The organism is Hymenobacter coalescens (assembly GCF_054783195.1).
On sequence record NZ_BAAGRA010000007.1, the window covers coordinates 1 to 56,874 of the forward strand.

The 56,874-nt window shown below is 61.7% G+C and carries 50 protein-coding genes and 1 pseudogene (1 of these 51 only partly in view); 34 read left to right on the forward strand and 17 right to left on the reverse strand.

The genetic code is table 11. From position 1 onward, the window contains the following. From ACYVKQ_RS05575 to ACYVKQ_RS05600, 6 genes and pseudogenes are all read left to right on the forward strand, one after another. Nucleotides 1-550 (forward strand): annotated as a pseudogene (locus tag ACYVKQ_RS05575) (hypothetical protein); the annotation flags it as partial. A gap of 214 nt (nt 551-764) precedes the next feature. Continuing rightward, the gene (locus tag ACYVKQ_RS05580; protein WP_460576493.1) at nt 765-2,228 is read left to right on the forward strand and encodes a hypothetical protein; all 1,464 of its coding nucleotides are present in this window, start codon (nt 765-767) and stop codon (nt 2,226-2,228) included. A gap of 127 nt (nt 2,229-2,355) precedes the next feature. Then, nucleotides 2,356-3,039, forward strand: a complete 684-nt coding sequence (locus tag ACYVKQ_RS05585; protein WP_460576495.1) for a hypothetical protein — start codon at nt 2,356-2,358, stop codon at nt 3,037-3,039. A gap of 75 nt (nt 3,040-3,114) precedes the next feature. Then, nucleotides 3,115-5,325 (forward strand): prolyl oligopeptidase family serine peptidase, encoded by a 2,211-nt coding sequence (locus ACYVKQ_RS05590; protein ID WP_460576497.1) that lies wholly within the window; start codon nt 3,115-3,117, stop codon nt 5,323-5,325. Between the two features lie 164 nt (nt 5,326-5,489). Beyond that, complete coding sequence (locus ACYVKQ_RS05595; protein WP_460576499.1) at nt 5,490-5,720, forward strand: hypothetical protein; 231 nt, start codon at nt 5,490-5,492, stop codon at nt 5,718-5,720. Nucleotides 5,721-5,849: 129 nt separating this feature from the next. Next, nucleotides 5,850-6,377, forward strand: coding sequence for a GNAT family N-acetyltransferase (locus tag ACYVKQ_RS05600; RefSeq protein ID WP_460576500.1), 528 nt, complete (start codon nt 5,850-5,852; stop codon nt 6,375-6,377). Between the two features lie 112 nt (nt 6,378-6,489). Here the strand turns inward: ACYVKQ_RS05600 and ACYVKQ_RS05605 are convergent, their stop codons facing one another. From ACYVKQ_RS05605 to ACYVKQ_RS05650, 10 genes are all read right to left on the reverse strand, one after another. Beyond that, complete coding sequence (locus tag ACYVKQ_RS05605; RefSeq protein ID WP_460576502.1) at nt 6,490-6,792, reverse strand: DUF4286 family protein; 303 nt, start codon at nt 6,790-6,792, stop codon at nt 6,490-6,492. Nucleotides 6,793-6,887: 95 nt separating this feature from the next. Then, nucleotides 6,888-7,331 (reverse strand): DUF6526 family protein, encoded by a 444-nt coding sequence (locus ACYVKQ_RS05610; protein ID WP_460576503.1) that lies wholly within the window; start codon nt 7,329-7,331, stop codon nt 6,888-6,890. A gap of 39 nt (nt 7,332-7,370) precedes the next feature. Further along, on the reverse strand, nt 7,371-7,652 hold the full coding sequence (locus ACYVKQ_RS05615) for a hypothetical protein (RefSeq protein ID WP_460576505.1): 282 nt from the start codon (nt 7,650-7,652) through the stop codon (nt 7,371-7,373). A 77-nt stretch (nt 7,653-7,729) separates the two neighbouring features. Next, nucleotides 7,730-9,004 (reverse strand): MFS transporter, encoded by a 1,275-nt coding sequence (locus ACYVKQ_RS05620; RefSeq protein WP_460576507.1) that lies wholly within the window; start codon nt 9,002-9,004, stop codon nt 7,730-7,732. Nucleotides 9,005-9,064: 60 nt separating this feature from the next. Beyond that, nucleotides 9,065-10,000 carry a cation diffusion facilitator family transporter gene (locus ACYVKQ_RS05625; protein ID WP_460576509.1) on the reverse strand — a complete coding sequence of 312 codons (936 nt, stop codon included), beginning with the start codon at nt 9,998-10,000 and terminating at the stop codon, nt 9,065-9,067. A gap of 225 nt (nt 10,001-10,225) precedes the next feature. Then, nucleotides 10,226-12,691, reverse strand: coding sequence for a TonB-dependent receptor (locus ACYVKQ_RS05630; RefSeq protein ID WP_460576512.1), 2,466 nt, complete (start codon nt 12,689-12,691; stop codon nt 10,226-10,228). A gap of 218 nt (nt 12,692-12,909) precedes the next feature. Beyond that, the gene (locus tag ACYVKQ_RS05635; RefSeq protein ID WP_460576513.1) at nt 12,910-14,109 is read right to left on the reverse strand and encodes a hypothetical protein; all 1,200 of its coding nucleotides are present in this window, start codon (nt 14,107-14,109) and stop codon (nt 12,910-12,912) included. A gap of 121 nt (nt 14,110-14,230) precedes the next feature. Beyond that, a complete protein-coding gene (locus ACYVKQ_RS05640; RefSeq protein WP_460576514.1) occupies nt 14,231-14,791 on the reverse strand; it encodes a hypothetical protein in 561 nt (186 codons plus the stop codon). 34 nt (nt 14,792-14,825) lie between these two features. Further along, nucleotides 14,826-17,219, reverse strand: coding sequence for a TonB-dependent receptor (locus ACYVKQ_RS05645; RefSeq protein WP_460576516.1), 2,394 nt, complete (start codon nt 17,217-17,219; stop codon nt 14,826-14,828). A gap of 123 nt (nt 17,220-17,342) precedes the next feature. Further along, nucleotides 17,343-17,684: a hypothetical protein gene (locus ACYVKQ_RS05650; protein WP_460576518.1), complete on the reverse strand. Its 342-nt coding sequence runs from the start codon at nt 17,682-17,684 to the stop codon at nt 17,343-17,345. Nucleotides 17,685-18,069: 385 nt separating this feature from the next. On the opposite strand from ACYVKQ_RS05650, the gene ACYVKQ_RS05655 reads away from it, so the two are divergent. From ACYVKQ_RS05655 to ACYVKQ_RS05665, 3 genes are all read left to right on the forward strand, one after another. Continuing rightward, the gene (locus ACYVKQ_RS05655; RefSeq protein ID WP_460576519.1) at nt 18,070-18,510 is read left to right on the forward strand and encodes a hypothetical protein; all 441 of its coding nucleotides are present in this window, start codon (nt 18,070-18,072) and stop codon (nt 18,508-18,510) included. A 192-nt stretch (nt 18,511-18,702) separates the two neighbouring features. Then, complete coding sequence (htpG, locus tag ACYVKQ_RS05660; protein ID WP_460576520.1) at nt 18,703-20,535, forward strand: heat shock protein Hsp90 family protein; 1,833 nt, start codon at nt 18,703-18,705, stop codon at nt 20,533-20,535. A 223-nt stretch (nt 20,536-20,758) separates the two neighbouring features. Then, the gene (locus tag ACYVKQ_RS05665; protein ID WP_460576522.1) at nt 20,759-21,721 is read left to right on the forward strand and encodes a toxin-antitoxin system YwqK family antitoxin; all 963 of its coding nucleotides are present in this window, start codon (nt 20,759-20,761) and stop codon (nt 21,719-21,721) included. Nucleotides 21,722-21,809: 88 nt separating this feature from the next. Here the strand turns inward: ACYVKQ_RS05665 and ACYVKQ_RS05670 are convergent, their stop codons facing one another. Further along, nucleotides 21,810-22,163, reverse strand: a complete 354-nt coding sequence (locus tag ACYVKQ_RS05670; RefSeq protein WP_460576524.1) for a YraN family protein — start codon at nt 22,161-22,163, stop codon at nt 21,810-21,812. Between the two features lie 141 nt (nt 22,164-22,304). On the opposite strand from ACYVKQ_RS05670, the gene lipB reads away from it, so the two are divergent. The 10 genes from lipB (at nt 22,305) to porN (ending at nt 32,702) form a co-directional block, all read left to right on the forward strand. Further along, nucleotides 22,305-23,099: a lipoyl(octanoyl) transferase LipB gene (gene lipB / locus ACYVKQ_RS05675; RefSeq protein ID WP_460576526.1), complete on the forward strand. Its 795-nt coding sequence runs from the start codon at nt 22,305-22,307 to the stop codon at nt 23,097-23,099. Nucleotides 23,100-23,159: 60 nt separating this feature from the next. Further along, a complete protein-coding gene (locus ACYVKQ_RS05680) occupies nt 23,160-23,576 on the forward strand; it encodes a hypothetical protein (RefSeq protein ID WP_460576528.1) in 417 nt (138 codons plus the stop codon). A gap of 54 nt (nt 23,577-23,630) precedes the next feature. Further along, entirely contained in the window at nt 23,631-24,698 is a 1,068-nt protein-coding gene (locus ACYVKQ_RS05685; protein WP_460576530.1) for an MraY family glycosyltransferase, read from the forward strand. A 76-nt stretch (nt 24,699-24,774) separates the two neighbouring features. Then, on the forward strand, nt 24,775-25,848 hold the full coding sequence (locus ACYVKQ_RS05690; RefSeq protein WP_460576532.1) for a DUF4271 domain-containing protein: 1,074 nt from the start codon (nt 24,775-24,777) through the stop codon (nt 25,846-25,848). Between the two features lie 70 nt (nt 25,849-25,918). Further along, complete coding sequence (locus ACYVKQ_RS05695) at nt 25,919-26,749, forward strand: uroporphyrinogen-III synthase (RefSeq protein ID WP_460576534.1); 831 nt, start codon at nt 25,919-25,921, stop codon at nt 26,747-26,749. 159 nt (nt 26,750-26,908) lie between these two features. Further along, complete coding sequence (locus ACYVKQ_RS05700) at nt 26,909-27,898, forward strand: PorP/SprF family type IX secretion system membrane protein (RefSeq protein ID WP_460576536.1); 990 nt, start codon at nt 26,909-26,911, stop codon at nt 27,896-27,898. A 233-nt stretch (nt 27,899-28,131) separates the two neighbouring features. Next, nucleotides 28,132-29,148, forward strand: coding sequence for a T9SS ring complex lipoprotein PorK/GldK (porK, locus tag ACYVKQ_RS05705; protein WP_460576538.1), 1,017 nt, complete (start codon nt 28,132-28,134; stop codon nt 29,146-29,148). 74 nt (nt 29,149-29,222) lie between these two features. Beyond that, complete coding sequence (porL, locus tag ACYVKQ_RS05710; RefSeq protein ID WP_460576540.1) at nt 29,223-30,026, forward strand: type IX secretion system motor protein PorL/GldL; 804 nt, start codon at nt 29,223-29,225, stop codon at nt 30,024-30,026. Nucleotides 30,027-30,092: 66 nt separating this feature from the next. Then, nucleotides 30,093-31,676: a type IX secretion system motor protein PorM/GldM gene (gene porM / locus ACYVKQ_RS05715; RefSeq protein WP_460576541.1), complete on the forward strand. Its 1,584-nt coding sequence runs from the start codon at nt 30,093-30,095 to the stop codon at nt 31,674-31,676. A 48-nt stretch (nt 31,677-31,724) separates the two neighbouring features. Then, nucleotides 31,725-32,702 carry a type IX secretion system ring subunit PorN/GldN gene (gene porN, locus ACYVKQ_RS05720; protein ID WP_460576543.1) on the forward strand — a complete coding sequence of 326 codons (978 nt, stop codon included), beginning with the start codon at nt 31,725-31,727 and terminating at the stop codon, nt 32,700-32,702. 81 nt (nt 32,703-32,783) lie between these two features. Here porN and uvrC read toward each other — a convergent pair whose 3' ends face one another. From uvrC to porW, 3 genes are all read right to left on the reverse strand, one after another. Then, complete coding sequence (gene uvrC, locus ACYVKQ_RS05725) at nt 32,784-34,604, reverse strand: excinuclease ABC subunit UvrC (RefSeq protein ID WP_460576545.1); 1,821 nt, start codon at nt 34,602-34,604, stop codon at nt 32,784-32,786. A 164-nt stretch (nt 34,605-34,768) separates the two neighbouring features. Beyond that, nucleotides 34,769-37,108 carry a penicillin-binding protein 1A gene (locus ACYVKQ_RS05730; RefSeq protein ID WP_460576547.1) on the reverse strand — a complete coding sequence of 780 codons (2,340 nt, stop codon included), beginning with the start codon at nt 37,106-37,108 and terminating at the stop codon, nt 34,769-34,771. A gap of 100 nt (nt 37,109-37,208) precedes the next feature. Continuing rightward, nucleotides 37,209-40,193 (reverse strand): type IX secretion system periplasmic lipoprotein PorW/SprE, encoded by a 2,985-nt coding sequence (gene porW / locus ACYVKQ_RS05735; protein ID WP_460576550.1) that lies wholly within the window; start codon nt 40,191-40,193, stop codon nt 37,209-37,211. Nucleotides 40,194-40,413: 220 nt separating this feature from the next. On the opposite strand from porW, the gene ACYVKQ_RS05740 reads away from it, so the two are divergent. The 9 genes from ACYVKQ_RS05740 (at nt 40,414) to ACYVKQ_RS05780 (ending at nt 48,345) form a co-directional block, all read left to right on the forward strand. Continuing rightward, nucleotides 40,414-40,635 (forward strand): AtpZ/AtpI family protein, encoded by a 222-nt coding sequence (locus ACYVKQ_RS05740; RefSeq protein ID WP_460576552.1) that lies wholly within the window; start codon nt 40,414-40,416, stop codon nt 40,633-40,635. An 85-nt stretch (nt 40,636-40,720) separates the two neighbouring features. Further along, entirely contained in the window at nt 40,721-41,128 is a 408-nt protein-coding gene (locus ACYVKQ_RS05745; protein WP_460576553.1) for a hypothetical protein, read from the forward strand. Between the two features lie 32 nt (nt 41,129-41,160). Then, entirely contained in the window at nt 41,161-42,240 is a 1,080-nt protein-coding gene (gene atpB, locus ACYVKQ_RS05750) for a F0F1 ATP synthase subunit A (RefSeq protein ID WP_460576555.1), read from the forward strand. Between the two features lie 68 nt (nt 42,241-42,308). Beyond that, nucleotides 42,309-42,569 (forward strand): ATP synthase F0 subunit C, encoded by a 261-nt coding sequence (atpE, locus tag ACYVKQ_RS05755; protein ID WP_460576557.1) that lies wholly within the window; start codon nt 42,309-42,311, stop codon nt 42,567-42,569. Between the two features lie 151 nt (nt 42,570-42,720). Beyond that, nucleotides 42,721-43,212: an ATP synthase subunit B family protein gene (locus ACYVKQ_RS05760; protein ID WP_460576558.1), complete on the forward strand. Its 492-nt coding sequence runs from the start codon at nt 42,721-42,723 to the stop codon at nt 43,210-43,212. 106 nt (nt 43,213-43,318) lie between these two features. Further along, nucleotides 43,319-43,876, forward strand: a complete 558-nt coding sequence (atpH, locus tag ACYVKQ_RS05765; RefSeq protein WP_460576560.1) for a F0F1 ATP synthase subunit delta — start codon at nt 43,319-43,321, stop codon at nt 43,874-43,876. A gap of 9 nt (nt 43,877-43,885) precedes the next feature. Next, nucleotides 43,886-45,469 (forward strand): F0F1 ATP synthase subunit alpha, encoded by a 1,584-nt coding sequence (atpA, locus tag ACYVKQ_RS05770; RefSeq protein WP_460576562.1) that lies wholly within the window; start codon nt 43,886-43,888, stop codon nt 45,467-45,469. A gap of 112 nt (nt 45,470-45,581) precedes the next feature. Then, a complete protein-coding gene (gene atpG, locus ACYVKQ_RS05775; RefSeq protein WP_460576564.1) occupies nt 45,582-46,472 on the forward strand; it encodes a F0F1 ATP synthase subunit gamma in 891 nt (296 codons plus the stop codon). 184 nt (nt 46,473-46,656) lie between these two features. Then, nucleotides 46,657-48,345, forward strand: a complete 1,689-nt coding sequence (locus ACYVKQ_RS05780; RefSeq protein ID WP_460576565.1) for an FG-GAP-like repeat-containing protein — start codon at nt 46,657-46,659, stop codon at nt 48,343-48,345. Nucleotides 48,346-48,417: 72 nt separating this feature from the next. Here the strand turns inward: ACYVKQ_RS05780 and ACYVKQ_RS05785 are convergent, their stop codons facing one another. Then, nucleotides 48,418-49,143, reverse strand: a complete 726-nt coding sequence (locus tag ACYVKQ_RS05785) for an HAD family hydrolase (protein ID WP_460576567.1) — start codon at nt 49,141-49,143, stop codon at nt 48,418-48,420. A gap of 212 nt (nt 49,144-49,355) precedes the next feature. Here ACYVKQ_RS05785 and pafA point away from each other — a divergent pair, with 212 nt between their 5' ends. The 4 genes from pafA to ACYVKQ_RS05805 all read left to right on the forward strand — a co-directional run bounded on the left by pafA (nt 49,356) and on the right by ACYVKQ_RS05805 (nt 53,683). Further along, nucleotides 49,356-51,083, forward strand: coding sequence for an alkaline phosphatase family protein (gene pafA, locus ACYVKQ_RS05790; RefSeq protein WP_460576569.1), 1,728 nt, complete (start codon nt 49,356-49,358; stop codon nt 51,081-51,083). A 113-nt stretch (nt 51,084-51,196) separates the two neighbouring features. Further along, nucleotides 51,197-51,769 (forward strand): inorganic diphosphatase, encoded by a 573-nt coding sequence (locus ACYVKQ_RS05795; RefSeq protein WP_460576571.1) that lies wholly within the window; start codon nt 51,197-51,199, stop codon nt 51,767-51,769. A 153-nt stretch (nt 51,770-51,922) separates the two neighbouring features. Then, nucleotides 51,923-52,606: a DUF6766 family protein gene (locus ACYVKQ_RS05800; protein ID WP_460576573.1), complete on the forward strand. Its 684-nt coding sequence runs from the start codon at nt 51,923-51,925 to the stop codon at nt 52,604-52,606. Between the two features lie 168 nt (nt 52,607-52,774). After that, nucleotides 52,775-53,683: a UbiA prenyltransferase family protein gene (locus ACYVKQ_RS05805; protein ID WP_460576575.1), complete on the forward strand. Its 909-nt coding sequence runs from the start codon at nt 52,775-52,777 to the stop codon at nt 53,681-53,683. Nucleotides 53,684-53,769: 86 nt separating this feature from the next. Here the strand turns inward: ACYVKQ_RS05805 and ACYVKQ_RS05810 are convergent, their stop codons facing one another. After that, nucleotides 53,770-55,287, reverse strand: a complete 1,518-nt coding sequence (locus tag ACYVKQ_RS05810; RefSeq protein ID WP_460576577.1) for an NAD(P)H-hydrate epimerase — start codon at nt 55,285-55,287, stop codon at nt 53,770-53,772. 204 nt (nt 55,288-55,491) lie between these two features. On the opposite strand from ACYVKQ_RS05810, the gene msrB reads away from it, so the two are divergent. Continuing rightward, nucleotides 55,492-55,956 (forward strand): peptide-methionine (R)-S-oxide reductase MsrB, encoded by a 465-nt coding sequence (gene msrB / locus ACYVKQ_RS05815; RefSeq protein WP_460576579.1) that lies wholly within the window; start codon nt 55,492-55,494, stop codon nt 55,954-55,956. 163 nt (nt 55,957-56,119) lie between these two features. Here the strand turns inward: msrB and ACYVKQ_RS05820 are convergent, their stop codons facing one another. Continuing rightward, nucleotides 56,120-56,566, reverse strand: coding sequence for a GNAT family N-acetyltransferase (locus ACYVKQ_RS05820; RefSeq protein WP_460576581.1), 447 nt, complete (start codon nt 56,564-56,566; stop codon nt 56,120-56,122). Between the two features lie 212 nt (nt 56,567-56,778). Here ACYVKQ_RS05820 and sdaAA point away from each other — a divergent pair, with 212 nt between their 5' ends. Then, on the forward strand, nt 56,779-56,874 hold the 5' portion of the coding sequence (sdaAA, locus tag ACYVKQ_RS05825; protein ID WP_460576583.1) for an L-serine ammonia-lyase, iron-sulfur-dependent, subunit alpha. It continues 810 nt past the right edge of the window; 96 of the gene's 906 nt are visible here — the first part of the coding sequence; it begins with the start codon at nt 56,779-56,781; its stop codon lies beyond the right edge, outside the window.

Below are 56,874 nucleotides of genomic sequence, written 5' to 3' on the forward strand. Positions count from 1 at the left end.
GCCGCGCCCGGCGGCCCGCCCCGCTACGCCGCCCACGGCGCGCCCCGCCGCGGCGCCAGCCCCGGCCCCGCAGCCGCCCAAACCGGTGGCCGCACCCATGCCCCCACCGCCCGCGCCGGCCGCCCCGCACGACGACTTCAACACCTTGGTGCCGCCCGTGCAGCTGCCCGCGCCCATGGCCGCGCCGCCGGTGACGCCGCCTGCCCCGGCGCACGTACCCGAGCCGGTGCCGGTGGGCCATTTCTACGTGAAGGTGCCCGTCAACGGGGGCTTCTCCGATTACGACCTGCACACCGTGGCCCAGCACGACAGCATCTACGAAATCACGCCCGACCCGCAGCGGCCCGACGTGGCTTCGTTCCGCATCAACCCCAACCAGGCCGTGCACGCCTACGCCATCCAGAGCGCGCAGTATTCCCTGCGGGAGGCCTGCCGCTACCAGCCGCCGGCCGGCCCGGCGGCGCGCATCATCACCGATGAGCCCGGGCAGCTGCGCAAGGTGGGCGGCGCCTGGCAAATCGAGCAGAAGGCCGCCATTCACTTCGAGTAGCGTAATTTGTCTGCTGTCCTGAGCAGGGGTAGCCGTGCTCAGCCGTCATGCCTATCTGGCGTCCGCTTGTCGAAGCATCTCTACCGCTTCGTTCGATAGTAGGCATTACTATCCGTGGAGATGTCTCGACAAGTGGACGCCAGATAGGCATGACGTTCTTGTTTAGCCAGGCTCCTTGGTCAGGATGACAGCTGTTTCCCGTTGATTCGCTCTTATGCTCGAAATAATTCTGGAACTGGTCGTGGTGACCGTCATTGTGGCGCTGCAGGTGCGGGCCTTCGTGCGTACGCGGGCGCAGGCCCGCCGCCTGGCCGATTTGTACCCCGCCACCAAGGAGCAGCTGCGCGTGGAGCACCGCCTCGTGACGCCCGACGGCCGTGACATGGCCGACTACGCCGCTGATGCGCCGGCCGACGCGTTTCCGGTGGACATCATCCGCTTCGACGACGCCTCTGAGGATTTCCGGGAGCTGGTGCGCGACACCAACGACTACCTGCGCCACAACAAAGGCGCCGCGGCCGACTTCAACATCCTGAAGGACATTGCCATCCGGCAGGCCCAGGGGCCGGAGTCCAGCGCCCAGGCCAACGTGGCCACGCCGCTCTACCTCGGCCTGCTTGGCACTTTCCTGGGTGTGATTCTGGGTCTGGTGAGCATCGCCCGGCAGGGCATCACCGACGACGACGCGCTGACGCCCTTCCTCACCGGCGTGCTCATCGCCATGACGGGCTCCTTTATGGGCCTGATGCTGACCTTGTTCGGCAACAGCGTGCTGCGCCACGCCCGCGCCACCCGCGACCAGCGCCAGAATCAGTATTTCACCTTCCTGCAGGCCCGGCTGCTGCCCATCCTGCACAACGACATGTCGGCCAGCCTGAGTACCTTGAAGGGCGTGCTGGACGCGTTCAACCAGGATTTCGTGGGCAAGGTGACCTTGTTCGAGCCCATCCTGAACACCATCACCGAGAACATCCGCGTGCAGCGCGACTTTCTGGTGAAGCTGGAGGAAGTGGGTTTCGACAAGATGGCGCAGGCCAACCTAGCCGTGTTCGAGAAGGTAAGCCAGTCGGCCGAGCTGTTCGGGCAGTTCACGGCCTACCAGCAACAGCTCAACCAGATGCTCGACAAGGGCGCCGAGTCGGGCCGGGCCGTGGGCAGCATCCTCGACCGCCTCACCGGCTTCGAGCGCGGCATCAACAACCTGGGCCAGTACATCGGGCAGCACGACAACCTGATTCAGCGGCAGCTCGACTTCTTCCAGCGCCACCAGGGCGAGATGAGCAACCTGGCGGCCCGCACCGAGCAGTACTTCGACGAAGCCTCGCTGCACCTCACCGACCTGATGCGCCGCCGCCTCGAACACCACGAGCGCGACGCCCAGCTGGCCTACGAGAAGTGGGGCGAGTACTTCCGCAAGATCAACGAAGACAACGCCTTTGAGCGCATCCTGCGCCAGCTCGACCCGCTCAAGGACGTGAAAATGAACCAGGACATGCTGATGCGCGACGTGACGGCCACCCAGCGTGAGCTGCTGCGCAAGGTGGAGCTCGACGCGCAGGTAGACGCCAAGCTGCTGGCCGAGCTGACGGTGATGAACCAGATTCTGCGCCGGGCCACGGCCAAAAACCGCTGGCAGCGCGGCATGGACAAGCTGTTCGGCGGGGTGAAGGAAGAATAGAAAGGAAAGTTGACGGTTATCAGTTGCGAGTTGGCAGTTCGTGCATCTGATGAGCAAACGGCAGAATCTACCACTGCTAATAATACCTGCGGTAATAACTGACAACCGACAACTCCCAACTCGCTACATGCCCAGCGCCGATCCGCAACGTTCCGACTTCTTCTGGCCCAGCTACGTGGACCTGATGACCAGCCTGTTCATCGTCATGCTGGTTTTGTTCGTGTACAGCTTCAAGCTGTTTCGCGACCGGGAGGAAAGCCAGAAGCGCCTGCTGGGCGAGCTGAAGGTGAAGGCCAAGGAGCTGGAGCAGATTCAGCGCATCCGCGAGTCGCTCAGGCGGCTGGAGGGCGACTACTTCCGCTACGACCCGCAGAACGAGCGGTACGAGTTGCGCGTGGACGTGCAGTTCCGGGCCGGCCGCGACGAAATCCAGGACCAGTACAAGCCCGCCCTGCTGCGCGCCGGCCGCCTGCTGCAGGAGCGCCTGCGCGCCATCCGCACCGAGCTGCCGGTGCGCTACCTCGTCATCGTGGAGGGCATGGCCGCCCGCTACCCCCAGGGCGACCCGCGCAACCGCCTGGAGGAGCAAAGCACCTACCAGCTCAGCTACCGCCGGGCCCTGAACCTCTCGAACTTCTGGCAGCAGAACGGCCTACGTTTCGGCCAGGACCGCACCGTGGAGCTGATCATCGGCGGCAGCGGCTTCTTCGGCACGGGGCGCTATTCGGGCCGCCGCGAGGGCGACAACAAACGCTTCCTCATCCAGATCATTCCCAAAATCGGGAAGGTCGAAGCCGCCTCGGTGCGTTAGCGCCGTGGCCGGCCTGGCCGCGCGGTGCCGATTGGCCGGCGTATTTTGCACTTCCCTCGTATTGCCCCTTTGTCTATGAAATCAACCCGCCCCGCCCTGGGCGCTGCGCTGGCCCTGCTGGCCGCCTGCGGCCCCGCCAAGCAGCTGAACCCCTCCCAGACGCTGATAACCGAGAAGCCCGTGACCGAAAACGCTACGCCGGCCAAGCCGGCCGCCCTCACGTATCCGAAAACCGCCAAGGGCACCCAAACCGACGACTACCACGGCACCACCGTGGCCGACCCGTACCGCTGGCTGGAAGACCCGGACTCGCCCGAAACCAAGGCCTGGGTGACGGCGCAGAACAAGGTCACCTTCGGTTTCCTCGACCAGATTCCGTACCGCGACCGGATCCGCGAGCGGCTCAGCACCATGTGGAACTACGAGCGGTATGGCGTGCCGCAGCAGGAGGGCGACTACCTCTACTACCAGAAAAACGACGGCCTGCAAAACCAGGCGGTGCTGTACGTGAAGCCTGTGGGCCAGGCGGGCGACGGCGAAGTGCTGCTCGACCCAAACAAGTTTTCGGCCGACGGCACCACCGCCCTGTCGGGCACGTACTTCTCCAACGACCACCGCTACCTGGCCTACACCACCTCGGGCGGCGGCTCCGACTGGCAGACCATTCACCTGCTCGACCTGAAGACGCGCCAGCCGCTCCAGGACGAAATCAACTGGGTGAAGGTATCGGGCGTGGCCTGGACCAAGGACGGCTTCTACTACAGCGGCTACGATGCGCCCAAGGCCGGCGAAAACAAGCTGGCCGGCAAAAACGAGTACCACAAGGTATACTACCACCGCATCGGTACCGCGCAGTCGGCCGATAAGCTGGTGTACGAGAACAAGCAGATGCCGCTGGGCTTCCGCATTGCCTCCGTCACCGAGGACGAGCGGTTCCTGGTGCTCTACCTCACCGACGGCAAGGCCGACGGCAACAAACTGGCCGTGCGTGACCTGACCGACCCCAAGCAGGCCACCAAGTGGACCACGCTGGGCGCGGATTACGAGTCGGACATGAACCTGGCGGGCAACGTGGGCGGCCGCCTGCTGGTGTACACCAATTACAAAGCCCCGCGCTACCGCGTGCTGGCCATCGACCCGAAGCAACCGGCAGCCAGCAGCTGGAAGGACGTACTGCCCGAAGCCGAGCACAAGCTGGAGGGCGTGGACCAGGTGGGCGGCCGGCTGGTGGCCTCGTACCTGAAGGACGCCAGCTCCTTGATTAAGGTATACGACGAAAGCGGCAAGGCCCTGCACGACGTGCAGCTGCCGGCCCTGGGCACGGCCTCGGGCTTCGGCGGGCGTAAGGAGTCGAAGAAAGTGTACTACGCCTTCACGTCCTTCACCTACCCGACGACCATCTACGAGTACGACCTGGCCGCTAACCAGAGCACGGTGTTCCGCGCACCGAAGGTGGACGTGAAGCCCGAGGACTACGTGACCACGCAGGTATTCTACGCCTCCAAGGACGGGACCAAAATCCCGATGTTCATCACCCACAAGAAAGGCGTGAAGCTGAACGGGCAGAACCCGACCTACCTCTACGCCTACGGCGGCTTCAACGTGAGCCTGACGCCCGGCTTCTCAGTGGCGCGCATGCTGTGGCTGGAAAACGGCGGCGTGCTGGCTATTCCGAACCTGCGCGGCGGCGGCGAGTACGGCGAGGCCTGGCACAAAGCCGGCATGACGCCCAACAAGCAGAACGTGTTCGACGACTTCCTCGCGGCGGCCGACTACCTGAAAGTGCAAGGCTACACCTCCACCGAGAAGCTCGCCATTGCGGGCGGCTCCAACGGCGGCCTGCTCGTGGGCGCGGCCATGACGCAGCGCCCCGACCTGTGCCGCGTGGCTTTTCCCGCCGTGGGCGTGATGGACATGCTGCGCTACCAGAAGTTCACCATCGGCTGGAACTGGGCCCCGGAGTACGGCACCTCCGACAACTACCAGCAGTTTCAGAACCTGGTGAAGTTTTCGCCGCTGCACAACCTGAAGGCCGGCACGACTTACCCTGCCACTATGATTACCACCGCCGACCACGACGACCGCGTGGTGCCGGCGCACTCGTTTAAGTTTGCCGCCGCCCTGCAGGAAGCCAACACCGGCCCCTGGCCGCAGCTCATCCGCATCGATGTGAATGCCGGGCACGGCGCGGGCAAAAGTACCAAGCTGCTCATCGACGAGTGGGCCGACGTGTGGTCGTTTGCCTACTACAACATGGGCGTGACCCCATACCAAAACCTGAAATAACCGCCCCCGAGGTCGGAGCGCCATTGCCCCGGCCTCGGGCTTCTTTTTGGCGGTGCTGCTTAGTCTCCGGACTAGAAATCAGCGTACTCACGCTTATCAGTTTACGCCCGGGTCGTATCTTGCGCCGCGAAACGAGCCCCTCCTTGACTTTTTCCGCTTCTGATATGAAAAAATTGCTGATGCTCGGCCTCGTGGCCGGCGCTATGCTGTCGGTTTCGGCCTGCAGCAACCCCGATTACGAGACGAAAGACGACATGGCGGCGGCGGAGCTGCCGGCGCTGCCCCGGGCAGCCGCTGGCAAGGATTCGGCCGCGGTAGCTGCCGACCAGGCCGCGCAGGAAATCAACGCCGTCAACGCCACCACGGTTATCAAGAAAATGCAGCCGGTGATGTAATCACCCGTGTGGCATACTTGCCCGAGCGCCCGGTTTCCCACGCGGAAGCCGGGCGCTTGTTTGTGCGGGCTGCGGCATACGCCGGCCCGTCGTCGTAGCTTTACTTTTCTTAAAAAGCCCCTGCTGCCTATGTCTTCTGCTCCCGCCTCCCTGCGTATCCGCCGCGGCACCGAAGCCGATCTGCCCCGCGTCCACGAGCTGATCGTGGAACTGGCCGTCTACGAGCGGGCCCCCGAGGAAGTCACCAACACGCTGGCCGACATGCGCCGCGACGGGTTCGGGCCCGCACCCATCTTCAGCTTCTTCGTGGCCGAAACCGCGGAGCAGGGCATCCTGGGCATTGCGCTGTTTTACACCGCCTACTCCACCTGGAAGGGTCGCATGCTCTACCTCGAAGACTTGGTGGTGACCGAGGCTGCCCGCGGTACCGGCATTGGCCGCAAGCTCTTTGATGCGGTGGTGGCCGAAGCCCGGCGCACCGGCGCGCATCGCCTGAAGTGGCAGGTGCTGGAATGGAACGAGCCGGCCATCGGCTTCTACAAGAAGATCGGTGCCAACCTCGACCCCGAGTGGCACAACGGCAACATGACGGCCGAGCAGCTGCAGGCCTACTCCTGCGACGCGGCAGTGCTGGCGGCCGTTGGAGCGCCGCGGTAAGCCGCTCTGTAACAGATTACTTATAGTTCTGTAGGTCTTAAATAACAACTGGCTGCCGCGACTGACGCATCAGTCCCGGCAGCCAGTTGCGCGTTCGGCCAGCGGCTTCCTTCTATTCGATGACTTCCAGCACCGTGCGAAACGACGCGTACTGGCCCGGAAAACGGGTTTCGAGGTCGGCGCGCAGGCCGGGCGCGGCCACGCGCTGGTATTCGTCGAGCTGCTCGGTGCTGAGGCAATAATACTGCGCGGCGTAGGTGAAGCCATCTTCCTCTTCGTTGAGCAGGCGCAGCAGCTGGCTTTTGACGAAGAAACCTGTGGCCATGACGTCGGGCATGTGCTCGTCGCGCATGAAGGCCACCCACTGTTCGGCCACTTCCGGGTCGACGCTGCTGGTTACGTTGTAAAGAATCATGAGTGTGAGGGTTAAATTGTCAAATGGCTAAATGACTGATTGTTCTGGGTGATAGAACAACCAGCCATTTGACAATGCAGCCGTTTAACCATTTATCAAACCCGCATCGGGTCGGGTTGAAAGTCTTGAATTCGGTCGCGGATGGCAGCGGGGCTGAGCTGCTCGGCGGCAGCGGCGGCGGCCAGGGCGGGCAGCTCCGCGTCGCCGGCGAAGCGCAGGGAAAGAATCTGCCCCAGCCGCAGACGCGCCTCCAGCGGCTGGAAGCGCTGCCCCGTCAGCTCGAAGTAACGCTGGCGCACCTCCAGCCGCGCCAAGCGGTCCTGCAAGGTGAGGGCGTAGTGCTGGCGCATGATCCAGATGGTGCCCAGCAACGTGGCAGCCACGGCAGCCAGGGTAAACCAGAGGCGCGACTCGTCGGTGTCGCTGCCGGCCACGGCGGCGTAGCGGCGGCCGGCGTAGAAGGCCAGCAGCAGCGCGGCCGGCAGAATCAGGAAGTGGTGGGGCCAATAGTAACGGCGGGTGAAGCGGGTTTCGGCCATGCAGCGGAGGGGAGGAGAGTAAGAGTGCGTCGGCTAGGGCTAGTTTTGGGCGCGTTGACGATTTTTTGCTTCGTCGCGGGCCGCCTTCTCCCGCTCTTTAGCCAGGTTCTCCTGGGCCTTGTCGCGCTCTTTCACGGCCTGCGTGGGCTTCTGCGCGGGCGCGTCGAGCTGCGGCATGGCGGCGGGCTGGTTGGCTGCCGGCGCGGGCGCCGAGGCGGCGGGGCGCGTTTCGGGGGAGGGCGGCGGCACCTGGGCCTGCGCCGCCGTAGTCAGCAGGCAAAGGCTGCTCAACAGCAGCAAGGTACTTAGGGACGTTTTCATGGCGAACAAGTAAGGTGGTGGCGCATAGAGTACGCTGCGGGCACCCCCGCAGTTCCCGGCCCAGGCCATTGCCGGGTTCAGGATACCTCCACGTAATCAAGATCCTTGCCGTAGGTTTCAGGCAGGGTGCTCACGGCCCAGAAGGCCACCAGCAGCGACACGCCCCCGACCACCGCGCTGCTGCCGATCAGGTCGGGTGCGGCGGCCGTGCCGAGCAGCGCGGCCACGCCGTTGAAGATGGGTACCAGCGCCACCACCGAACCGCGGGCGAAGTTGGGGGCTGTGGTGGCTACCGTGGCGCGCAGGTTGGTGCCAAACTGCTCGGCGGCCACCGTCACGAACAGGGCCCAGAAACCCACTGAAATGCCCAGCACGAAGCACATGCGGTAAAACGCGGTGGGCGAGGCTCCGCGCAGGCCAAACAGGTAGGCCGCAATGACGGCGCCGCAGATTAGCAGAAACAGCTGCAGGGCCCGCTTGCGGCTGTGCAGCAGCTGGCTCAGGGCGCCGCTGGCGAAGTCGCCGAACACGAGCCCGAAGTAACACCAGAACACCGCCAGCCCGGCCGACACTTCGCCCTGCACGCCGAGGGCGCGGCCAAACTCGGGCGCCAGCGTAATCAAGATGCCGACCACGAACCACAGCGGCACGCCGATCAGCAGGCACTTCAGGTACTTGAGCAGGCGCGGGCCGTTGGTGAAAAGGCTCCAGAAGTTGCCGCGGGCCACGTCCTGCTGCTTGGCTTGCTCAAACATGCCCGACTCGAACACGCCCACGCGCAGCACCAGCAACGCCAAGCCGAGCCCGCCGCCCACGAAGTAGGCGTTGCGCCAGCCCAGTTCGGCGCCCACCCAGTAGGCCAGCATGGCCCCCGACACGCCCACCGTGGCCACAATCATGGTGCCGTAGCCGCGTTTTTCCTTCGGCAGCGTTTCGGCCACCAGCGTGATGCCCGCGCCCAGCTCCCCGGCCAGCCCGATGCCGGCAATCAGCCGCAGCCACGCGTATTGCTCGATGCTCTGCACGAATCCGTTGGCAATGTTGGCCAATGAATACAGCAGAATCGAGCCGAAGAGCACCGACAGGCGGCCGCGTTTGTCGCCGAGCACACCCCACAGGATACCGCCGAGCAGCATGCCGCCCATCTGCATGGATATCAGGTGGGTGCCTTCGGTGGTCAACGCCGCGCCCCGGATGCCGAGGTCCGTCAGGCTTTCCACCCGCACGATGCTGAACAGGATCAGGTCGTAGATATCGACGAAGTAGCCGAGGGCGGCCACTATCACGGCCGCACTGAGCAGGCCGGTGGTTTTGGGGGCGGGCGAAACGGGTGGGGTAGAAGTCAGGGCCATGCAGAAGCGAAATTAGGGGCGCAGGTTACGAAGAAATGCCCACGCTACCAGCACGGCCCGCTACGGATGCACCGCGTCGCAGCTGGCGTGGGTGCAGGCGCCCGGCTCGATCTGCACGGTGATGTGGCCGATGTTGAATTCGTCCTGAATGCGGTGCTGCAACTCGTGCAGAAAGCCGCTGTCGGTGCCGCTGGGGCGCACGAGGTGGGTGGTGAGGGCCGTGTCGCGGGTGCTCAGGGGCCAGATGTGCAGGTCGTGCACGCCCGTCACGCCGGGCTGGGCCAGCAGAAACTGCCGCACGGCCCCCGGGTCGATGCCGGTGGGCACGGCCTGCAGGCTCAGCTGCACCGTTTCGCGCAGCAGCCCCCACGAGCCAAAGGCCACCACGACCAGAATCACGAAGCTGATGGCCGGGTCGAGCCAGAGCCAGCCGGTGACGTACACCAGCGTCCCGCCCACCACCACGCCCACCGACACCAGCGCGTCGGTCAGCATGTGCAGGTAGGCTCCGCGCACGTTCGCGTCCGCCTGCTGCCCGCGACTGAACAGCCAGGCCGTGAAGCCGTTGACCACGATGCCCAGTCCCGCCAACAGCATCACCACCGGCCCGTTGACCGGGGCCGGGTGCCGCAGGTGGTCGATGGTTTCCCACAGGATGACGCCCAGCGCCGCGTAAAGCAGGGCCGCGTTGAGCAGCGCCGCCTGAATGCTGATGCCCTTCAGGCCGTAAGTGTAGCGCGCCGAGGTGGGCCGCCGCCCCAGCAGCAAGGCGCCCCAGGCCAGGGCCAGGCTCAGTACATCGGACAGGTTGTGGCCTGCGTCCGAGAGCAGGGCTGTGGAATTGGCCCACCAGCCGCCCGCGGCTTCGGCAGCCACGAACACCAGGTTCAGCCCGATGCCCCAACCAAAGGAGCGGCCAACGGTTGAAAGGTCGGCCGGCCCGTGATGGTGGTGGCCGTGGCCGTGACCGGAATGGTCGTGGTGCTCGTGTTTCATGCGCTCAAAGCTAGAGGGCGGGACGTGAGAACTAGAAAGGCTGACTTGGCCACGCTGCAGGCATTTGAATCATCCTGCAAAAGCCAAGCGTCACCCCCCGCTACGCTTGTAACAACGACGGCCCCGTTGCCGGTTCGTCGGAGCGGTTGGCCCGTCGGTTAAGCTCCCGGGCGCAACGAGCCGCCGGCGGGTAGCCTCTGGGCAAACCATCCGTCGTGCCGGCTGCTACTTGAAGCTCAACGGCACCAGCACCTTGACGCTCACGTTGCGGCCCATGTTGAACACGCCCGTACGCCCGTTCCGGTAGTTGAAGTCGGTGTACTTCAGCCGGCTCAGGTGGTTCTGGTAAGCCACGTCGAATACATTGCTCACCGCTACCAGCAGCGAGGCCACGGTGCGGCCCCGGCGGTTGGTGAGGTCGGTGCCGGCACCCATGTTTATCAAGGTGTAGGCCTCGGTAGGCGTTTCGGTATCGAAGGCGCTGAAGATGCGGCGCTGGGCCAAGTTGTGCTCCACACCCACGCGGGCGTACACGTTGCGCACGTGGGGCAGCCCCGGTACCTTCTGGAAGTTCACGCGCAGCTCCGATTGTAGGCGGTCGGCCGGGGTGAAAGGCAGCCACTGCTGCTCGTTGTCGGCGTCGCGGCGGGAGCGGACCAGGGAGTAGGAGCTTTCAAAGTGCAACCAGTCGAGCGGGTGCGGGTGCAGGTCCACGGTCATCTCCCCGCCGTACAGGTGGGCCGGGCTCTGGCCGTACACGAACACGCGGTACTCTTCGCCGTCTTCGTCGCTGATCAGGGTGGAGTCGCCGCCTGCCGCGTTGGCGATGCGCCGCGGGAAGATGAAGTTGCGGATGCGGTTGTCGAACGCGTCAATGCTGAAGGTGACGTGCTCCGTGTTCAGGCTCAGGCCCAAATCCGATTGCAGGCTGGTTTCGGCTTTCAGGCCCGGCTCCCCGATTTCGTAGCGCGTGGTGCCCTCGTGTACGCCGTTGGAGCCCAGCTCGGCAATGTTCGGGGCCCGGAATCCCCGCGACACGTTGGCCTTGAGCACCAGGTCGTCGGTGACGCTGAAGGCCCCGCCCACGCTGCCCGACCAGTTGCGGTAGGTGTTCTGGAAGGCCGTGAACTTGGCTTCGGCTCCGGCAGTGCCTGCCGGTACGGGTTGCTCCTCGTCGCCCAGCCACAGCGCATCGGCCGTGATACGGCGCTGGTCGTAGCGCAGGCCGCCGCTCACGTCGAGACGGCCGAAGGTGCGCTTGGTCACGCCGAACACGCCGCCGTCGAAAAGGCGGTAGGCCGGAATCAGGAATTCGCGGCCCCGGTTCTGGTTTTCCTGCTGCATGCCGCTCAGGCCCACGGTGGTGTTCCAGCCGCCGAGCTCGGGCAGGAAGTAGCGGGCGGCGTAGTCGAGGGTGCGCAGCTGAAAGTACAGCGACGGATCGTCGGGGGCCAGCACGTCGCCAAACTCCCGGCGCAGGTTCTGTTGCCAGCCCACGTTCAGCGTCAGGCGCGAGGCACCGAGGATAAAGTTGTTGTCGGTGCCGATGCGCAGGTGGTTGATCCGCTGGCGGGGCACGCTGATGCCGTAGCCGCGCACGTCGGACCGGGTGACGAGGCGGCTGCTCACGGCGTCGTCGCCCACCGCAAATTCTTTGATGAACTGCCCGCTGGCCGAGTCTCGTGCTCCTTCGATGAGGCCCAACTGCTGGTTAAACGAGTTGAAAGTCAGGTGGGAGTAGCCCCAGCTTTTGTTGAGGCCTACGTGGCCGCTGCCGTTCAGCTCGCGGAAGCCCGAGTTGTACACCCGGCCGTCGTAGCGGTTGCGGTAGTTGCCTGCCACCTTGCCCGAGCCGCGCACCATCCAGTTGAAGCCGTTCAAGTTCCCCGCGTTCATCAGGGAGTAGCCCTGCAGGTGGTTGTTGGTTTGGTAATTGGCCGCCACCGAGCCCAGCACCCGGCCGTTGTCCACCGGGTCGGGCGCCACGAAGTTGACCACCCCGGCCATGCCGTCGGAACCATATAATAAGGAGCCGGGCCCCTTGATGATTTCGGCCCGGTCGATGCTGTACTCGTCAATCTCGATGCCGTGCTCGTCGCCCCACTGCTGGCCTTCCTGCTTGGCGCCGTTGTTCAGGGTGATGACGCGGTTGGCGCTCAGCCCCCGGATGACGGGCTTGCTGATGGCCGCGCCGGTGGTAATCTGGTTGACGCCCGGCGTGCGGGAAATGGCGTCGATGACGTTGGACGAAGCCCGGCGGTTCAGCTCTTCGCGGTCGACCACGGTGGTGGGCACCGGGGAGCGGCGCAGCTCCGTGGAAGCCGACACGCCCGTCACGACCACCTGCCCCAGCTCCGTCACGGCCGGCGTGAGGCCAAACTCCGCCGGCTGCCCGCTGCCGGTATCCACGGTGCGCACCAAGGTGCCATAGCCCAGGGACCGGACCTGCACCAGGAAGCGCCCGCGCGGCAGGCGGCCGAAGCTGAAGCGGCCATCGGCATCGGTGGCGGTGCTCTGCTTGAGGTCCGGAAAGAGCAGCGTGGCGCCGGGCAGGGGTTGCTGCGTGGCCTGATCGACCACGCGCCCGCTAAAGGGCACGGCCTGCTGAGCAGCGGCGTTGGGGCGGGTGGGTTGAGCAGCGGCGGTGCCGGCAGCCATCAGCAGCGCCGAAACCAGCAATAAACGGGACATAGAAGCTGGGGTAAACGGAGAAGGCAATGAACGGAGCGGGCGCGAAGAGGATGCACCCTGAAACAAGAAAACACCGACCACTGGCCGGTGCCTTCCCCTTTTTTCCTCCATAACCAAACCAAATGGAGGCAAACTCGTGAATGGTCGGCGGCTCGTCAGCGCCAACAACCTGCGGCGCGGCGCCACCGCAGCAAGCGGCCGCGCCGCAGGCAGGACGCTTAGTGGCCGTCCTCCTCGTCTACATCCGCGCCGACCAATGCTAGGCGCAGCGGGGCCCCGCTGACGGCAAAGGTGCTTTTGTCGCTGAGGTCTTCCTTCTTGAGCATGTGCACCTTGCCCTGCGGGGCATTGGTCACGTACACGTAGTGCCGGCTGGCCGCCAGGTGGGGCGTGGCGGCGGCTGCGTCGAGGATTCCGCTGAGCGAGCGGCTGGCGCGGCGGGCACCGGTAGCCGCGTCGTACACGGTCAGCTGCCCGTCTTCGCCCAGCACGAGCACGGTCTCGCCTTCTGCATCCAGAGCGGCCCGCACAAAGCGGGCCGTTGAGCCCACCTGCGTCATGGTGCCGGCGGCCGGGTCGATGCGGAAGAGCCCGTAGCCGTTGCGCGAACCAAGGAAGGTGCGCGCCTTCTTGGCGTAGTAAATGGTCGACAGCCAATTGCTGCCCGCCCCGGCCGGATACGGAATCAGGCGTTGCTCGCCGTTCTGCTTTACCAGCAGCACGCCGTTGGGCGAGCCGAACAGGGCTTGCTGGCCGTCGCCGGCGTCGCCGTGGATGCCTTGGGTGGCAATGGTTGGGGCGTGTACCAGGGTTCCCTGGGTCGTGACGATTTTAACCTGCTCGGGCAGGCTGCCGCTCACCGTGTTGTTTTTATGGGTGACGGCGTAGTTGCCGTTGTCGAACAGAATCATGGCGCCGTGATGGGCGTTGCCGGTCACGAAGTTGCGCGGCGCGGCGGCCGCGTGGAGCTGGTCTTCGGCCACGTGGCTGATGGAGGCGTCGCCGTCGTGAAAGATGCTCACCTGGTTATGCGAGGCGTACACGTGCGAGGGGGTCCGGGCCGTGGCTTTGGTCAGGCCCCATTTGGGTGTACCTACTACGTGCACATGGTCATCGTGCCGATCGATGCCCGTATCGAAGAATTCCACGAGGTGGTTCGTGGCGTTGGCCACGGCCGCCCATCGGCCGGTACCCGTCGGGTAAACCGCGCTACCCCCGTGGGTAGCCTGGAAAGCGGTTTGCTCGTTTTTGGCCGGGTTCAACAGCGTCACGGCGTTGGTTGTTTTGTCGGTGATGAGCAGGCGTACGAAACTGTTTTCCGTTTCCGGCTTGGCCGGCTCCGTTTTGTTTTTGTCACAGGACGTGAAGCTGATGGCCAGCAGGGCTGCGGCCAGCGGTACCAAGTTGAGGTTTTTCATAGCGCAGAACTGAACTTTGCGAAGAAGAGAAGCAAAAACACGTGGGCAAGGCTTCGCCCAGGGCGGCCTCCGCAGTGCTCTGCGGAAGCCGCCCCAAGCGGGGAGCAGCATTGGCGGGGGGTTACCGCACCGTCACGGGGAACGTCACCTCGGCGTCGGTGGAGCCGGGCTCGGGTTGGCCGTTTTTGGTGCCGGGCTGGTGCTTCAGAGTGACCTTGAGCGTGCCCGTGGCAGCGGCGGTGGTTACCACGCGCGTGGCGAGGCCCAACTCGCGGTTGTTCCCGTCGCGGTCGGTGCGCGTGATGGTGAGCAGGTTGGCCGGCGCGGGCACGTACACCACTAGGTGCTCATTGGCCTCGGCGCTAACTTCGGCGGTGATGTTGGCCGCCGGCGTCTTCGATTCGTCGAGAAAGGCTACTGCTCCGGTGTAGGTGGTATTGGCCGCCAGCGTGAGCGAACCAATGGTGGGCGCGTTGCCGCCGGCGCCGTCCAGGTCTTTGTACTCTACGATTACGGGCGTGCCGCCGCCGGCAGGCGTGAGCGTGTAGCGCACGGTGGTGATCAGCTCGTTCTCCTCTTCGGGCTCGGGGTCGTCGTCGTCGTTGCCGCAGCCGGCAAGGAAGACCATAGGCGTAGCGAGCAACAAGGCTGCCAGGAAGGGACGAAACAAAGGCTTTTTCATGAAGTGTGGGGTTGGAAAAATGTTGAATGAGAAATCAGTTGGTAGGCGCGGTCCGGCTGAAGTTCAGCGGCACGCGCAGGCGCAACGTCACGTTGCGGCCCTGGTCGTGGGCGAAGTAGCGGAAGCGGTTCAAGTACTCCCGGTAGCGGGTGTTGAGCAGGTTGGAGCCGGTCAGGCTCAGCTCCAGCGGCACGGCGCCCAGGCGCAGCGTCGTGCCCAGCTCAGCGCCGAGCAGGGCGTAGCCGGCCGGAGCGGGCTGCAGGTCGTACTCGGCGGCGGGCACCCGGGTCTGGCGCCGCACAGCCGTCACGCCCAGCTGCGCAAAAGGCTGGGCAAAACGGGTATTGCCAGTCCAGCTGCGCCGCGCCGAAGCCTCCAGGCGGTCGGCGGGCACGAAGACTAGGTAATCGTTGATGGCCAGGTTGCGGGCCCGGACCGCCGCGGCGCGGCCCGTCAGCAGCCAGCGCGGGGCCGGCGCGTAGGTCACCAGCAGGTCGACGCCCCGAAACACGGCGTCGGTCTGCTGGGTCCGCCAGAGCGGAAACACGCCCTGCACCGTCTGGTAGTCCCCACCGACCACCTGGTAGATGTAGCCGTCGATGAAGTTCTGGTACACGGTCAGCTCCCCGTTTAGGCGTGGGTTGGCGTGCAGCGTGGCGGTCAGCCCCAGGTTGTAGGAAGTTTCGGGGCTAAGAGGAGGCGTGCCGGCGGGCCGGCTCAGGTCGTAGCCCTCCTCGTAGATGGCGTTGTGCAGGCCCTGCGCCAGCCGCTCATTGGCCGCCGGTGCGCGCCGCACCAGCCCGGCATCGGCCCGCAGCGTCACGTGGGCTCCGGCCTCGAACACCGCTCCGGCCGAGGCCGCCGGCGTCCAGTAGCGGTAGCGCTGCCGGTCCACCAAGTAGCGCAGCGTATCGTCGGTTACCTGCCGGGCCAGGCGGCGCGTTTGCAGGTCGCGGCGGTCCAGGCGCAGACCCGCCTCCAGCAGCACGCGGCCGCGCTGCCACTGCTCGATGAGAAACGCCCCGCCTACGGTGTTGGTGTAGAACGGAATAAACTGCCGGCTGCCCGGCGCGTACCGGTTGCGCTGGTACGTGCCGCTCAGCCCCACGCTGCCCGAAAAGTTTCCCCAATGCGGGTGCTCCCACACCACATCGGCCGTGGTGGTGTAGTTCTGGTAGCTGAGCTGCGGACGGTTTTGGCGGCCCGCCGCGCTGCTGGCACGCACCACGTCATATTCGTCGCGGTAGTCCTGCTGCTGGGCCACGGTAGCCGTCAACCGGCTGCCGCGGCCGGTTTTTACGAAGCCCGTTAGCTTAGCCAGATCGTGCCGGATCTGCTGGTACGGCCGCCCGATGGCGTAGCCGAACGAGCCGTTGCCCACCGGCCGACCCCGGCTGATGGCGGCCTGCAGATCGGCCTGGGTTCCCACTACCGCCGCGCTCAGGATGCCCATGCGGGAGCTGAAGTGGCTGTAAAAGGCTTCCAGCCCGTATTGCGGCTTGCGCCAGCCGGCAGCCGCCGAAAAATTTCGTTCCCGGAAAGCCGTGTTGTCCAGCCAGTAGTCGGGCGTGCGGGTGTTGCCGGCCTGCTTCAGGGTGCCTTGGGCGCGCCAGCTCAGCGCCGGCAACTGGCGCAGGTTGCCCTCCACCGTTGCCGAAGCCGCACCCAGCCCGTTGTTTGACATGCCCACGAGGTTGAGCTCGGCGCCCACGCCGGCCGAGTCGCGCAGGGGGCGGGGCTGTACCAGCACCACCCCGCCTACCGCGTCGGAGCCGTAACGCACGCCGGCGGCGCCTTTCACCACGGTCAGCTCGGAGGCGATGAACGGATCAATTTCGGGCCCGTGCTCCTGGCCCCACTGCTGGCCTTCCTGGCGCACACCGTTGTTCATGATGGCCACCCGGTTGGAGTGCAGCCCGTGAATCACCGGCTTGAACACGCTGGGCCCGGTTTGAATAGCGGCGACGCCGGCAATCCGCTGCAGCGCTTCGCCCAGGACTTGGCCGCGCGTCGCCTGCAAGGCCTGTCCCGAGAGCGTACCGGTGGCCTGCGGCAGCGGCGTTACTACGCGCTCGGCCTGCACCACCGCCCCCCGCAGCCGAATGGTTTCGGGGTGCAGGGCAAAGTTGCGCACCGCCGCACCCGTGACGCGCAGCTCCGCCTCCTCCGCGTGGTAGCCAAGGAAATGAACCTGCACGCGGTACGTGCCAGCACAGACGTGGAAATGGAAATGGCCCTCCGAATCGGCTTGGGTGGCTTCCTGGCCCGGCAGCAATACCACCGTGGCTCCGGCCAGCCCCTCGCCCGATTCATGGTCCGTGACGCGGCCCGCCAAGGGCAGCAGGCACGTGCTCTGGGCAACCGCCGAAACGGCTACACCCCAGCACAGCCCCGCCCACAGCAGGACCGCCGCAAGGCGGAAACGCATGAAAATGAGGAAAACAGCTTGAGAGTAAGCCGGCTGCTCTCAGGGGCGCGGAGACGCGGTGCTCCGGGCGTTGCAGCCGACGTGGCCCGGACTACGCTTGGGCGCAGCCGGACTTACCAGAACTCAAGCTTGGGCCGGTGGCCCGCGCAGGCGCGCCGTGCCCGGCGCAGTACCGGCCCACACCGACTGCCGCGCATCGCCCTCGGGCTGCGCATACGTGTACACCACCGGCTCGAGGGTGAGTTCCGCCGAGGGCTGGAACGGCACGTCGAACAGGTGGTCGACGGGGCAGTGCTGGTGCTTGGTGGTCAGCACGGCTTTGTCGCCGCGGTGCCGGGGCAGATGCGCTTCCTCCTTCTCCGTGTGCTCGTGGCGGTGCAACGCCAGAATAGCCGACTCCGGCAGCAGCACCCGCACGAAGCAGAGCAGCAGGAAGGTGGCTATATGGGTGCGAAATGCGCGCATCGGGGAGGCTTAGGTGGGGCCAAGTACGAATATTACCGGAACTCGGCCAAGCGGAAGTAAAAAAACACGCTCCCCGCCGAATGGTTGCAGCGGCAACGCCGGACCGGGGCTCGTGCGTATCAGGAAGGAGTTTGTTCCCGTCACCTTACCCATTCCCACCCATGAAACGTCTGCTACTCCGCACCCTTTACCAACTGGCCCGCCAGTTTCGCCCCCGCCAGAACACTCCCCCGGCGCCCCCTTCCGAAACGTTGTTTATCTAAAGCAGCCTTCGGCCAGCAAGTCTGGGCGTTGGGCCAGCACCAGCGGTTGTTAGTCAATTAGTTGAGCATCGGAATCGGCACGACTTTTTCTTCGTGTCGTTAACCTTTATTGTTCTCGGCTGATGAACACGCCTTATTTCGACTCGCTGGTCTTGTTTCACGACCCCAACCTGCGCCTGCTGTATCACCGTTGGCGTGGGCACTACAACATGCACCGCTTCCAAGCGGCCGCGGAGTATGTGCAAGGCTGGCTGCGGCAGTACCACGTGGAATCTTGGATCGTGGATCTGAACGACTTGCCCAATCTGGGCTTGGAAGAGCAGGCGTGGATCAGCGACGAGCTGGTGCCGAGCGTGGCGCCGCTCACGGCGCTGCGGCAGCTGGCGCTGGTACTCAGCCCTAACGTGTACAACCAGCTGACCGTCGAAAGCCTGCTGCACAGCTACGGCGGTCGGCTGGGCTTTGAGGTGCAATTCTTTGCTGATGCGCCCGCGGCTTTCGAATGGCTCATCAACCCGACTTCCGTAGCGGCTACTCCTTTCCCGGCGCTGCTGAGCGCCTAAGCAGGAGGGCGTAAGCGGCATTTTTGGCCGGCATCTACCTTGCCGAAGCGTCGAAGCCTGTCAGGCTGGCAGCGCCGGACCCGCCTGTGCTAAGTGGAACACGATTTGACTCCGGTGCCCCGGCCCGGCTGCTCCCAGGGCGGCCGGGCCGTTTTGTCTGTTCCACGTTCTACTTTTCTACCCGTACCCGCCATGCAGGAAACCGGCAGCATCTCGATTCACACCGAGAATATCTTCCCCATCATCAAGAAATTCCTGTACTCCGACCACGAGATTTTCCTCCGGGAACTGGTCTCGAACGCCGTCGATGCCACGCAGAAGCTGAAAAGCCTTGCGCAGCTGGGCGAGTATCAGGGCGAAGCCGGGGAGCTGAAAGTGACGGTCAGCGTCGACAAGGACAAACGCACCATCACGGTGTCGGACCGCGGCATCGGCATGACCGCGGAGGAGATTAAGAAGTACATCAACCAGATTGCCTTCTCCGGGGCCACCGAGTTCGTGGAGAAGTACAAGGACAAGGACGCTGCCGCGAAAGATCAGATTATCGGGCAGTTCGGCCTGGGCTTCTACTCGGCCTTCATGGTGGCTAAGGAGGTGGAAATCTTCTCCAAGAGCTACAAGCCCGACACCGAAGCGGCCCGCTGGATCTGCGACGGTAGCACCGAGTTTACCCTCGAAACCACCGACAAGGCCGAGCGCGGCACCGACGTGGTGCTGCACGTGGCCGAGGATTCCGACGAGTTCTTGGAGCCCCAGCGCCTGCGCGGCATCCTGGAGAAGTACTGCAAGTTTCTGCCCGTCGAAATCGAGTTCGAAGGCCAGATCATCAACCAGACGCAGCCGCTTTGGACCAAGCAGCCCGCTGACCTCACCGACGAGGACTACACCAACTTCTACCAGACGCTGTACCCGTTCTCGGAGCCGCCGCTGTTCTGGATTCACCTCAATGTGGACTACCCCTTCAACCTGACGGGCATCCTGTACTTCCCGAAGGTGAAGGACGAGCTGCAGCTGCAGCGCAACAAGATTCAGCTCTACTCGCGCCAGGTGTTTATCACCGACGAGGTGAAGGACGTGGTGCCCGAATTCCTGATGCTGCTCCACGGCGTGCTCGATTCGCCCGATATTCCGCTGAACGTGTCGCGCAGCTTCCTGCAGGCCGATGCCAACGTGCGGAAAATCAATCAGTACGTGACGAAGAAGGTGGCCGACAAGCTGGCCGAAATCTTCCGCAAGGACCGCGCGTCGTTCGAGGAGAAGTGGTCGGACATCGGCCTGTTCATCAAGTACGGCATGCTATCGGACGAGAAGTTCTACGACCGCGCCAAGGACTTCGCCCTGCTGCAGAACGTCGACAAGAAGTTCTCGACCCTGAATGAGTACAAGGAGCTGGTGCAGGCCAACCAGGTGGACAAGAACGGCCAGACCGTGCTGCTCTACACCACCGACGCCGAAGCCCAGCACGCCTACGTGGTGGCGGCCCAGGAGCGCGGCTACGATGTGCTGAACTTCAACGGTCCGCTCGACTCCCACTTCATCGGACAGCTGGAGCAGAAGTTGGAGAAAACCACCTTTAAGCGCGTGGACGCCGAAACCATCAGCAAGCTCATTGAAAAGGAAGAGACGACCGAGAGCGTGCTGTCGGATGACGAGAAAACCAAGCTGCAGGAGCTGTTTGCCAAGGCCATTAGCAACCCCACCATGCACGTGCAGGTAGAGGCCCTCTCGCCCCAGGACGCGCCGGTCATCATCACCCTGCCCGAATTCATGCGCCGCATGAAGGACATGCAGCGCGTGGGTGGTGGCGGCGGCATGGCTATGTTCGGCTCGTTGCCCGATAGCTATACCGTAAGCGTCAACGCCAACAGCGCCGTGGCCCAGCGTGTGCTCAAGGCCGACGACGAGGCGGCCACCAAGCTGGCCAAGCAGGCCTTCGACCTGGCCTTGCTGGCCCAAGGCATGCTGAAGGGCGAGGCCCTGACGCAGTTCGTGAAGCGCAGCGCCGAGCTGCTGGCCGCCGAGTAAGCGGTAAATAGGGAATTGGTGGAATGGGTAGTGGCGTTTTTACGGCACTCTTCAGCACCAAAGTGAAGTGGACGGTCCCGGCAGCTTTGGTTGCCGGGACCGTTTGCGCATTTAGGATTTATCGAACGTCAACTCGCCAGTTCACTATTTCTCCATCTCACCGCCGGGCACTATCCAGCCCTATATTTACGTTTCGCTCCCCAGAACCCTGCCTGATTTGCTAATGCGTCCGTTCCGTCTGTCGCCCACGCTGTTGCTGCTGCCGCTCATGCTGCTCGGTGCCTGCGCCAAGAAAACGGTTTCCTTCAACAGCAAGCCCGAGGTCAAGCTTTTGGCCGCGGGCCGCGACACCGTCGGCATTGCCCGCGATACGACCAACGCGCCTTCGCTAAGCACAGCCAAGAAGCTGAGCAAGGAGGAAGAGCGCAAAGCCCTGGAAAAGGAGAAGGCCGCTCAGCGCAAGGCTACCACCAAGAAGAAGAAAAGCATCTTCATGGGGGAGCGGATCAAGAAAGGCTACACCAAATCGGGCGCTAAGAGCCGCAATCAGATCATTGAGGTGTTTTACTACCTGAAGACACCCAAGCAGCCCAATCCTTACGCCCCGATGAAATGGCTGTTTAATCCGGCCAAAAAACGTTTGGAGAAGACGGCGACCATGGCCGAAATCGACCTGAGCAAGTACAAGGTGCTGCACGGACCCTACAAAAAGATGCAGGGCGGCAAGGTGGTGGAAACCGGGTTTTACTACATCGGCACCAAGCACCTGCGCTGGGAGCGGTTCAACAAGGATAACATTCTGCTCAGCAAGGTGCACTACGAGCAGGGCTTCCCGCGCGACGCCAACATCAGCTATTACGACGGCGGCCACACCATGATCAAGGAAGTGGTGCCCTACATGGATGGCAAGCTCGAGGGCGAGTACATCAGCTTCAAAAACGACGGCCAGCCCGATTGGTCGGGCCAGTTTGAGAATGGCCGCAAAGTGGGTACTTGGACCAAGTACTGGGGGTTCCGCAACCGCCGGCACTACGAATACGAGTACGGCGAATCCGGGTACGAGCCGGAAACAGAGCCCGTGCTAGTCAAGGAGTATAACCGCAACGGTGTCCTCATCTACGAAAAGGACAAGCTCGACAAGCGCGAAGCCGACGCGCGCAGCACGGCTCAGCCGAGACGGAACTGATTGTTAATGGGCGGAAGGTAAAATGTGGGCAATGTGAAAATGCCGCTGGTATTCTCCCGTTGTCCACATTTTACCTTCCGCGCATTTCCTAAAACGCATCCTCGAACAGCTCAATCCGAAAGCCTTGGGAGTTGGGCGTCAGCGCCAGGATATCGAAGCGAATGTCGCCTTGCCAGTCGCGGAGGATGATGAACTGCTCGGCGGCCCGCCGGATGCGTTGCTGCTGGGCCGGCGTGACAAACTCCTCCGGGTAGCCGTAGCGTAAATCAGTGCGCACCTTTACTTCCACGAAGATCAGGCGCGGCGGGGCGGCCTCCTGCACAATCAGATCAACCTCGGCGCGGCCGTGGCGGAAATTGCGCGCAGCCACCGTGCAGCGGCGGGCCTGGTAAAAGTCGACAGCGGCTTGCTCACCGGCGGCGCCAAGGGTAGGGGAGTGCATAAGCAGCAAGGTACAGCGGCAGAAACTACTGCTTTTGGCGCAACGACCCGCCTGCAAGCACACCCAGCCTAGGCCAGCTTAGCTGCCCACCCAACCCGAGCCCGCCGCCGATGGTTAGGGTTTCGTAATTTTGCCCCGCTTATGGAAATCGACTTGTTCTCCGCCTGCGTGCAGCCCGCCGCTGCGCCTGCCCCCGTGGCCATTCCCGCAGCAGCGGCTACCAACCGCCGCGTGCAGGTGCAGCGCCTGGGCCGCGTGGCCTACGGGCCCACCTGGGACCTGCAGGAAGAGTTGCTGGCAGCCACCGTGGCCATCAAAACCCGCAACCGCTTGGCTGAAACCAGCGGCGCGGCTCCTGAAGCAACGCCTAACCATTTGCTGCTGTGTGAGCACCCGCCGGTGTACACGCTCGGCAAAAGTGGGAAGCCCGAGCATTTGCTGCTGGATGAAGCAGGGTTGGCAGCCCACGGCGCCACCTTCCACCGCATCAACCGCGGCGGCGACATTACTTACCACGGGCCCGGGCAACTCGTCGGCTACCCCATCCTCGACCTCGACAACTTCCGGCCGGATATCCACTGGTACCTGCGCACCCTCGAAGAAGCAGTCATCCGTCTGCTCGCCGGGTACGGCCTGACGGCGGGGCGTATTGCAGGCCTGACCGGCGTGTGGCTGGACTTCGAGGAGGGTGCGCCGAACCCACGTAAGATCTGCGCCATGGGCGTCAAGTGCAGCCGCTGGGTGACTATGCATGGTTTTGCCCTGAATGTCAACACCGACCTGGCCTATTTCGGCCACATCGTGCCCTGCGGCATCACCGACAAGGCCGTCACCTCGCTGGCGCAGGAACTGGGGCGCGAGGTACCGCTGCGCGAAGTGGAAGACCGGCTGCTGCCGCTACTGGCCAAACTCCTGGAAGCTGAAATCGTTGAATAATCCTCGGAAGGGCTGCTTCCTGGTTCGCTAGCTCATCTACCCTGCCCCAAGCAGCATTGCATGAAAGAAGACATCAACTTTGACCCGGTTGAAGGCGTAGCCGTCGCCATTGTACCTGAGGATGCCGCCGCTGTGGAAGCTGGTAAGCCCGGCTGGCTCGTGTACCTGCTCAACCATAACCGTTTTGCCCTGCAGAACGTCATTGTCAGCTCCAACGGCTACGGTCTAGATGCCGAAGGCCATGCCGTACGCACTTCCACGTTGCGCCACCACTTCCCGGAGGTGGCCCCGCAGTCGGCTGTGCCCCTGGAGCCCATCGACCCGGCCCTGTTTCACCTCAACAACCAGTACTGGGTCAGCTACTACCGCGACAGCCAGATCTTCGACAAGAAGTTCATTTTCGTGCCCGACTCCATCGTGCCCGACAACCTGATTCCCATTGGCCTGCTGGGCCGTGAAGGCATCTTGCACAGCTAGCGTCGTCTGGCTTCGCCCGTAGTTCCGTACCTTTACCCGTCTCACTACCGACATATGACTCCTAACGGCGTGGAACTGGGGCTGGCCTTCTTGTGGGCGTTTCTGGTGGCCCTCTTTGCGGTGCCCTCCGTGACCTACATTGCCCATTTGAAGAACATGCTCGATCTGCCCAACAAGCGGACCGTGCATGCCGTGCTTACGCCGCGCCTCGGCGGGGTCGCCATCTTTGCCGGTTTCATGTCGGCCCTTACCATCTTTGCTGACCTCGGCAACGGTATTCAGCAGCTACTGGCCGGTTGCATCGTGTTGTTCTTTGTCGGGCTGAAGGACGATTTGGTGTCTATTTCGCCCGCTAAAAAGCTCGTGGGGCAGCTGCTGGCTACCGGTATTGTCATGTTCATGGCCGATATCCGCATTACCAGCTTTCAGGGCATCATGGGCATTCATGAGCTGCCCATCGGCATCAGCTACGCCTTTACGTTCTTGGCCATTGCGGGCATCACCAACGCCATCAACCTAATCGACGGGTTGGACGGGCTGGCGGGCTCCATTGTCATCATCATTGTCAGCACATTCGGCTACTACTTCTTCCGCTACGGCGGTCAGGCCTTCAGCAACTACGTGTTCGTGTCGGTGTGCGTAATCGGTGGAATGCTGGGCTTTCTACGCTACAACTTTCATAAGGCTACCATCTTTATGGGCGACACCGGGTCGTTGTTGTGCGGCTTCATCGTATCGGTGCTCACCATTCAGTTTATTGAGATGGGCGTACATACCAACCTGCCCTTCGACTCCGCCAACCCTTCCGTGGCAGTAGGCATTCTGTTTGTGCCCCTGTTTGACACGATTCGCGTATTCACCGTCCGGGTGCTGAACGGTACCTCGCCCTTCACCCCCGATAAAAACCACATTCACCACCGCATTTTGGCCATGGGCTTCCAGCAGATCAGCACCGTACTGCTGCTCGCGCTGCTCAACTTGGTGGTGGTCTTGTTTGTCATCAACTTCGCCGAGCAGGGCAATACCATTCTGATTGTGGCGCTGCTCGCTTTTTCGTTGCTGCTGAGTGTATTCCTGGGGACGTACCGGAGCCGTAGCGCCCAACAGCGGGTGGCTTCGTAAAGCCTGCTGCTGGCTGGCAGTTTGGTTATGCCTGCTTGGACTGGCCTCCAGCGCGCAGGCCGTTGAATACCGCCCATTGCCGCCAGCCGCTCCCCTTGGGTTGAGCAGCGAATGGCTGATCTACGTACCCGGCAATAATAAGCTGGTTCTGTACCTGCCGCGATACCATGCACCTGCCCGGGCTTATTACCAGTGGGTAAATATCCATCCCGGGCAGCCCTTCCGCATCACGTTTGCGGCCCGGGAGGGGTTGGCATTGTTTCTCGACAACCAGTTGGTATTTCGGGCCCCCAGCACAGCCAACTACACGCTGGACTTGGCTGCCTTGGTCTCGCCGCGCACCAAGAACACCACGCATTTGCTGTGCGTATGGCATGCCGAGCAGTCGCCAAACTATAATTCCTTTGCCAACGCCGCACAGGTTAAGGCTGGTCCTGCTCAGGCCACTAAAAGCTGGCAGCCACAAATGCGCCTTTCCGGGCACGAGGGCGAGAATATCTTTTTGTGTTTCCTGTTGTTGATCGGCTTGCTATACGGTGGCATCCGCACCATCTATCGACCAGGTTTTGCGCGTATTTACGAGCTTTGGAGCAATGCGCCGGGCGAGCAGAATTTCTTGTCGCGTCCCACCATTACCTGGCTTAATCTGCTGCTGATTCTAATCTTTTCGCTTTCGTTGGGCCTTTTGATGGTTGCCATTCACACGAATGTGGAAAGCTTGATCATCCTGCGGCAGCTCTTTGCTGTCTCCGAATCTGCTTTGGTATTACGTGTGCTCACGTATGCCATTTTGGTAGCAGCCTTCGTTTTTCTGAAGGTAGTATACCTCTCTTTAATGGGATACATCTTTAACGTGTCCTCACTGGTCTTGGTTCAGTACAGAGAGTTCGTGCGTAGTTTATTGTTTATGGGCTTATTCCTGCCCGTCGTCATGCTATTGTATTTGGTGTTGAATCAGACCTGGCCTGCTGGCGTGTTATGGCTTTCCAACGGGGTGGTTTCGTTGATGTTACTGGCCACAGCCTTCCGAGTAGCCCGTACGCTGCACCGGCGTGCCTCCCTCCTGAATCTGCATTTGTTTTCTTACCTTTGCGCCACTGAAATCATCCCCTTGACCGTGCTGCTCAAATTGTTGGTAATTACCTACTGAGAAGCACTAGTTTTAGGGGCCTCACTTGTAGTGCCCCTTCGTATCGCTTAGTTTTTACTTTCCTTCTCTTATGGCTGAGAGCACAGACAAGCCGGGCACCGGTCGGCACGCCAAGCGCATTCGCAGCATCTTGGTGACGCAGCCTAAGCCGGCCAACGACGTGTCGCCGTATTTTGCCATTGCCGAGAAATACGGCATCAAGGTAGATTTTCGCGAATTCATCCAAGTCGAACCGGTTTCCTACAAAGATTTCCGGAAGGAGAAGGTTAACATCGCGGAGCACACGGCCATCATTTTTACCAGCCGTAATGCCGTAGACCACTTCTTTCGCATTTGCCAAGAAGCCAAGCTGGAAATGCCGGCAGAGATGAAGTATTTCTGTATCTCGGAACAAACAGCCAACTACTTGCAGAAATACATTGTGCTGCGTAAGCGCAAGCTCTTCATCGGGCAGCGTACGGCCGCCGATCTATTCGATGTCATCAAAAAGCATAAGGGTGAGAAGTTTCTCTATCCTTGCTCCGACATCCGCAAAGACGACATTCCCGAGTTTATGCGGGCCAACGGCTTCAAGTTCACCGAAGCTGTTATCTACCGCACTGTCGCCAGCGACCTGTCCGACCTGTCGGATGTGAAATACGATTGCTTGGCATTTTTTAGTCCCTCCGGCATCAGTTCGCTCTTCATCAACTTCCCAGACTTTGTGCAGGAAGGCACGCGTATCGCAGCTTTTGGGCCTACCACTGCTAAGGCAGTGCGCGATGCAGGCTTAGAACTTGATATCGAAGCTCCTCAGCCTAACGCTCCTTCTATGACCGGTGCCATTGAAGCGTACATCCGGTACCACCATGGCGCCGAAATAGCCAAAGAGCAAGCGCGCAACAATAAGCAGAAAGCATAAAGGCTAGAAAATCAGGCGTTAAACAAGTGGCAGGCATATAATTATGCCTGCCACTTGTTTTTTTTACGGGATTTGTTGCGGGTTGATTTTTCTATACATTTGAAAAACTTACGCTGACCCACCCATCAACCGTAACCACCCACCTCTCAGTCGCTTCCTATGAAGGGAAATCTACTTGCCACCTTACTGTTCACAGCAGTGGCCGGCTCAGCTGTTGCCCAACAACAGCCGCAGTTCAGTCACTATGCCTTCAATGGCATGTATTTAAACCCTGCCTATGCCGGTGTCAAGGGGCAGGGAGAAATTACATCATTGGTTCGCAATCAATACTTTAACTATAAAGGCTTTGATCCGAACGGCGATGAGCAGGTAGGCATGTTAAGTCTGTCCCTGCCGGTTCGCGTTATCGGTGGTGGGGTTGGCGTAAACATCTACCGTAACATCATTGCCGAGTCGAAAATTACCACGGCGTCTTTGTCCTATTCCAAGCACCTCAAAGTAGGCGAAGAGGGTACACTGGGCTTAGGGGTACAAGGGATTTTTCACAACCTGAACAAGGGGCAATACCGCGCTGTCGATCCAGAAGACCCGAACGTGCCTTACAATAGCAGCGACCGTAAAGTGGAAGCGGGCGTTGGTGTGTGGTACGAGTCGCCTCGTTGGTACGCTGGTGTTAGCGTTAACAACCTTTTGCGTTCGGAGTTTCAGTTTCAGACGCGCGAAGGCGGTAAAACCGCCAAGAGCACAGCCGAAAACCACGCCTACGTCAGCGTGGGGTACAACTTTGATCTGACGGATGAGGTTGTTCTGACGCCTACGGCTATCGGTAAGCTGGTGATGCCGGGCAAATTCGGCGACAGCAAAAAGTTTTCGTTTGATAACAACTCTTTTGAAGCGGGCCTACGAGCTACGTTTAACGATCGGTTCTGGGGTGGCGTAGGCTATCGTTACGACGAATCCCTGACCGGCATGCTTGGCGGCTCTGTGCTGAAAGATAATGCGTTGCGGATTGGCTACGCATTTGATTGGATTGCATTTAATCAGGATGCCCGGGCATTTAGCTCGCATGAGATTATGCTTTCCTACCGCTTGCCCAAGCCTGGGCTGGCTGTGCGCCCTGCCATTCGTACTCCGCGCTACAGCTTCTAAGTAGCCGGAACCGACGATAATTTCCAGGGATTCCAAGCTTTGCAAGCAGGATTTTGGCGTCCGTGTAATAACTCGGGCCCCCTCTGCGTTTGACGGGTTGGCTAACCAATTCGTAGACAAACGAATGGGGTTTAGCCAAATGCTTGTTTGCGAAAAGCATTGTCGCTAAATTTGCCAAGCGCAAAATTGTAATCTTTGGGTATCGCCGCCTGAACAGTCACTTTCACCCTCACATGAACAAGTTTCTTGGTTTGCCCCTCATCGCCTCCGCGGCCTTGATGTTGGGGGCTTGCAGCTTCGGCAAAGGCCCCCAGGGTGACCTGGTAGGAGCTCAGGACCGACCGGAATTCAACCCGCAGGAAGTTCCCTTCGGGATGGTTCCTTGCCCCGGTGGCACGTTCCACATGGGCCAGACTGACGAAGACATTGCTGCTTCGATGGTCAACATGAACAAGCAGGTAACCATCGCCGGCTTCTACATGGACGAGACGGAAATCACGAATAACGAGTACCGTCAGTTCATGAACGCCGTTCTGCAGGATTCGGTTGACGTGCTGGGGCAGGAATATATCATGACCGAGCTCTATCCCGATACAACGGTATGGGTACGCGACTTCACCTACCACATGGGTGACCCGCTGATGGAGTACTACTACAGCCACCCGGCCTTCGACGATTACCCGGTGGTAGGCGTTGACTGGTTTGCGGCTAAGTATTTCTGCAACTGGCGCACGAAGAACAAGAACGCGGCAGCTGCAGAAGAAGGACTTGCTGGTGTACCGGGCTTTCGCCTGCCTTCGGAGGCAGAGTGGGAGTACGCGGCCCGCGGTGGCCGTGAGTTGGCGACATTCCCTTGGGGCGGTCCTTACCTGCGCAACACTAAAGGCTGCATGTTAGCGAACTTTAAGCCGGGCCGTGGGGATTATGCCTCCGACGGTTATGCTTATACCTCGCCGGTAGGGGCGTACTTCCCTAATGACTTCGGCCTGTACGACATGTCTGGCAACGTATCGGAATGGTGCGATGACGCTTACATGGAGTCGTCGATGCCGGTAGTATGGGACATGAACCCGACCAACCCCGACGATAACGAACCACGCAAAGTGGTACGCGGCGGATCGTGGAAGGACATTGCTTACTACCTCGAAACCGGTACCCGCAACTTTGAATACCAAGATTCGGCCCGCTCTTACATTGGCTTCCGCTGCGCGCTGATCCAGATTGGTATGGGCACCAATAACAGCCTGTAAAGCACCCAAGGGGAATCATCTCCCTTTTTCTCTAGTCAACCCTCACACCCACTTTCTTCTCATTTCATCACATCATGGCAGCTAAAGGGAGCGTATTCTACGACAAAATCATGCCGATGATTTACGGCATCGGTGCTGCGGTCGTAATCGTTGGGGCATTGTTCAAGATTGAGCACTGGCCGGGGGCCGATATTATGTTGATCGTGGGGCTTAGCGTTGAAGCTTTCATCTTCTTGATGAGCGCCTTCCAGCCGCAGCACAAGGAGCCGGATTGGGCGCTTGTATATCCCCAGCTGTCGGAAGGCTACGACCCTTCGACTGACAGCAATTCGTTTGCCGCTGACAACTCGAGCAAAGGCCTGACCCGCAAGCTCGACGACATGCTGAAAGACGCCAACGTAACCCCCGACGCTATTAAGTCGCTGGGTGAAGGTCTGAACCGTCTGAGCACTACAACTGCTCAACTGGGTACTCTAGGCGACGCTACTAATGCTACCGATGAGTACACCCAGCGCGTGCGCTCGGCTGCTCAGTCGCTTGATAATATCAACGTGGCCTACAAACAGACCGCGGAAGCCATGTCGGCCATGTCAGCTGCTACCTCTGATGCTAAAGAGTACCACCTGCAGGTTCAGAACGTGACCAAGAACTTGGGCGCACTGAATGCGGTGTACGAGATGGAACTGCAGGATGCTAATACGCACCTGAAGTCCATGAACAAGTTCTACGGCACGCTGAGCCAGGCAATGGAAAACTTGGTAAGCGCAGGCAAAGACACGGAGCAGTTTAAAGACGAGGTGGCCAAGCTGACGGTCAATCTGAACTCGCTCAACCGCGTGTACGGCAATATGCTGAACGCTATGCGTGCCACCAGCTAATTGCTGGTTGTAACAGGCATTGGTTCTCAACATCCACCCAGGTCTCTTTATTAGGAATCAATAACAATGGCGGGAGGTAAAGAAACACCGCGGCAAAAGATGATCGGCATGATGTACTTGGTACTGACTGCTCTTCTGGCGCTGCAAGTAAACTCCGCAATTCTGCTCAAATTCAAGTTCCTCGACGACAGCCTGTCGAACATCAACCAAAAGGTGTCCAAGGCTAACGAGGGTGCCGTAAAAGGCATTCAGGCGCAAGTCGAGAAGAACCGCAACCTGCCCAAAGACGTGGCAGTGCTGAAGCAGGGCGAGGAAGTGCGTGAGAAAACCAAGCAGGTAATCTCTTACCTGCAGGATGTACGCGACAAGCTGCTGGCCGCTACTGAGAATACCAAAGGCGGTAGCGCATACAAGAACATGAGCATGGAGGACAAGGTGGCTATCACCATGCTTGGTCCTTCGAAGAACGGTTTGGCTTACAAAATGAAGGACGAGCTGAACAGCTACTCGAACTTCATCAAAGGCTTTGTGCCGAATGCCGCTCCTCTGGCGCTGGACGCCAAGGAAGATCCGGGTGTAACCGAACAGTCGCAAAAGAGCAAAAACTTCGCTGAGCTGAACTTTGAAAACACTCCGCTGGTAGCGGCTCTGGCCGTGCTGTCGCAGAAAGAAGCGGAAGTACTGAAGTACGAATCCGATGCTCTGTCGGAGCTTTCGAAGAAAGTCGGTGCTGAAGCCATCATCTTCGATAAGATCGGAGCTTTCGCCAGCGCCGAATCCAACACGGTAGCAGCTGGTACCAAGTACAAAGCTGAGCTGTTCCTGACGGCTTCGGCCACGGGCATGAAGCCGGTAATGACGCTGAATGGCTCGCCGTTGCAGGTAGGCCCGGACGGCAAAGGCAAGATTGAGTTCACGGCTACTCCTGGCGCATTTGATGCTTCGGGTAACGCTAAGAAAACCTGGACGGGTACGGTGCGCATCCGCAATAACGGCCGCGACACGACGTTCAAGGTGACAGTTCCCTACGTGGTTACCAAACCCGTCATGCAAATCCAATCTGCTTCGGTGCAGGCACTGTACTTCAAGTGCGGCAACAAGCTGACGGTATCGGTTCCCGCATTGGGTGCTAATTACAAGCCAGGCTTCTCAGCTTCGGGTGCCACGGTTATCCAGGGCGGCAAACTGGGCGAAGTAACGCTCGTGCCGAACTCGGGTGAAGTAACTCTGAATGTAAGCAGCGGTGGCAATGCCATCGGCTCGCAAACCTTCAAAGTGCGTCCGATTCCTAAGCCCGACATTAAGTGCGTAGTCGGTGGCCGCGAAGCCAACGAGCGTCAGGGCACGCCAATTACGGCCGTGCGTAACCTGAGCCTGAAGGCGGTACCGGATCAAGGCTTTGCCAACTTCCTGCCCGAAGATGCTCGCTACCGTGTAACGCGCTACGAAGTGACGCTGGTACGCGGCCGTCGCCCGGCTCTGCAGACGATGACCATCGATGGGCCGGATGCTAACCTGACCAACGTGGTTAACGCCGCACGTGAAGGTGACCGTCTGTACATCGAGGTGAAGGAAGTGCGTCGCATGAACTTCCGCGGTGAGCAGGAAGAGGTGCGCATGACGAAGCAGTTCAACGTGCCGCTGCTCTAATCCTTACAGTTGTTGAACCAACTAGCTGCCTTTTTTCCTTTCCCTCACATGAACAAGTACACTTCCTTTGCCGCGCTGGCGGTTGGTCTGACGTTGTCGGTATCGGCGTCGGCTCAGGAACAAGCTACTACGGCTAGTAGCAACGGCTCCTACCGTCCTATTCCGAGCTCTGACATCATGTTCCGCAAGACGGTATGGCGTCAGGTGGACCTGCGTGAAAAGCAGAACAAGCCCATGTTCTCGGAAGGCAAGGAGATTACCCGGGTGATTATGGACGCCGTGAAGCGGGGTGAGCTGCAAGCTTACCGCAACGATTCGCTGACGACCACTTACAGCCCTGATGAGGTAAAAAACAACGGGTCATACGCTGAACAAAACCAAGGACTCACGGACGAGGAGAAAGCAGCCGGTCTGAAGGAAGACGATGGTGGCTGGGGCGGTGGCGGTGGTGACGCGTGGGGTTCCACGGGCACCAAGTCGGCTGCTAAAACCGAACGTCGTCCGAAATTGGGTGCCAATGGCAAGCCGCTGAAGGACAAGAAAGGCAAGATCATCTACGAAACCGTAGCTGTTGCCCCTCCCAAGCCTGCTGCGCCGCCGAGCTATGAGTACCGCCCGAAGGATCTGTACCAGCTGGAATTGAAGGAGGATATGATTTTCGACAAGAAGCGGTCGAGAATGTATCACGACATCAAAACCATCACGCTGGTGGTACCGGCTACGGCTCCCGGCAATACGGCTGGTATCGACAAGCCCATCGGTACGTTCAAGTACAGCGACCTGGTGCGCGTTTTCCGCGCCAACCCGGATAAGGCCATCTGGTTTAACCCCCAGAATGACGCCCAGCACAAGAACCTCGCTGATGCTTTCGAGCTGTGGCTGTTCAACTCCTACATCGTGAAGGTATCGAACCCCGGCGACCAGCGCTTGGACGAAATCTACGGTGACCAGCGTCAAGGTATCCTGGCAGCTTCGCAAGCCGCTTCGGACCTGATCGACTACGAGTACAGCCTCTGGAGCTTCTAAGAAGTCCCGAACGATTATCTATAACAAAAAAACCCTTGCCACTACCGGCAAGGGTTTTTTGTTTAGCGGATTTGATCAAGCTTAGTCTTTCGATTTACCTTGCTCCTGTGAACTGAAATAGTCCAGGAGCACCTTGGCTTTGGCTTTGCCTATTTCTGCAACCAGTTCGGCCTGGGTCAGTTCTTTGATCTTTTTTACCGACTTAAACTTGTTGAGGAGCTTATCAGCTGTCACCGGGCCTAGTCCTTTGACGTCGGTGAGTTCCGTCTTAAGCGTGGCCGCGTCGCGGCGGGAGCGGTGAAATGTGATGCCGAAGCGGTGTGCTTCATCGCGCATGCGCTGGATAAGGCGCAACGTTTCACTCTTCTTATCGATGTAAAGCGGCAGCGGGTCGTTGGGGACATAGATTTCCTCCAGGCGCTTGGCAATGCCAATGATGGGAATCTGACCCCACAGGCCAAGGTCTTTTAGAGCCTTGACGCCCATGCCCAGTTGGCCTTTGCCGCCGTCGACAATGACGAGCTGAGGCAGGCTCGCGCCTTCATCCAATAGCCGCCGGTAGCGGCGGGTGACGATTTCGTACATCGAATCAAAATCGTTCGGGCCGACCACCGTCTTGATGTGGAAATGGCGGTAGTCCTTTTTGCTGGCTTTGGCGTTGCGAAAGCACACCATAGCAGCTACCGGATTATCACCTTGAAAATTTGAGTTGTCGAAGCACTCAATGTGGCGCGGCAGCTCTTTTAGGTGCAGGTCCTTCTTTACCGTTTCCAGAATGCGCACTTCGTTGACATCCTTGGCTTTTTCGTTCATCGACTCCTTCTCCTTGCGCAGGTAAAGGACGTTTTTGATCGAGAGGTTAAGCAGCTTGCGCTTGTCGCCAATTTCAGGTACTGCCACCTTCACACCAGGTAAGGGAAGGTCGGGCAGCTCCACATTTACCAGAATTTCGCGCGACTCACTTTCAAACTCCTGCCGCAATTGCATGACCATGGGAGCCAGGATTTCCGGGTCGGTTTCATCCAGCTTCTTCTGTACCTCCAAAGACTGCGTCTGAATGATGGAGCCATTCATCACTTTGAGGTAGTTGATGAACGCCGACTTCTCGTTTGAGGCGATGCTGAATACGTCGATGTTGGACAGCGAAGGATTGACGATGGTGCTCTTCGCCTGAAAGTCGTCGAGCTTGTCGAGCTTGACCTTAAACTGGTGGGCCAATTCGTACTGCTGGTCGGCTGCCGCCTGCATCATACGGTCCTTGAAGTAGCCCTTGGCCACGGTGAGGTTGCCGGAAAGAATGTTGCGGATCTGCTGGATGTGGTGATTGTAGCTTTCCTCGTCGATCAGATCCTGGCAAGGACCCTTACAATTGCCGATGTGGTACTCCAGGCAAACCTTGTACTTGCCGGCAGCCACGTTTTCGGGCGTCAGGTTGTACGTACAGGTGCGAAGCGGATATAGGGCCCGGATGAGCTCCAGAATGACGTTCAGGCCCGTGCCAGTGGCGTACGGACCGTAGTAGCGCGAACCGTTGTTGATCTTGTTGCGCGTCGGCAGCACCCGCGGGAAACGCTCGTTGGTAATGCAGATGAATGGATACGTCTTTCCATCCTTGAGCAGGATATTGTACTTGGGCTGGTGTTGCTTGATCAGGTTGTTTTCCAGCAGGAAGGCGTCCGACTCCGAATCAACAATGGTGAATTCGATGCGGTGGATGTTCTTGACCAGCTGCTGGGTTTTCTTATTGTGGTCCTGCTTGGTGAAGTAGCTGCTGACGCGCTTCCGGATGTCCACGGCCTTACCGACGTAGATGATGGTATCCTCCACGTCAAAGTACTTGTAAATGCCCGGGCGGTGCGGCAGTTGGCGAATCTGGTCTTGCAGGTGGGCTTGGGCAGCCATAGAAAAGTCGGTAACGAAACGAAGTCAGCTCGGGAATTAAACTAGCAAAACAACGGCGGGGTTGGCAGAATTCAACCCGAACGACCCATTCACCAAAAAGCCCGGCCCCGGCTGCTGAGCAACCGGGGCCGGGAACGATGGGCCGCCGCAGGAGCGCAGATCGGCTAGATGTCCTCCTGGTCTATGTCCTGCAGATCTACCTGATTGAGCTTCTGCTCGTAGGGAATCGTATCGCGCTGACCGCCGTAGTAGCGCGAGCAGTCGATTTCGATGCTTAGCGGCTGCTGCGGCTTGGGAAACTCGCCGGTGCTGATGCCGATTTCCTTGTTGTTCTTGTACACCTGCTTCATGAAGATGCCGTAGATGGGCAGCGCGAGGCGCGAGCCTTGCCCGTACGCCCCGGTGCGGAAGTGGATGCTGCGGTCTTCGCCGCCGACCCACATACCGCACACCAAGTCGGGCGTAAGGCCCATAAACCAAGCATCGGAGTAGTTGGAAGTGGTACCGGTCTTGCCGGCCATCTGATAAGGAAACTTGAAGCCCCCGCGCAGGATGATGCTGGTACCGCCCTTCTCTTCCACGGCGCCTCGCATCATATAGGTCATCAGGTAAGCCGTTTCCTCGCTTAGTGCTTCCTTGGTCTGCGGTACAAATTCCCGGAGCACGTTGCCGTTCTTGTCTTCGATGCGCGTGACCATCATGGGAGCAGTCCATACACCTTTGTTGACGAAAGTGCTGTAGGCGCCGGCCAACTCGTAGATGCTTACATCAGAGGACCCGAAGCCCACGGCGGGCACCGCTTCGATGGGGGAGGTAATGCCCAGGCGCTTGGCGTAGGCCACTACCGTTTCCGGCCCGAGCTTCTGCACCAGCCACGCCGTGATGGAGTTCATGGATCGGGCCAGGGCCTGCCGCAGTGTGAAAGTGCGGCCCGAGAAGCCGCCCTCGAAGTTTTTGGGCGTGTAAGCCGCGCGACCCGCTACGGCCGGGAAGGTGGTGGCCACGTCGGGGCGCTGGTAGCAGGGCGAGTACCCTTGGTCGATGGCGGCCACGTACACGAAGGGCTTGAACGTGGAGCCCGGCTGGCGCTTGCCCTGCTTGACGTGGTCGTACTTGATGTACTTGAAGTTGATGCCGCCTACCCAGGCCTTGACCTGCCCGTTGAGCGGATTCATGGCCATAAACCCGGCGTGAAGCAGACGCTTGTAGTAGGCCAAGGAGTCCATCGGGGACATGAGTACTTCCTTTTCGCCACCCTTCCAGGTAAACACTTTCATCTTGTACTTCTTGTTCAGGTAGTACTTGACGGAGTCGGGGTCGTCGGGGAAGCGGGCCTGCAGAGCCCGGTACCGCTCGGTACGCTTGATGGAGGTGCTCAGGAAGTTCGGAATAAGCTTGCCATTCTCGTCGCGCCAGGGCTGCTGACCCTTCCAGTGCGCGTCAAACCAACGCTGCTGCAGGCTCATGTGGTCGGCCACGGCCGTTTCGGCATACTTCTGCATGCGCGAATCGATGGTGGTGTAAATTTTCAGCCCATCGGCGTACAGGTCGTGGTCGGTTTCCTTGGCCCACTCGCGCAGCATTTTGCTGACCTCCACCCGGAAGTAGGGCGCGATGCCCTCGTTTTGGTTCTCGACTTTGTAATCGAGCTTGATGGGGCGGGCCACGGCGGCGGCATAGGCCGGCTCATCGATGTAGCCATACTTGCGCATTTGGCTGAGTACCCAGTCGCGGCGGCGCTTGCTGCGCTCGGGGTTGCGCACCGGATTAAACCACGACGGCCCGTTGACCAAGCCCACCAGCAGCGCCGATTCTTCCAGCTTCAGGTTCTGGGGCTTCTTGTTGAAGAAGGTCTTGGAGGCCGTGAAAATCCCGTAGGCGTTGGAGCCGTATTCCGCCGTATTGAGGTACATGCGCAGGATTTCGCGCTTGGTGTAGTTGCGCTCCAGCCGCACCGCCAAAATCCACTCCTTCGTCTTATTGATGAGCATGCGCAGGCCGGGCACATCGTTCAGGCGGCCGTCGTTCAGGTCCTCGCGGGTACGAAACAGCAGCTTGGCCAATTGCTGCGTCAGGGTGCTGGAGCCGCGCCGAACGTTGCCCTGGATGGCATAGTAGGGAATAGCCGCCATGCCTTTCAGGTCAATGCCCGAGTGGTCTTCGAAGCGGATGTCTTCGGTGGCAATAAGCGCATCGATGAGTTGCTGCGGCAGCTCTTCGTAGGCAACCGGCGTCCGGTTTTCCCGGAAGTATTTTCCCATTAGCGCCCCGTCGGCCGAGTAGACCTCGGAGGCAATTTCGCTTTTGGGATTCTCCAGGGTTTTGAGGTTCGGCATGCTCCCGAACAGGTTCAGGAAGTTGATGCTGACGGCCAGGATGTAGAGTATACTGCCCAGTACGCCGGCTCCGAACAGTACCCACAGCGTGCGGGCCAGAGCGGAGAAGCGTTCAGGGCGGTTGGGCTTGGCCCGGAAAGAAGGTTTAGGCCGCGAAACGGTAGGCATTGGGCGAATGGAAAACTAATAATTGAGAATCAGCAATTGGCCTTCAGTTACTTAAGTGCCAATAGCACATGTCGCCCGACCAATTCGCAGCTTTGGATTCTCAATTCTTAATTGAGTAAACGGGCTGGGCGAAGCGTAAATACTCCTCCAGGTTGGCGCGTGTCAGAAACACAGGCAGGTTATCAATACCGATCAGGAAGGATTGGTAACCCGCATTGCGCAGCTTCAGCAGGGGACCCTGGGGGCCACGCAGCTTCAGGGCGTAGTTCTGCGCCACCTTGCTGTTGGGCAGGGCCTGCACAATCACCACCTGTTGCCCGGCACCGAGCGGCTGCTTTTGCAAACGCAGGTTGCTGGCCTTGAAAAACCGGTTGTTGTAAGCGGTCATCTGCGCCTCCAACTCGTTGAAGGCCGGTGCATCGTTGGGGAAGACAATAGCCACCGCGTGGGGTGCCGCCAGATTGGCGGTGTAAGGCGAAGGCTCTACGGGCGGTGTGGCGGGGGCTGCCGGCGAAGGGCTGGCAGCAGCCGGGTTAGGAGCCGTCGGTTGAGTTGCGGGCGCGTTGGGCGCAGTCGCAAGCTTGCCATCGGTGGGAGCCGGCACTGCCGGCTTGGCCGTCAGCGGCGGTGTGGCTCCAGCGGCGGGCGTAGTCGGTGCGGGGGGGGCAGGCGCTGCTGCGGCCGGAGCGGGAGTAGGAGCAGGCTTGGTGGCAGGCAGTTCGTCGGCGCCGTACTGAATGCGGACGCGGTTGTCCACTTCGCCGGGCCGGAAAAACGACACCACCGGTTTTTCCGTCGAGGCAAGGGCCCCGGGCAGCATACCGCTTTCGTACTTGTTATAGGTGAGCAGCAATTGCTCCACCTGCGGCGCCAACGGGCTTTCGGGGTACTTGCGCAGGAAAGCCGAGAGCACCGGCTTGTGGGCTACGGGCGGCTGCGTGCGCACCACCAGCAGGGCTTGCAAGTACTCGGCGCGGTCGTTCAGCTCCGTGTCCGGGTAGAGCTTGCGCGCTCGGGCCAGGGCTGCGGTGGCTTTCCTGAACTCTTGTTTCTTGTAAAGCGCAAAAGCTGAATCGAGCCGCACGGCCATGTGCTCATTGGCAACCGAGGTGCGGCGCAGGTACTCCGGGTCGGCCACCAGGCGGGCGTAAGAGGAGTTTGGAAATTCCTGCCGCAACCGTTGGGCGTACTGCTCCGCCTTGGGGTCGTTCTGCTCCTTGAAGAGCAAGTAGAGCGTGTAGTACGTCTCCACGGTATGTGGCCCCCGGGGGAGGCGCTGCAGCAGCTGCTCGTAGGTCTGCACGGCGTTGGCCGGCTCCTTCAGCTGCTGGTTGTAGATGGCCCCGAGCGCGAACAGCGCTTCGCCGATCTGGGCTTCGGCCTGCTGCTGCTGCTCCGCCGTGAACGGCAGCGACTGGCGGTACTGGGCTGCCAGGGCCGCCCGCTCATCCTCCGGTGTTGCTTGCTTGCTGGAGGCTTCGCCAGCGGGGTTGATAACGGAATTGTCGGCCCCGCCAATGGCCACCGGCGCGCCACCGCCCGGCGTAGGGGCACCGGTAGTGGCCAAGCTGCTCAGGCGCCAGTTGTCGGTAAGTGGCCGGTTGCCCCAGCGCCGCTCAAAGTCGCCCCGCGCAGTGCTAAGCGCCGTGGGATTGTCGAAGTACCACTGCCGCCCGGTGTTGCTGCCGGCAAAAGCCAGCGGGTCGGTATCGGGCGTGCCGGCGCGGCTGGGGTCCTGCCCGGTTGTGCCCGCGTTGGCTCCCCGTGCGGCCAAAGCGGCCTGCCGGTCGGCTTCCTGTTTACGGCGCAGCATTTCGGCATCGGCGTAGCTCAGCAGCCGGGTGCGCAGCGTGGCCGTGTCCAGGCGCACCAGCGTGAGCAGGCTGTCCTGGGTTTCGATGACGGTAATTTGCTTGGCGAAGTCCTGCAGGATGTCGCGGCGCTCCTTGATGGCGGCGTAGCCCGGCGTCTCGCGCGGCAGGCTTTGGGTGGTGCTGTCGTAATAGGCCGCTGCTAGGCGGTACTTCTGCAGGTTCTCGTAGTGAATGCGCCCGGCCAACAAGTAGGCGTAGCCTCGCTGCGCCCGGTTGGTGGTGTTGGCCCGCACCGACTGGTTGAGCAGCTTCAGCGCCGAGTCGTAGTGCTGCTGGCGGTAGTCAAGCCGCGCCATCTCGTAGTAGATCTTGTCGCGGTACTCCTTGTTCTTGGGGTCTTTCAGCAGCTTGGCAAAGTACTTTTCGAGGCGGGTGCGGTCGGCCAGGTTCAGGTCCGAGACCTGACCAAGCATGAGCTTGGCGAAAAAGTCCAGCTCGTAGGGCGGGTTGCGCTTCAGAATCTTGTTCAGCTCGGCGTAAGCTTCCTTGTCCTGGCCCGTATTCTGGTACAGCTGCGCCAGCACGTAGCGCGTGCGGCTGCGCTCATCCTTCTTCGGAATGTAGGGCAAGGCTTTCTGAATGCTCTCGATGGCTTTCTTCTCGTCGCCCTCGTGCAGGTAGTACTCGGCCCGCGTCAGGAATAGCTCCCGGGCGTTGGCCGTCGAGCCCTGCTCCTTGTCCAGCAGGTCCGATACCGAGGCGGCGTTGTCCCACTGCTTGGTGACCATGTACGTCCGCATCAGCCAGATCAGCGCCTCGTGCCGGGCATTGGCGTCCTTGCTGGTGGTGTTGACGTACTTAAAGGTCTTGGTGGCCTCTTCAAACTCCCGCTTGTAGAAGCGCGTCTTGCCGATCAAGATGTAGGCATCGTCGGTCCAGTCGCTGGTGCCACGGCGCTGAATGGGCAACGAAGCTTTCTTTACTACCTCGTCCATGGCGGGCGTGAGCTGCACGGCTTTCACCGAGTCGACGATGGGCAGCAGCGGCAGCACCCGGTTGTAGTCGTTGGGGCGTTCCTGGTAGAGCTTGGCTTCCTCCGCCCGCATCTTCTCGCGGGCCAGGAAGTAGCCGTTGTCGCGGGCGGTAATGTTCTGGTAGGTGCGGGCCACCACGTTGTGCCGTTCAGCGGAGCAGCCGCTCAGCAGGGCGGCCGTGCCGGCCAGCAGCAGGCCACAGACGGGAAATAAAGCAAGACGCGCAGGATTCGGCACGGGCAGCAAGCGGTGGATGGACGGATGAGTTGCGGGGAAAACGCTGGTCGGCAGGCGTTTCGTTCGGTATGCCCCGGACCTGGTACAACGCCGCAAATCAGCTAAAAGTACGCGAATTTCGGCGGTACGGCCCGAGTAGGCGCGGAAGCAGCCTCAGTTTGTGCGGGTTGGCAACGGATATGGAGTTCGTGGCGTACCTTTGCAGCCTCATTCAAAATTCATGTCCGAGTCGACGCCTCCGCCCGACAAGCGCAACAGCCAGTTGGCCCGCTACTCCGGCGTTGGCATGCAGATGCTGGTGACCATCGGCCTCAGCACCTGGCTCGGCGTCTGGCTCGATGAGAAACAGGGCTGGAGCCCCTGGGCCACGGTGGTGTTGTCTTTATTAGGAGTCTTCGCCGCCATGTACCAGATCATCCGCGCTGTTTCCGGCGACAAATGAACTCTCCGGCGGCGCTTTTTATTAAGTCGACTTCCTGCTAGCCCCGCTCTTTGACTCCGCGCCCGATTCCCCGCGCCTTGCATCCATGAACCGCTTTCTTCGCAATCTGCTGCTCTTCTCCATCCTGCTCGGCGCCGGCATCTACGCCCTGCGGGTACGGTTCGGCGCGGTAGTGGTACACCCGAGCGCCGACTGGTTGCTGCTGTTCTTTGCCTTACTCACCGCCCTGACCTTCTGGCTTACTTGGCGGGCCTACCGGCGTGACCCGGAGACGCTCATGACGGCCTGGTTCAGCACTACGGCGCTGCGCTTGGTACTCGCTTTAGGGGTTGTTGTAACCTGTCTAGTGCGCGGCGGAGCCGAAGCAGGCCATAGCACTTGGACTTTTTTGGGCCTGTTCTTCCTCCTGTATTTTCTCTATACCGGGTTTGAAGTCTGGAACGTCGTGACTAACTTGCGCCCGTTTTCAAAACAGGGCTCCGAGGAGGTATAGTTTTGGATTCATCTGACCTTAAATCATTCTGAATGAAGCGGTTTCTGCTCCTTTTCTTCTGGATTCTGACCTTGCCCGTTTTCGCGCAAGAGCACCCCACAGAGGTTTCTACAACCGCTGACACCCAGGTTGAAGCCACGGAAGAGGGCAAGTTCAACGCCGGCGAGATGATTTTGCACCACGTCGGCGACTCGCACGAATGGCACTTCGCTACGATTGGCCACTCACACATCACCCTGCCGCTGCCCATCATCGCCTACCGCCCCGGCAGAGGCCTCTCGGTGTTCTCGTCGAGCCGCTTCGGCCACGACTTCAAAGAGAGCTACGACGGCCTGAAGCTCGAGCACGAGCACTTGGTGACCACCGACGGCTCGACGGTATACGACTTCAGCATCACCAAGAACGTGGCGTCCATGCTGATCAGCGTTGCTTTGCTGCTGATCGTATTCACTTCGGTTGCTGCCGGTTATAAGAAGAACCACGGCCGGGCGCCCAAAGGCCTGCAGTCGTTCTTCGAGCCCATCATCATCTTCGTTCGCGACGAAGTAGCCAAGAAAGCCATCGGGCCCAAGTACAAGAAGTACCTGCCGTACCTGCTGACCATCTTCTTCTTTATCTGGTTCAACAACCTGCTGGGCTTGCTGCCGGGCGCGGCCAACCTGACCGGCAACATTGCCATCACGTTCCTCTTCGCCTTTATCACGCTGCTCATCACCACGTTCAGCTCCAATAAGTACTACTGGTCGCACATTTTCTGGACGCCCGGCGTCCCGCTGTGGCTGCGTCCGATCATGATTCCGGTGGAACTCATCGGCGTAATTTCGAAGCCCTTCTCGCTGATGGTTCGACTGTTTGCCAACATCACGGCCGGTCACATCATCATCCTGAGCTTCATCTCGCTGATCTTCATCTTCAACACGGTCGCTATTTCGCCGCTGTCGGTAGCCTTCGGTCTGTTCATCAACTGCCTGGAGCTGCTGGTGGCCGTTCTGCAGGCTTACATTTTCACCCTGCTGACGGCCATGTACATCGGTGGCGCGGTGGAAGAGCATCACGACCACGACCACGGCATTGGCGGCGACGATGCCAACGCCCCGGCCCACGCCCACTAAGCCGCCCTTTCCTTCGCTTTCCTTTTTCGAATTTTTCTTCCTTTTCACACTCCCCAAACCCCTGTTTTATGCTTCTCACTCTGTTGCTGCAGGTCGTTAATGCTGTTGGTCTGGCCGTAATGGGCGCTGGTATCGGTGCCGGCCTGGCTATCCTGGGTGCCGGCCTCGGCATCGGTCGCATTGGCGGCAGCGCCATGGAGGCTATCGGCCGCCAGCCCGAGGCTTCGGGCAAAATCCAGACGGCTATGCTGATCGTAGCGGCTCTGATCGAAGGTGCAGCTCTGTTCGCTGTCGTAGTCTGCCTGCTGATTGCTCTGAAACTGCAGTAATAGCGCCTATAGCCCGGCCGCCCGCTTTCCTTCCGGAAGGTGGGCGCGCCGGGTTCGCGTTGTTATTGGGTTGTTTCGGGCGGCCTCGCTGCACTCGCATTGCCGCGCCGCGGGCCAGACCTATTTCTCACCTAGCCTTTGCTAAGCGACCATGCTTACCAACCCTAGTTTCGGCTTGCTGTTCTGGCAGCTCGCCATCTTCGTTATCCTGCTGCTGATCCTGCGTGCTTTCGCGTGGAAGCCCATCCTGGCCGCTCTGAGTGAGCGGGAGGAAAGCATCGAAGGCGCCCTGCGTCAGGCCGACCAGGCCAAGCTGGAAATGCAGGCCCTGCAGGCCGGCAATGAAAAGCTGCTGGCGGAAGCCCGCCAGGAGCGCGACCGGATCCTGCGCGAAGCCTCCGCTATGAGCAACCAGCTCATAGAGACGGCCAAGCAAAAGGCCACCGACGAAGGTGCCCGCCTGATCATGCAGGCCCGCGAAGCCATCCAGAACGAGAAGCAAGCTGCCCTGGCCGAAGTGAAAAACACGGCCGCGCAACTGTCCATCGACATTGCCGAGCGCATCCTGCGCCGCGAACTCACGGATGCCACTGCCCAAAAGCAGCTGGTGACCGACTACCTGCAAGAGGTAAAACTGAATTAGAGTTGATAGTTGTCGGTTAGCAGTTGTCAGTTGTCTGAAGCCCTTTCCCGCTTCTGGCGCCCAGACTGACAACTGACAACCCGCAACTGATAACTGATCAAACCCAATGTCTGAACTACGAGTCGCCGCCCGCTACGCCAAGTCCCTGCTGGACCTGGCCCATGAGCAGGGTACGCTGGATACGGTGAAGCAGGACATGGACCTGTTCGGCAAAACCTTGGAAGGCAGCCGCGACCTGCGGCTGCTGCTGCGCAACCCCATCGTGCAGCACGACAAGAAGCTGGCCATCCTGCGGCGGCTGTTTGACGGCAAGGTGTCGGACCTGACCATGCGGTTCTTCGCCATCATCACCCAAAAAAACCGCGAAAACGCGCTGGAATTTGTGGCCCCCGAGTTTCTGGCCCAGTTCAACGCCATCCGCGGCATCCAATCGGCAGAGGTGACCACGGCTACGCCGCTCACCCCTGAACTCCGCGCCCACGTGGAGCGTTTGGTGCAAGATCAGACCGGCGGCCAAGTGCTGCTCAAGGAGCACGTAGACCCCTCGCTCATCGGCGGGTTTGTGCTGCGCCTCGGCGACCGGCAGATCGACGACTCGGTACGCACGCGCCTGAACCGCCTGCGCACCTCCTTCAAAGAGAACCCCTACCAAGCCCAACTATAAGTCAGCATCATGGCAGAAGTACGTCCGGATGAAGTATCCGCCATTCTGCGGGAGCAGTTGTCCAATTTCAAGTCCGAAGCCGAACTCGAAGAAGTCGGTACGGTGCTGCAGGTTGGCGACGGGGTAGCCCGCATTTACGGCCTCTCGAAGGCACAATCGGGTGAACTGATTGAGTTCGAGAACGGCCTGCAGGCACTGGTTCTGAACCTCGAGGAAGACAACGTAGGTGCCGTAATGCTCGGCGACTACTCGGAAATCCGCGAAGGGGCTACCGTGCGCCGCACCAAGAAAATTGCCTCCATCAAGGTGGGCGAGGGCATCGTGGGCCGTGTGGTGAACACGCTGGGTCAGCCCATTGACGGCCGCGGCCCCATTCAGGGCGAGCTGTACGACATGCCGCTGGAGCGCAAGGCTCCGGGCGTAATCTTCCGCCAGCCCGTAAATGAGCCCCTGCAAACCGGTATCAAGGCTATCGACGCCATGATTCCGATCGGCCGTGGCCAGCGCGAGCTGATCATCGGTGACCGTCAGACTGGCAAGTCGACCGTAGCGCTTGACGCCATCCTGAACCAGCGCGAGTTCTTCGAGCGCGGGGAGCCCGTATTCTGCATCTACGTCGCCATCGGCCAGAAGGCCTCGACGGTAGCGCAGATCGTAAACTCGCTGCAGCGCGGCGGCGCCATGGACTACACGGTGGTGGTTTCGGCTTCGGCCGCTGACCCCGCTCCGATGCAGTTCTTTGCCCCGTTCACGGGTGCTGCCATCGGCGAATTCTTCCGCGACACGGGCCGTCCGGCCCTCGTCGTGTACGACGACCTTTCCAAGCAGGCCGTGGCTTACCGCGAAGTGTCGCTGCTGCTGCGCCGCCCCCCGGGCCGCGAAGCTTACCCCGGCGACGTATTCTACCTGCACAGCCGCCTGCTCGAGCGTGCCGCCAAGCTGAACGCTTCGGACAGCATCGCCCGCAACATGAACGACCTGCCCGACAGCCTGAAAGGCATCGTGAAAGGCGGCGGTTCGCTGACTGCCCTGCCCATCATCGAAACCCAAGCGGGTGACGTATCGGCTTACATCCCGACGAACGTCATTTCGATTACCGACGGGCAGATCTTCCTCGAGACGAACCTGTTCAACTCGGGTATTCGTCCGGCCATCAACGTGGGTATCTCGGTATCGCGCGTGGGTGGTTCGGCCCAGATCAAGTCGATGAAGAAGGTGGCCGGTACGCTGAAGCTGGACCAGGCTCAGTTCCGCGAACTGGAAGCCTTCGCCAAGTTCGGCTCCGACCTGGACGCCTCGACCAAGCTCACCATCGAGCGTGGCCGTCGCAACCTGGAAATCCTGAAGCAGCCGCAGTTTTCGCCGGTGAAAGTGGAAGACCAGGTGGCCATCATCTACGCCGCGACGAACGGCCTGCTGGACCGCATCCCGGTAAACCGGGTGCGCGAGTTCGAGAAGGAGTTCACGCAGGTGATGAACACCCGTCATGCCGACGTGCTGGCTGGCCTGAAGGCCGGTAAGCTCGACGACACCATCACGGGCACCATCCGTCAGGTAATCAACGACCTGTCGGCTTCGTACGCCGCGAAATAATTAAGTAGTTGTCAGTTGTCAGTTGTGGGTTGTTAGGACCTGACGAAGCCCGGCTTCGCGGCGTCCAGACTAACAACTGACAACCGATAACTGACAACTTTTTTTAGCAAGCATGGCTAACTTAAAAGAAGTCCGGGGCCGCATCCAGTCGGTCAACTCGACGCAGCAAATCACCAAAGCCATGAAAATGGTGGCGGCGGCCAAGCTGCGCCGTGCGCAGGACAACATCATGCGCATGCGCCCCTACGCCCAGCGGCTGAACGGCATCCTGTCGAACCTCTCGCAGGGGACCGACGCCGACGTAACGGGTGGCTACGGCGTGCAGCGTGAAGTGCGCCGCGTGCTCATCATCGCCATTACCTCGGACCGCGGTTTGGCCGGTGCTTTCAACAGCAACGTGTTCAAGGGCGTCAACCAGGTAATTCAGGAGCGTTACGCGACGCAGGCCGCCAACGGAGGTGTGAGCATCATGGCCATCGGCCGCAAAGCCCACGACTACTTCGGCCGCCGCGGGGCATTGGTGGGCAACTACACCCACGTGTTCCAGCAGCTGTCGTTCGATACGGTGCGCGCCGCGGCTGAAGAAGCCATGGCCGGTTTCCGCGCCGGGCAGTTCGATCAGGTGGTCATCGTGTACAACGAGTTCAAGAACGTGGCCACGCAGATCATCCGTACGGAGCAGCTGCTGCCCATTCTGCCGCCCGCCCAAACGGCTACCGCCGCCGCTACCTCGAACGTGGACTACGTTTTCGAGCCGAGCAAGGAGGAAATCGTGGAAAGCCTGATTCCGACCTCGCTCAAGATTCAGCTCTACAAGGCAGTGCTGGAAAGCAACGCCTCGGAGCACGGCGCCCGCATGACGGCCATGGACAAAGCCACCGAAAACGCCGGTGAGCTGCTCAAGGCCCTCAAGCTGACGTACAACCGGGGTCGTCAGGCCGCCATTACGAACGAGATTCTCGAAATCGTGGGTGGCGCTGAAGCCTTGGCCGCCAGCCGCTAGGACAGATCATGCAATACCAGAAACGGCCCGCTTCCCACAAGGGAGGCGGGCCGTTTTTGTGGTCGGCAGGCGGTCGGTTTTCGGTGGAATGCAGCTGCACCGGAGCCATTTGCGTAGTATGGCGACGGCAGTGTCGGGGTTCTGGCTCCGGCACTACGTTTCGTTCTTCACCAGCTCATACCCTATGAAGCAACTACCGCTACTCATGGCCGCTGGCCTCTGCTCCAGCGCAGCTTTCGCCCAAACCACCGTTACGACGCTTCAACCCCCGCGCCATGCGCCCGCGGCATCGCGCACCACCACCGTGCAGGCCACCTACTCGCAAGCCATCAGCGGGGCATCCCTGCGGCTTTACAGCAAGCAGCGCGGGCTGGTAGCGGGCACAGTCACGGGCAGCGGAAACACCGTCACCTTTACGCCCACGCAGGCCCTGCGACCCGGCGAAGTGCTCATGGCCAGCGTCACACCCGCCGCGGGCAGTAGCGCACCGCGGCAGGTGTTTTACTTTTCGACGGCCGTAGCGGGGGGCAGCGGCACCTTCACGCCAGCTGCCCCGGAGGTGCTGGGCGAACAACTCCTGCCCAAGGGCCTGGCGGATATGGATGGCGACGGCGACCTGGACCTGCTCTCCGTGACTCCTACCGCCCTCAAGCTGCGCCTGAACGACGGGGCCGGCGCTTTCCGCTCGGGCACGAGCTTTACCATCAACAACCCCGGCAAGAACGTGAACCTGGCCGATGTGGACGGGGATTGCGACGTCGACCTGCTGGCCGCTTTCGGCAACACCGCTTTTCTGTGGCGCCGGCTGCCCACGGGCTTTGGCAGCCGCGAGGACATCGACCTGGGCAGCACCATCAACGCCGTCACCGCGGCCTCCAGCCTGGCCGACGTGGATGGTGATGGGGACCTGGATCTGCTGGCCACCCGAACGTACAGCAGCTTCAACGTGCTGGTAGCCGTGCGCCTCAACGACGGCACGGGCGGCTTCAGCGGCACCGGCACCGTATCCGTCAGCACCAACGGCAACAGCACGAACGACCTGGCCGTGGGCGACATCGACAACGACGGGGACGTGGACGTGCTGACCTGCGCCGGCGTGCAGGGCCCCGGCACGGGCGAAATATCCCTGCGGCTCAACGACGGTACCGGTGCCTTCAGCGGCACTGCCACGGTGCCGCTCGACATCAACCCCGAAGCCATGACGCTGGGCGACGTGGACAACGACGGCGACCTGGACGTACTGGTCGGCTCGCTGTTCAGCTCATCCGTCAGCGTGCTGCTCAACGGCGGCGCCGGGCAGTTCGGCAGCCCGGTGCGGCTCAACATCGGCAGCGTGGGCACCGGAGTTAATCATCTGAACCTGGGCGACGTGGATGCCGATGGCGACTTGGACCTGCTGGCCGGGACCATTAGCAATACTACGGGGGCGGTGGTGCTGTTCCGCAACAACGGGGGCGGTACCTTCGGAGCAGTAGCCCCGGTAGCTACCACTGGACTGGCTGCTGGGTACCCTGGACAACAAGTTGTGGGCGACGTCGACGGGGACGGCGACTTGGACGTGGTGGTCGGCTCGGGCAGCGGCGCACAGGCCGGCACCAGTGCGTACCTCAACAACGCCCGCCCCACGACCAGCAGGGCCGCTGCGGCCGCGCAGCCGCTGGCCCTCTGGCCCAACCCGGCGCATAACCAGCTGCAGGTGCAAGCCCCGGCAGGGGCCGGGCAAATACGGATTTACGACGCCTTGGGCCGCGCGGTGCGTGCCGTGCCGAGTGGTGCATCGGGCCGGCCCACGACCATATCGGTAGCGGGGCTGCCCGCAGGCATGTACCTGGTGCGGGCCGGAGCCGCTACCGGACGCGTCGCGGTGGAGTAGCCGTACAGCGGATGCGCTTAGCTCTTCAACCCCACCGGCCCGCCGCTTTAAGCGACGGGCCGGTAGGGCTTTTTACAGGTGCATGTACCTCCGCTGGGCCAGCTGCTTGCTGGGTTTGGGGACTTGGGGATGCGCTTCCAACAAAGCCAGCACCCGCTCCGGCGTCAGTTCAGTAAAGTCCTTGATGACGGCCAGCGGGGCCTGAAACTGCTCCGGCCTAAGCCCGGTGCTGAGGGCCAGGCAACGCATGCCGGCCTTATAGGCTGCCTGCTCGCCCAGGAGAGCATCTTCGAACACCAGGCACCGGCCGGGAGCCACGCCGAGCTTTCGGGCCACCGCGGCGAAGGTGTCGGCGTGGGGCTTACCCCGGTCCACGTCGTCCTTGCCTACCACCACGTCGAAGAAGCGGCGCAAGTCAAGGTGGTCGATGATGTAGCCGATGGTTTCGGGGGCCGAGCCCGTGCCCAGGCCCAGGCGGAAGCCGGCGGCGCGGGTCGCTTCGAGGAAGTGCACCAGGCCCGGCAGCGGCTTGCGCTTTTCCCAGTAGAGCACCCGGTAAAGAAACTCCCGGCGGCCGGCGTACTGCTTCAGCTCCTTGGCGGGTACCGGGTGGCGAAACACGGTTTTGAGAATGTTGGTGGCCGGCATGCCATTGAGCCGGCGCAGCAGGGGCAGGGCTTTGGTCTGCAGGCCCAGCTCGCGAAACAGCAGCTGGAAGGCGCGGGCCTGGTAGGGCGTGTTGTCGATGAGCACCCCGTCCATGTCGAAGATAAGGGCGTGCTCGGAGGCGTGGAGCATAGGGAAGGAAGAAGGAGGAATGAGGAGCAGCGAAGGAGAAAGGAAGAGTGAGGAGGAAAGCGGGGAAGCACCTTCGTCCTTCCTCATTCCTCCTTCTTCCTTACCAGATACGGGGGGCGGCTATGTTCGGTGGGCGGTGAGCGTTTGGCTGTTACCTTTGGGGCCCCAAATTGACCGAGACCCAGGCTGCGGCGCTGGTCAGCTTTTCCTGTATGCGAAATACCTTTTTGAGTGGCGCGCTGATAGCCGCCGCGCTGCTGGGCAGCGTCTCGGCTTCGGCGCAAAAAGCCAAGCCCCTGCCCCGGCCCAAGCTGGTGGTGGGCATCGTGGTGGACCAGATGCGCTACGACTACCTGTACCGCTACTGGAACAAGTACGGCACGGGTGGCTTCCGCCGCTTGCTGGGGGAAGGCTTCAGCTTCGAGAACTGCCACTACAACTACGTGCCGACCTATACCGGGCCGGGCCACGCGAGCATCTACACCGGCACTACGCCCTCGGGCCACGGCATCATCGGCAACAACTGGCTGGTGCGCGAAGCGGGCAAGGCCACGTACGTGACCGAAGACAAGTCGGTGCAGGCGGTGGGCGGCACGGCGGCGGCCGGGCAGATGTCGCCGCGGCACATGCTCACCACCACCATCACCGACGAGCTGCGGCTGGCCACCAACTTCCAGGCCAAGACCATCGGCGTGTGCATCAAGGACCGCGGCTCCATCTTGCCGGCGGGCCACGCGGCCTCGGCCGCGTACTGGTTCGACAACGCCAACGGGGCGTTCATCACCAGCACCTTCTACACCCCGCAGCTGCCCGCGTGGGTGCAGCAGTTCAACAGCCGGCAGCTGGCCCGCGAGTACCTGAGCAAGCCCTGGCAGACGCTGCTGCCCCTGGAGCAGTACACCGAAAGCACGGCCGACGACGTGCCCTGGGAGGCGGCCTTCCGCGGCGAGCAGAAGCCCGTGTTTCCGCACAACCTGCCCGTGCTCAGCGGCGTGGCCCCCGCGCAGGCCCCGGCCCCCGCGCCCACCGGCGGCGAGGCGCCCGCCACCGCCGCGGCGGCCAACCTGGACGTGATTCGCTCCACGCCCTTCGGCAACACGCTCACGCTGGACTTCGCCCTCGAAGCCGTCCGGGCCGAGCAACTGGGGCAGCGCGGGCAGACCGACTTCCTGGCCCTGAGCTTTTCCTCCACCGATTACGTGGGCCACCAGTTCGGCGTCAACGCCATCGAGACCGAGGACACCTACCTGCGCCTCGACCAGGATATTGCCCGCCTGCTCACCTACCTCGACAAAACCGTGGGCAAGGGACAGGCGCTGGTGTTCCTCTCCGCCGACCACGGCGCGGCCCACTCGCCGGAGTTTCTCAAAAGCCAACGCATTCCGGCCGGCTCGGTGGGGCCCCGCATCTGGCGCGACTCGCTGCAGGCGCAACTGGTGCGCCGCTACGGCCCCGGCCAGTGGGTGCTCAGCTACGAAAACCAGCAGGTGTACCTGAACCGACCGCTGATCCAGCAGAAAAAGCTCGACCTCTACCAGGTACAGCAGGAGGTAGTGAGCTTGGCCGTGCAGTTCACGGGCGTCATGCGCGCCGTGGCCGCCACCGATTTGCAGAAGTCGCACTGGGAAAGCGGGCTGCTGATGTACCTGGAAAACGGCTACCTGCCCAGTCGTTCCGGCGACGTGATGGTGGTGATGGAACCCGGCTGGCTGGAGTCGTACGCGTACCCGGTAAACAAGGGCACCACCCACGGCTCCTCCGGCGCCTACGATACGCACGTGCCGCTGCTGTTCTGGGGCTGGCGCGTGCCGAAAGGGGAGTCGGCATATCCGGCGCGGATTACCGATATTGCACCCACGGTAGCTCGTTTCCTCCGCATTCAGGAGCCCGACGGCTGCACCGGTCAACCCTTGCAGGACGTGCTGTCGAAACAGAAATAACGCCCGCGGCCTGGTTGCCGTAGGGGAAGCTGCCCGCACCACCCTTTTTTCATCAACATCCCGAATACCGAGAGCGGGTCACCATCCCGTGCTTCCTTACCACTGACTTACTAATGGCTCATTTCAACCCCTGGCACGACGTTAACTACGGCTCGAAGGCTCCCGGCATTGTCAATGCCATCATCGAAATCCCGAAAGGCTCCAAGGGCAAATACGAACTCGACAAAGACAGCGGCCTGCTCAAGCTCGACCGCGTGCTGTTCTCCGCCGTGCACTACCCGGCCGCCTACGGGTTCATTCCGCAGACCTACTGCGACGACAAGGACCCGCTGGACGTGCTCGTGCTCTGCTCCGTCGACGTGGTGCCCATGTGCCTGATCGAGGCCAAGGTCATCGGCGTGATGCAGATGATTGACAACAACGAGGAAGACGACAAGATCATCGCCGTAGCCGCCAACGACGTGTCGATGAACCACTACAACGACATTTCGGAGCTGCCCCCGCACACGCTGCTGGAGATGCGCAAGTTTTTCGAAGACTACAAGGCCCTGGAAAACAAGCAGGTTGTCGTGGAGAAATTCATGGGCCGCGAGGAAGCCTACAAAATCGTGCAGGACAGCCTGAACCTCTACGACGAAACCTTCCGCCACAAGAACAATCACCAGGCCCAGCTTTCTGTGCTGTAGGCCGGGAAGTACGGAGCCCGCTTCCGGGTTTACACGGAAAAAGCCCCAGTCGCTCGTCGGCTGGGGCTTTCTTGTTGAGTTTACCGGAGGATGCCCAACACATTTAGGCCGTGAAGGCGTAGTAGCGTTAACACCTTCCCTGCGGTTCCGCTCATGACCCAACATACTCCGAAGTCGCCTCTGCGGCGGTTTCTCTACCAAAATGGCCTTTCGCTGGTCGTCACCACCATGGTGCTCGTCACCCTGGTGGGCCAGACGCTCACCGGCTGGCACGACTACAACGACGAGCTGCAGCAGCTGCAGCTACCCAAGCTAAGCCTGGGCCAGTATGTACAGTCGGGGCACTGGACCGAAGCCACCTTCGAAAACTGGGAAAGCGAGTTTCTGCAGATGGCGCTCTACGTGGTGCTCACCGTGGGCCTGCGGCAGAAGGGCTCGGCCGAATCGAAGAAGCTCGACGAGGCGGAAGAGGTGGACCGGGAGCCCGACCCCAACAAGCCCGACGCCCCGGGGCCGGTGAAGGCCGGCGGGGCCGCGCTCTGGCTATACCAACACTCGCTGAGCATCGCGTTTTTTCTGCTGTTTCTCGGGGCGTTTGCCCTGCACGCGCTCGGCGGCATGGAGGTCTACAACATTGAGCAGCAGGCCCACGGCGAGCCGACGGTGAGCTACTGGGAGTACATGGGCACGGCGCGGTTCTGGTTTGAGTCGTTTCAGAACTGGCAGAGCGAGTTTTTGAGCATCGTTTCCATCGTGGTCCTTACCATCTGGCTGCGGCAGAAAGGCTCCCCGGAGTCAAAGCCCGTGGATGCCTCGTACGAGGAAACAGGCAAATAGCGGGAGGAGGACAATTGATAATGAACAATGAGCAATTTGGGTGAGGGGCATTGAGCAATTGCCAATGAGCCATTAATAACGAACAGAAGGTGTAACTGCGCCGGTGGGCGGGCGGTAGCCTCATTGCTCATTGCTCATTGAATAATTTGCGGCCTGATGCCGCCCCGCATGCCCGAGCCCTTTGTTTACCGTCGCCGTGACAGCCGCCTGGAGCGGTGGGCCTGGGCTACACTCGACGCGCTGCTGTTCGGCAACGGCCTGGTGGCCGCCGCCGCCGCCGCCCTCACGGTTGCTTCGGCCCGCTACTGGCAGCGGCCCCTGCCGTGGACGGTGACGGCGCTGGTGCTGGCGGCCACGCTTTTCGTCTACAACCTGAACGGTGCCCGGCCGCGCAGCCTGCGCCTGCCGCCCCACGTGAAGCCACGTCGCCGCTGGATTGTGGAACACCAACGCCTGCTGTTGGTGGTGGTCACGGCGGCGGCTTGCAGCGTGCTCGTGTTGTTCGTGGTGAGTCCTTTCATCTGGACCCTGACGTGGTTTCTGGGGCATCTGGCGCTGCTTTCCCTGGCGTACTCCTGGCCGGTGCTGCCGCCGCGTGAGCCGGGGGGGCGCCGCCGCGGCCTGCGCGACTGGCCCGGCCTCAAGACCCTGCTCATTGCCTACGTGTGGTCGGCCGTGACGGTGTGGCTACCCGCGCTGTGCTCGGGGCTGCCGCTGACGGCGGCCGAGGTGGGGCTGCTGTTTGCCCGCCGCTTCTGCTTTATCCTCGCCGTGGCGTTGGTATTCGACCTGCGGGACTACTCCGGCGACCGGCGCGGCGGTACGCTCACGCTGCCGGGCCTGCTCGGGCACCAGGCGGGCCGCTACCTGGCGCTGGCCTGCACGCTGGCCTCGGTGGTGCTGGCGCTGCCGCACCTGAGCTGGTGGGGACACGCGCTGCTGGTGCTGCCGGGGCTGCTCACCGCCCTGGTGGTGTGGTTTGCCCACGAAGCCCGTTCCGATTACTACTTCGCGCTATTGGCCGACGGGGTGCTGCTGGTGCAGGCGGCCACCCTGGTAGCGGCCGCCGCTTTGTAGACAAGCATACCGACCCCGACCCGACCCCAACGCGGCGGGCTCGCGCGCAGGGGCGGGGGCACATCCATGCGCATTGGCCTTTCGGGCTACAGGGTCTCTTCGGTAGTCAGTTCCTGCAGCGCCGGACCGATGTAGGGAGGCAAGTCGCCGGCAATGAGGCCAGCCTCACCGGTGTGTGCGGCCGCCAGGTCGGCCGCGCGGCCGTGGGCGTACACGGCGAGCAGCGCGGCATAGAGGGGGCTCAGGCGCTGGTCGGCGCGCAGGGCCAGGCTCAGACCGGTCAGCACGTCGCCGCTGCCGCCGGTGGCCAGGCCCGGGTTGCCGGTGGTATTGAAGTACAGCTGCCCGTCGGGCGCCGCCAGGCAGGAGTAGGCGCCTTTGAGTAGCACGTAGCAGCGGTACTGCCGGGCAAAAGCCCGGAGCAGCTCCAGGCGGTGGTAGTCGTCGCGGGCCGGCTCGGTCAGGCGCTCGAATTCCTTCGGGTGCGGGGTGAGCAGGGTATCGGGCGGCAGCAGGTCGAGCAGGCTGCGGTTGGCGCCGAGCAGGTTCAGCGCGTCGGCATCGAGCACCAGCGGCACCCGAGCCGTACACAGCAGCTCCTCCAGCGCGGCGCGCGTCTCGTCGTCCTGCCCGATGCCGGGGCCCATGCCCACGGCGGCGTAGGGCTTCAGGTCGGGCAGCTCGCTCAGGTGGGTTTTGCAGACGTCGGTCAGGCACATGGCTTCGGGCGCAGCCGTTTGCAGCACGGGGTAGCCCGCGCCGGGCACCTGCACCGTGAGTAGGCCCACGCCGCCGCGCAGGCAGGCCCGGGCCGCCAGCACCGCTGCGCCGATCTTGCCCTTGCTGCCGGCCAGCAGCAGCGCGTGCCCGAAGGTGCCCTTGTGCGCGAATACCGGCCGCGCGGGCAGGCGCCCGGCCAGCAAGGCGGCGTCGACGAGGTGCATGCCAGCCGGCACTTCAGCCAAAAACTGCGGGCTCAGGCCAATGGGCGCCACGTGCCAGCGGCCCACATAGGCGGCGTTCTGCGGCAGCAGCAGCGCCAGCTTCGGCAGTTCAAACGTGACCGTGTGCCGGGCTTTCACCACCGGGCTATCCTTGGGCTGCGGAGCGTCGGCCAGCAGGCCGGAGGGCAGGTCGATGCTCACGACGCGGGCCTGGGCCGCGTTCAGGTGCCGTACCGCGTCAGCGGCCGCGCCCGAAAGTGACCGGCTCAGCCCGGTGCCGAACAGAGCGTCAATTACCACAGTGCCCGCCGCAATGGGCGGCAGCGGGTCGGTGCTCCACTCCGCCGTGGGTATGGCCGGGGGCAGGCGCTGACGATTCAGCTCCCAGTCGGCCGAGTGTTGATCCGCAGTTAGCAGCCCCACGCGCACCCGGTAGCCGCGCTCGTGCAGCAGCCGGGCCGCCACCAGGCCGTCGCCGCCGTTGTTGCCGGGCCCGCAGAGCAGGAGCACCTCCCCGGCGTCGGTGGGGGAGAGGCGGCGGCAAAGCCAGTCGGTAAAAGCGGTGGCGGCGCGCTCCATCAGCGCCGCCGAGCTAATGCTTTCGTGCTGGATGGTGGCCGCGTCGGCCTGGCGGGTCTGGGCGGCGGTGAGAAGCTTCATCGGCGGCGAGTACGCGAAAACGGTGTGCAAGGTCAACTGCTTCCCATACGGGAAATGCAGGCGCGGGTAGCCGCTGGATGGGGCTCGGCCGGGCTGAGGCAGGTGCCGGCGGGGCCGCCCCGTACGAAGGGTTGTTAAACCGCCGGCCCCCCAAAACCGTTGCTATCAATCCCAAGCTTTCCACGCCTTCAAAACCTGATGCATATGCAAACCTGGGCCGACGTCATCCGCCTTGCCAATAACGGCTCCCCCGCCCCCGACCGCCGCGTCGAGAAAACCACTGCCGAATGGCGCGAGCAGCTCACCCCCGAGCAGTTCCGCGTCACGCGGGAGCACGGCACCGAGCGCGCCTTCACCGGCGAGTACTGCGAAGCCCACGACCCGGGTCTGTACGCCTGCGTGTGCTGCGGTACGCCCTGCTACGACTCGCGCACCAAGTTCGAGTCGGGCACGGGCTGGCCCAGCTTCACGGAGCCGGTCAAGGACAACGTACTGAAGTTCAAGAAGGACAACAGCTACGGCATGACGCGCGTGGAGGTACTCTGCAGCGTGTGCGACGCCCACCAGGGCCACGTTTTCCCCGACGGCCCGCCGCCCACCGGCCTGCGCTACTGCATCAATTCGGCCGCCGTGAAGCTGGTGGGCGAAAACGAGCAGGTGCCGGGCTAAGCCTGCGCGCCGCGCAATGAGCCGCCGGGGGCGTACTGCCCCGGCGGTTTTTTTGTGCCCGAAAATCAGTGTTGCGGCAGCGGGCTTGGTTGCCCCGACGCGTGCTGTTGCTTTGCCGGAAGTGCCACCAGCTCAGCCACGGCCAGCGCATGGTGCTGAGGACCTACTGAGCGGCGCCCACTTCCCGGTACGGGTCCAGCCGGGCGTTTTCCATGAAGCGCGCCGGGTTGGCCATCGGCGTGAAGCCGAACTGCTCGTAGAGGGTGTGCGCGTCGCGGGTGCCGAGCATCCAGCGGCGCAGCCCCTGCAGCTCGGGGTGGGCCATGATGTGCTGCATCAGCTGCTTGCTCAGGCCCTGCCCGCGAAATTCTTCCAGCACGAACACGTCGCAGAGGTAGGCGAAGGTGGCGTGGTCCGATACCACGCGGGCAAAGGCGGCCTGCCGCCCGTCGGCGGCGTACGCGCCGAAGCACAAGGAATGACGGATGGAGCGCTCCACCAGCTCGCGGCCGATGCCCGGCGCCCAGTACGAACGGTTGCTCAGGAAGTCGTGGATGAGTTTGACGTCGAGCAGGGCGGCGTCGGTGCTGAACGTAAAGGGGGCAGACATGGCAAAGCGGATGAGGCCGGCAAGGTAAACGCTGCCGGCTAAACCCCCGCCCGGCCACTCCTCCGGCAGCGCCCAGGCGGCTACAAAGCCTAATGCGGCGGAAATCCCGAAATTCGCCGGCCTTTTCGGCACCACGGCCCGCGGGCTTGCGTTTCAAGCCTTGGGAACCAGCGCGCTTTTTCCCTGACCCTTTTTCCTTTTCCCGCCCGATCATGTCCCTGTTATTCACCGATTTTGCTTCCTGGCAGCAGCACTGCGACCGTACCGGCGAAGCCCTCTGGCAGCCCGTGCTGACCTACGAAATGGAG

Excerpts from the sequence above, each read along its gene's own strand:
- atpB (WP_460576555.1), top strand. The coding sequence starts at position 41,161 with ATGAAGCGGTTTCTGCTCCTTTTCTTCTGGATTCTGACCTTGCCCGTT.
- ACYVKQ_RS05650 (WP_460576518.1), bottom strand. The coding sequence starts at position 17,684 with ATGCGCGCATTTCGCACCCATATAGCCACCTTCCTGCTGCTCTGCTTC.
- atpH (WP_460576560.1), top strand. The coding sequence starts at position 43,319 with ATGTCTGAACTACGAGTCGCCGCCCGCTACGCCAAGTCCCTGCTGGAC.
- ACYVKQ_RS05745 (WP_460576553.1), top strand. The coding sequence starts at position 40,721 with ATGAACCGCTTTCTTCGCAATCTGCTGCTCTTCTCCATCCTGCTCGGC.
- porM (WP_460576541.1), top strand. The coding sequence starts at position 30,093 with ATGGCGGGAGGTAAAGAAACACCGCGGCAAAAGATGATCGGCATGATG.
- ACYVKQ_RS05820 (WP_460576581.1), bottom strand. The coding sequence starts at position 56,566 with ATGTCTGCCCCCTTTACGTTCAGCACCGACGCCGCCCTGCTCGACGTC.
- ACYVKQ_RS05805 (WP_460576575.1), top strand. The coding sequence starts at position 52,775 with ATGCCCGAGCCCTTTGTTTACCGTCGCCGTGACAGCCGCCTGGAGCGG.
- porN (WP_460576543.1), top strand. The coding sequence starts at position 31,725 with ATGAACAAGTACACTTCCTTTGCCGCGCTGGCGGTTGGTCTGACGTTG.
- ACYVKQ_RS05610 (WP_460576503.1), bottom strand. The coding sequence starts at position 7,331 with ATGGCCGAAACCCGCTTCACCCGCCGTTACTATTGGCCCCACCACTTC.
- ACYVKQ_RS05605 (WP_460576502.1), bottom strand. The coding sequence starts at position 6,792 with ATGATTCTTTACAACGTAACCAGCAGCGTCGACCCGGAAGTGGCCGAA.
- ACYVKQ_RS05655 (WP_460576519.1), top strand. The coding sequence starts at position 18,070 with ATGAACACGCCTTATTTCGACTCGCTGGTCTTGTTTCACGACCCCAAC.
- ACYVKQ_RS05740 (WP_460576552.1), top strand. The coding sequence starts at position 40,414 with ATGTCCGAGTCGACGCCTCCGCCCGACAAGCGCAACAGCCAGTTGGCC.
- ACYVKQ_RS05640 (WP_460576514.1), bottom strand. The coding sequence starts at position 14,791 with ATGAAAAAGCCTTTGTTTCGTCCCTTCCTGGCAGCCTTGTTGCTCGCT.
- ACYVKQ_RS05685 (WP_460576530.1), top strand. The coding sequence starts at position 23,631 with ATGACTCCTAACGGCGTGGAACTGGGGCTGGCCTTCTTGTGGGCGTTT.
- ACYVKQ_RS05730 (WP_460576547.1), bottom strand. The coding sequence starts at position 37,108 with ATGCCTACCGTTTCGCGGCCTAAACCTTCTTTCCGGGCCAAGCCCAAC.
- atpE (WP_460576557.1), top strand. The coding sequence starts at position 42,309 with ATGCTTCTCACTCTGTTGCTGCAGGTCGTTAATGCTGTTGGTCTGGCC.
- msrB (WP_460576579.1), top strand. The coding sequence starts at position 55,492 with ATGCAAACCTGGGCCGACGTCATCCGCCTTGCCAATAACGGCTCCCCC.
- ACYVKQ_RS05810 (WP_460576577.1), bottom strand. The coding sequence starts at position 55,287 with ATGAAGCTTCTCACCGCCGCCCAGACCCGCCAGGCCGACGCGGCCACC.
- atpG (WP_460576564.1), top strand. The coding sequence starts at position 45,582 with ATGGCTAACTTAAAAGAAGTCCGGGGCCGCATCCAGTCGGTCAACTCG.
- ACYVKQ_RS05635 (WP_460576513.1), bottom strand. The coding sequence starts at position 14,109 with ATGAAAAACCTCAACTTGGTACCGCTGGCCGCAGCCCTGCTGGCCATC.
- ACYVKQ_RS05780 (WP_460576565.1), top strand. The coding sequence starts at position 46,657 with ATGAAGCAACTACCGCTACTCATGGCCGCTGGCCTCTGCTCCAGCGCA.
- htpG (WP_460576520.1), top strand. The coding sequence starts at position 18,703 with ATGCAGGAAACCGGCAGCATCTCGATTCACACCGAGAATATCTTCCCC.
- ACYVKQ_RS05800 (WP_460576573.1), top strand. The coding sequence starts at position 51,923 with ATGACCCAACATACTCCGAAGTCGCCTCTGCGGCGGTTTCTCTACCAA.
- ACYVKQ_RS05580 (WP_460576493.1), top strand. The coding sequence starts at position 765 with ATGCTCGAAATAATTCTGGAACTGGTCGTGGTGACCGTCATTGTGGCG.
- ACYVKQ_RS05615 (WP_460576505.1), bottom strand. The coding sequence starts at position 7,652 with ATGAAAACGTCCCTAAGTACCTTGCTGCTGTTGAGCAGCCTTTGCCTG.
- ACYVKQ_RS05700 (WP_460576536.1), top strand. The coding sequence starts at position 26,909 with ATGAAGGGAAATCTACTTGCCACCTTACTGTTCACAGCAGTGGCCGGC.
- ACYVKQ_RS05600 (WP_460576500.1), top strand. The coding sequence starts at position 5,850 with ATGTCTTCTGCTCCCGCCTCCCTGCGTATCCGCCGCGGCACCGAAGCC.
- ACYVKQ_RS05630 (WP_460576512.1), bottom strand. The coding sequence starts at position 12,691 with ATGTCCCGTTTATTGCTGGTTTCGGCGCTGCTGATGGCTGCCGGCACC.
- porL (WP_460576540.1), top strand. The coding sequence starts at position 29,223 with ATGGCAGCTAAAGGGAGCGTATTCTACGACAAAATCATGCCGATGATT.
- ACYVKQ_RS05585 (WP_460576495.1), top strand. The coding sequence starts at position 2,356 with ATGCCCAGCGCCGATCCGCAACGTTCCGACTTCTTCTGGCCCAGCTAC.
- atpA (WP_460576562.1), top strand. The coding sequence starts at position 43,886 with ATGGCAGAAGTACGTCCGGATGAAGTATCCGCCATTCTGCGGGAGCAG.
- ACYVKQ_RS05760 (WP_460576558.1), top strand. The coding sequence starts at position 42,721 with ATGCTTACCAACCCTAGTTTCGGCTTGCTGTTCTGGCAGCTCGCCATC.
- pafA (WP_460576569.1), top strand. The coding sequence starts at position 49,356 with ATGCGAAATACCTTTTTGAGTGGCGCGCTGATAGCCGCCGCGCTGCTG.
- ACYVKQ_RS05695 (WP_460576534.1), top strand. The coding sequence starts at position 25,919 with ATGGCTGAGAGCACAGACAAGCCGGGCACCGGTCGGCACGCCAAGCGC.
- ACYVKQ_RS05595 (WP_460576499.1), top strand. The coding sequence starts at position 5,490 with ATGAAAAAATTGCTGATGCTCGGCCTCGTGGCCGGCGCTATGCTGTCG.
- uvrC (WP_460576545.1), bottom strand. The coding sequence starts at position 34,604 with ATGGCTGCCCAAGCCCACCTGCAAGACCAGATTCGCCAACTGCCGCAC.
- ACYVKQ_RS05625 (WP_460576509.1), bottom strand. The coding sequence starts at position 10,000 with ATGAAACACGAGCACCACGACCATTCCGGTCACGGCCACGGCCACCAC.
- ACYVKQ_RS05680 (WP_460576528.1), top strand. The coding sequence starts at position 23,160 with ATGAAAGAAGACATCAACTTTGACCCGGTTGAAGGCGTAGCCGTCGCC.
- ACYVKQ_RS05785 (WP_460576567.1), bottom strand. The coding sequence starts at position 49,143 with ATGCTCCACGCCTCCGAGCACGCCCTTATCTTCGACATGGACGGGGTG.
- porK (WP_460576538.1), top strand. The coding sequence starts at position 28,132 with ATGAACAAGTTTCTTGGTTTGCCCCTCATCGCCTCCGCGGCCTTGATG.
- lipB (WP_460576526.1), top strand. The coding sequence starts at position 22,305 with ATGGAAATCGACTTGTTCTCCGCCTGCGTGCAGCCCGCCGCTGCGCCT.
- ACYVKQ_RS05645 (WP_460576516.1), bottom strand. The coding sequence starts at position 17,219 with ATGCGTTTCCGCCTTGCGGCGGTCCTGCTGTGGGCGGGGCTGTGCTGG.
- ACYVKQ_RS05620 (WP_460576507.1), bottom strand. The coding sequence starts at position 9,004 with ATGGCCCTGACTTCTACCCCACCCGTTTCGCCCGCCCCCAAAACCACC.
- ACYVKQ_RS05670 (WP_460576524.1), bottom strand. The coding sequence starts at position 22,163 with ATGCACTCCCCTACCCTTGGCGCCGCCGGTGAGCAAGCCGCTGTCGAC.
- ACYVKQ_RS05795 (WP_460576571.1), top strand. The coding sequence starts at position 51,197 with ATGGCTCATTTCAACCCCTGGCACGACGTTAACTACGGCTCGAAGGCT.
- ACYVKQ_RS05665 (WP_460576522.1), top strand. The coding sequence starts at position 20,759 with ATGCGTCCGTTCCGTCTGTCGCCCACGCTGTTGCTGCTGCCGCTCATG.
- ACYVKQ_RS05590 (WP_460576497.1), top strand. The coding sequence starts at position 3,115 with ATGAAATCAACCCGCCCCGCCCTGGGCGCTGCGCTGGCCCTGCTGGCC.